The following is a 55,120-nucleotide window of genomic DNA, read 5'->3' on the forward strand; positions in this document are numbered from 1 at the left end:
ATTAATTTTATATAGATTATTTATATTTTTAAAAAGATTATAATTTTAATAACAATATTTTAACAATTTGTTCGTTAAATTAATATAATAAACTGTTAAAACCCTAATCATGATTAAAAAATTACGTTAAAAAAAGAAAATCTCGATTTCTTACAAAGTAAATACGAAGCCTATTTGATAATAGGGACTATTTATATTAATTAACTAATTTTTTATTTATGAAAAACAGAACCAAAATCCTAATTGGCGCGAGTGTATTACTAATTGCACTATTAAGTTTTCGCAATTGCTCTTGCAGTAGAACTAAAGAAAAAACCAAACCAGTAATTTCAAATAACAATAAGTTATTGACTAATCCTCCAATTCCTGGATTAGATATTCCCTATCAAACATTTACTATTAATCCTAGTATTTCAAATGTTGTTTATTCTAAGTTTGGAGCTAAAATAAATATACCGGCAAATGCTTTTTTGGATAACGAGGGCAATGTAATTAAAGATAAAGTGGTGGTTTCGTTTAGAGAGTTTTATAACCCATTGGATTTTTATTTAGCTGGAATCCCGATGGCTTTCAATGATAATGGTGAAGAAAAGGTACTAGAATCTGGAGGGATGGTTGAGTTAACTGCTCAATCCAATAAAAAAGAATTATTTGTGAATCCGGAAAGTAAAATAAATGTTGATTTATTCAGTTGGACAAAGTCTAAAGATTTTAATTTATATGATTTAGATAAAGCTAAAGGAACTTGGATTGAAAGAGGGAAAGATTCAATACAAACCACTACAGTTGCTGGAGATAATTTGTCGCTTCCTGAGATTCCGCCAATGCCTAAGGTGGCTTCACGAGATTCATTTACCATAATTGATGATACTAAAGAATTCCCTGAAATAGAAGAATACAAAAATGTTCATTTTGAGCCAATAGATATCGCTACTTGTAGAATTTCAGATGCTCAAGAAATGAAAGTTAAACCATTAAAAAATGGAATTTTTGAAGTCACTTCGATTGTAAAGTTTGGTTCTTTTAAAAAAGAAAGTAAATGCCTTTGTTATTTGGCCTTCGAAGAAGGAAAAGATTACAGTAATGCACTTAAAATATACCAAAAGAAATATGCAAAGTTGATTGCAAAAAGAAAGCAAATTACCGATAAGATAAAATTTGAATGGGATAAGTATTTTGGAATTGTAAAAGAATATAACAAACGACAAATTAAAGATTTAAGTGGTGAAGAAAAAATCATTCGAACCTTAACCATAAATAATTTTGGATTTGTAAACTGTGATTATCCAACAAGCTATCCTTCGGGAGGTGAATTTAATCCAATTTATGTTAATGAAAACGGTAAGCCAATTGAATTAGCTAATGTAGTGTTGGTTGAGAGAAATACAAATGCCTTATTTAGATATTCCGACAAAGTAAAGTACAATCCGAGTTGTGATAATATATTATGGGGATTGACAAAAGACAACAAAATTGCATATATTAAAAATGTTGATTTTTCTTTAATAACAAATACACCAGCAGAGCAAAAAGTCCAAATGCACATTCATAAAGAAAAATTAAAAACCTATGAGGATGTAGCCAATGTGTTATTTCATTAGATCGTATTATTCACCTAAACTATAGAGCCATGAGAAAAGTAATTTTAGTATTATTTTGCTTGTTAGGATATACAAGCACCGTATTTGGTCAAAGTACCTTAAATAAAGATGATTTAATTGGGTATTGGATCGATGATAATAAATCTACACATTTGTTTTTTTGGAAAGATACAAACGGAGATTTAAAAACACAAGAAGTATCTGCTACTACTGGACAGCCAATTGATTTAATTGTATCAAGTACTAGTTGTAATATATTTATAGCCCCAGGGTCTAAATCTAATGATATTGATATGAAATTAATTGTTTTTTCTTTCATTAATAAGAACAAACTGAAATGTGATATTTCAGTAGGTGACGAATCTAGCACAATTTACTACACTAAAATAAAATAAGTTATTATGAAAAATCAAATAAAAACCGTTTCAATTATATTAATAGTTTTTGCATTATTTGGTTTTAAATCAATTTCAAAAACTGATTCTTTGGCAGAGTTTAATTACTCTGCTAAAGATAATTTAAATGCGCCACTTGAAGCAGTACTTGTGGTTGGAAACACAGAAGAAAGTACAAAATCTGCTATGAGTCAAATGGATACCCTTGCAAATATTTTTATTAAAAATGGAGTTAAGGTAACCAAGTTCTATGATAAAAATACAGATTGGGAAGCTATAAAAGCTGCGTCAAAAACGGCAAGTTTTTTTGTATATGCAGGTCATGGGAGTACATTAGGATTGAATGGTGCCACAGGGGGTTTATGTCTTAATGAATTTATTTATACCAAGCAGATTCTAGAAGAGTTTCAACTGAAAAAAAATGCCTTGGTTTTATTTAAATCCGTTTGTGGGGGAGCAGGTTCCTCAGCTTCCGATCTAAAAGATATAGGAATTAAAGAGGCAGTTCAAAGAGTAACCGATTATGCTCAGCCTTTTTTTAGTGTCGGTGCAAGTTGCTATTATGCTGATAATTTTGGTGGAGGTGTTGATTTGTTTTTATCAGAATTTTTCAAAGGCAATATCATTGCTGATTGTTATAAGGCTACAACTGGATACGGGATTGTAAATTCAGAATATAACAAACCATTTACATTTGATACCAAAAAACAAATTTATGTTTCAGGGCATATTAGCTCAGGAATTTCAACTGTTACAAGTTATGTGAACGGAAGAAAAACAGTTAAAAAAATCCTTCCATTTAAGGAATATGATATTGCATTAGTTGGTAACCCTAATTACAGTATAAAGGATTTGAAGAGTAATTTATAGAAATAAAAGTAGTATTAATTTAAATGTATAGAATCATGAAAAAAGTATTTGTATTACTATTAGGTTTAGTTTTTTTAAGCGGAACTGCACAAAAAATGTCAATAAAATATTTAGAAGGTCAGTGGACTTCTAATGGAGAAGCAACGGATATTCTAATTGAAAAAGCAGGTAGAAATAAATTAACAATTACTGAAACTTCATCTTATTCAGGAGATGATTTAAAAGTCCTGCAATACAAGATTAAAAAGAATTGTTTGTACATAGAAACTGTTTTTGAACCAAATGGTTTTAAGGCAATTTCAAAATATATAATTATCGATGCAAATACAATGGTAGCAGACATTGTTAGTGACCAGCCAGGTCAAGTCATTTATAAACGACAAATAAATCCTAAGGGAGAATAAATTAATAAATATCAATTTTGTATCAATAGTTTTACAAAAAAAATAATATATATTTGAATAATAGTTAAATAAATTAAAGTATGGAAGAGGATTATTTAGATGATATAATAGTGAATATCATATTAGAAGCAAGTAATTTTTATCTAAATGAGGAGGATGAAAATGATTATTTTGTTGCTTATCGTTTATTAGTAATTCCAAATGAGGATTCTGAGGATATGGAGGGTGATCTTAATTGGAAAATGCAAGAAGAACTATCATCTGAACATTTAATTTTCACATGGATTGGTGATAATATTGAGCCTTTCAGAATCGTAGATTTACCAAATATTTATTGGTCTGATTTTGAAAATAGTACTACTTTTTTATTGGATGATGAAAAATTTATTGATGCAGTAAAATATATTAAAGATATTAAAACTATAAGCTTTAAAGATTTGAAGTCTAATGATAAATATGATGAAAAAAGCTATAAAACTTGTGTAATTGAAAAAGGTATGTAAAAGAAAAAACAGCTCATTATCTAAAGTTGATTAATAAATATTTTTTCAAACTACACAGTTAACATTAAAACATTTTTGTTTGTTATGATTTATTTTTTTATGAAAAATTTCAGATAACCGTCTAATTAACTTCTTATGAGTAAATATCCAAGTCCAAAAAATAAAAGATGTACCACCCTAAAAGAATTTTTAGATTTAGAAATCTCTGAATTGCTTCCAAATCAAGATATAACAATTAAGAATCATATTAATTTAGTTAATTATCTTGAAAGTGAATCGCCTTTTTTCGTGTTGAGAAAATTTAAAAATTATAGTAATAGGGGAAGTAATTATTTTTTTGAAAACTATTCTTTTACCGTTTCAGATAATGAACCTGCACTATGGGTTTTTATGGAAACCTTTAATCAGTTCGAATTAGATTTTTCAGCTTTAATTGAAAACCAAGGATTTCCAATTGCTTTTGCAATAAAAGAAGAAGAGAAACAAGGGAATATTTGGCAAACCAAAGGAAGAAAGCATCAAGAATTTTCAGCTAACGGATGGAAGCACTGTCATATTTTTCAGTGTTCTCCTCTTGGAGAGCCAATAGCTCATAAAAACGATTTAAAAAGAAGAAGCCTCCGCTTGTTAAGTCCTTTAAATCATTTTCCTTTTTTCTCTCCAAGAAAATATGAAATGCCTATTGATTATGGAGAAAATAAAGAATGTATTGTTTATGTAATATGGTGGCTTTATAATCATTTCTACACCGATAAAAATAAAATCTATTTCAAAGCATTTGTTGAGGGACAAAATTTTAACATACCAATTGAAGAACCAAAAGATATAAAAATCGAATATTCAATAAAAAATAATCATGGTTACAAAACTAAGAAAACAGATAATATTATTGCAATAACAAAAGCCCCAAAAAAAGTAACTCCAACTTCATTAAAAACTAATAGTATTTTGGTTAATAAAGAATCTACTTGTTTTAAAATATCTCAAAATTGGTATGGTCAAGGATTCAAAATTACAGTTATATTCAAAAATGGTAGAACTTTTCAATACAATCATGACGAGGTTTATGATGAAACAATCTTGCATTATGGGAATTTAAATTGTTGGAAGAAATATCGTTGTTATACAAGTTCAAAAAATATTCCAGAACTTGTTGTGCCATTTGTAACAGAAATCATTTAAATAAATATGCGAAACCACTTAATATATTTTTACAGTAGTACGGATTTTTATCATAAACAAAATCAGATAATTGGTTTAGATGGTATTATTGATGATTTAGAGCTTATCGAATATGGCAAAATATGTTATAATGCAGTCGGCAATGATGGAAGTATAGGTGAAACCGGAACCATGTTCCCAAAAAATATAACAATTATTCCATACAGTTATTTGTATAAAGAAGAATTAATAATTAAGCATTTAGAGGATGTACTTACTGCCAATGAAAAATATATAAAAGCAAATGCGATTGATTTTCCATTAATGGAGTTAAAAAAAGCTGTCCGTTATTTTAATAAAAGAGACTGGTGTTGTGTTGGGCACTACTATCTATCTCTATTAAATGTAGCCTTGCATAATAAAGGCTACTCTTCAGAAGGTGTTAACCCAAGTGGCTTTGTGTCTAATTTTAATAATAAGTTATTTACAAAAACCGATAGTACAAAAGTTAAAATAAATGCATGGGCAGGTATTTGATTTATTAAATAAATTTATTAATGGATGTTCAAATAAGTACAAGAAAAAAAAATTAACTTTAAATAAAAAAAATGGTACAAGCAACAAAAGACGACAATTTAGACTCAATCACAGAAAAGATTTTATCGGGAAAAGACTTAAACGAAAAAAAGTCGATTTACTTATTGTTCACAATGACGCATCCCCATTACACAAAAGCAGTAAATATGAATTTGTCAATGATTGATCCTGTTTTTTATAAAGTAATTAGAAAAGCATTATTTCCTTCAACTTTAGATAAAATAAAGACATTTTTGGGTATAAATTGATATGGCATAAATGTAGTTTGAAGTTAGTTTTAATATTTTTAAACAGTTAATAATTTAAATAAGTAATAATGACAAAAGAAAATGCAATTTATCAAATTAACAAGAAATTTGATTTGAGATTAAATAAGTTAAATACAAATTGGTCTAATATTAATGCTAATGGAATTTGGTCAATTGAGCCAAATTGTATTAGAAAAAGTTCTAATTTATATTTACTATTGAATAATAACCATTCCAATAAAATTCACGTTTTTGAAATTCCAGCAAACCATAATGTTTATCAAAAACTTTATATTAGAAATGATAAAAATGTATTTCGACTATTATTTAATGTAAGTGATTTACACTTCATTGAAACTTTGAAGCATATTAACTTTGCAAATTTTCATAAAGGGTCTTTAGAATATTAATACAATAAATTTTAACTCTCTTTAATTAATAAATTTGGAGCTACTTTCTGTAAAAATTATTGTGTAGTATAATATTTCATTGTGCAAATAATGTGAAAAATATTACATTTGTTAAATAATTAATTTTTAATTCGATATGAATAAGTTAATATGGTTCTTTTTATGTTTAGTTTTCCATTCATATAGTCAAACACCAGGGAATGGTGTTACGGATATTGATGGAAACAATTACAACAGCGTTATTATTGGAACTCAAGAATGGATGAAAGAGAATTTAAATGTTTCTAAATATTCTGATGGTACACCAATACCTCAAGTAACATCCTCTGGACAGTGGGCAAATGTAACAACAGGTGCTTGGTGCTACTACAATAATGATCCGGCTAATGGTATTGTCTATGGTAAAATATACAATTGGTATGCAGTAGCAGGTATTTACGATGCTGCTTCAGCAGCTAATCCTTCACTTAGAAAACAACTTGCACCTACAGGATGGCACGTTCCTACCAATATAGAATTGCTTGAATTAAGTAATTATTTAGGTGGCGGAAGTTTAGCTGGTGGCAAATTGAAAGAATCTGGCTTAACGCATTGGACTAGTCCTAATTTGGGCGCAAATAATGAGTCTGGTTTTACAGGTATTCCAGGAGCTGGACGCAACCTCGTTGGAGATTATTACTACAGCATTGGTGAGCGTGGTGAATGGTGGTGTTCTACAGAGAATACTAATAACCCTCTTGGTGCTTCAGAATACTACCTGCATCATAACTATGGTAGTCTATATATAGCTTCTGCAGGCAAAAAAAATGGTTTATCAGTTCGTTGCCTTAATAATAATTTACTTTCTAATACTACACTTGAAACAAATAGAATAAACTTGTACCCAAACCCTGTAATAAATATCCTAAACATAAAAACAAATGAGAATCTAATAAATCAAACATTCACAATAATTGATAGTTTAGGAAGAGTTGTTTTAAATGGTAAACTAAATGAGGTTGAATGCACTATCAATGTTGAACAATTAGATAAAGGAATTTATTATCTTAAAATATCAACTGTTAATGCAGCTAAGTTTATAAAAGATTAAGCAGAAAATAAATATAATAGTCTCTCAAACAAAATAAATTATGAAAAAATTAATCGCTCTCGTATTAGGAATAACTCTCGCTTATTCTTGCTCTACTAATTCTGATGGTAATGGAAACAGTACAACCACTGTTGTGCCTGTTGCACCATCAAATTTAACTGGTATTATCGCAAATTCAACGCAAATCAATCTTACTTGGACAGATAACTCTACAAATGAAACTGGATTTAAGATTGAACGTAAAACAGGTACAGGGACATATACAATTGTAGGTACTACTGCTTCAGATGTAACCACATTTAGTGATACTGGTTTAAACCCAATTTCAACCTATACTTATAGAATTTATTCATTTAATGCTGGAGGTAATTCACCTACTTATTCAAATGAGCTTACATTAACAATATTCCCCAACGTAACTATTGGCACACAAATTTGGAGTTCTTCTAATTTGGATGTAACAACCTATAGAGATGGCACGCCCATACCACAAGTAGCTGACCCAACCCAATGGACAAACCTTACAACAGGGGCTTGGTGCCATTATAACAATGAATCTGCAAATGGAACAACATACGGTAAATTATACAATTGGTATGCTGTGGCTGGAATACACGATAATGACCCAAATACACCAAATAAAATTTTAGCACCACAAGGATGGCATATTCCCACAGATGTAGAATGGACCACATTAATAAACTATTTAGGAGGAGAATTGTTAGCTGGAGGGAAAATGAAATCTACTGGAACCATTCAAGCTGGATCAGGATTATGGGCAAGCCCTAATGCAGCTGCAACCAATGAATCGGGATTTTCAGGTCTTCCTGCAGGTTATCGCCAATCCAATGCTTTTTTCAACAATATTGGCAGCTACTGCTACTGGTGGAGCTTTTCAGAGTACCAGACCACACACGCTTGGTGCCGCTTCCTGAGTTCTCACAATGGTAAAGCAAGCCCTGCTATCTACTATAAGACTGTCGGTAACTCGGTACGTTGTATTAAAGATTAGCATGTGAAAAATTATTATAAATTTTATAGTTATAGGTATGCTTATTCCCAAATGAAAAAAGCTATTGAAGGGAAGTTTTATCTTGAAGCAATTACAATACAAGAGAGCATAATTACTGATAGATTGCTAAGTTTTGTCATTAGAAAAGAAATATTAGTTGTTTCTAATGAGAATTTTCATTCTCAAAATGTTTCATTGAACAATTTGTCAAAACTATCAAGAGTACATTTTGAGGATGAAACATTATTCAATGAAATAGATGAATTTAGATTATCTAGAAATAAATGCATTCATGCAATGGTAAAATCGTTTCCAGGCAACCCAACTCAAAAGGTAAGTGAGTTTCAAAAGTTATCCAGAGAAACTAGCTTAATTGGGAGGGTGTTAACAAGAAAAGTTGATGCTTGGCATACAAGAATGAAAAAAACACACAATATTTAATTACAATCAAAAGTTCATTCTACAAACGTTTGCTTTGTTACGCAGGGTTTTTCCATTTAACTTATCAAGCTTCCATTCCATAGACCAATTGAAACCAAAATAAAAGAGCTGCTAAGAAAAATAGCAGCTCTTTTTTGTATCCTGCAATCCAATATTCTCAAACGCCTAATTACGTTCATTAGTGCAACTTAAATGATGCGAGTTTCTTTATTCAACTCTTCATTCACAAGATATATACTAATTCCTAGAACGCATATTCCTATAATAAAAAGTAAGGTTTTCAAATTCTTGTTTTCCGTTTTAAAGAGTGGTTTTTAGCTTAGACCTCTTCATTAATAAAATTGCTTGGTTCAGCTTTGATATATCTATAATTTATCATGCCTAATAACTTTTATTCTTTTATTATATCTGTAAATAATAATAATAAACTCAAATATTGCACGTCGTTTAATTCCATTATATAGAACATAATGATTAAATACATTAAAATCTAAGCCATATCCTCTTAAAAAATCAATTGAAAACTCTGCTTCATTTCTACCATCCATTAATTTTCTAAGTTTTACATGTGCAATGTGAATGGGTTTGTTGATGTGTTCTCGTTCCCTTCGCAATTCATTTGCAGCATCGTTATTGAATTTTATTCTGTTCTCTGGTCTGGCAAACTTTTGGTTGGCTCTTTTTGGAAAAAACAGTTCGCCTGTATATGGATCTTTTCTTTTTAATACTTCTCTCATAACTAGCAATTTAAACAAACGTTATTTCTTTTAAGTATCTGTTCCACCACATTTACTTCATACAGATACACATCACCTAATCTAGTGTAAGGTAATGTGCCTGTTTCTCTGTATTTAATTATGGTGTTGCTTGAAAGTCCAAACAGGCTTTTCAAGTCCGCATTCCTGTAATACTTTTTAGGAGTGCTTTTTAGGGGTTGGTTTTTTAGACTGTTCTCAATATTTGTCAGTCTTTCATAAATCGGCTCCAGCAGCATTTGTATGCTTTGAACTGAAGGAATCTTTAATTCTGTTAAGTTCATAATATTTAATTATTAGTTTGATAATACTGCGCAATTTCAGACTATTAAGTAAAACGATGAACTTATTTTAGGTGATATCAGGGTGATTTTTTTTTCACATATTTAATTTCAATTTTTTTCTTGTAAGATTCTAATTTTGAAATTAAATTTCCTAAAGAGTATAATTGAACATCTATGTTATTATCTACATTTATTTTTGAAAAATCATTGTTCAATCTAGTAATTGGATAACTATAGCCATCATCAGAAGTGAAATTAAAATTACTTTCGAAAAACCTCTGAAGTAATACTTTATTTTTTTTAGAATCCATAAATAGAATTCCTGTATCCATTAAAAATCTGAAGAATACAGCTGTTTCTAATTTGTTAAAATCGACATTACATTTAAATGGATTCGATTTTAAATCATAATATGACTTAGAAGAGTTTAATGCAATTAAATCTATCTCTTCAAAATGTATCTCTATTTTATATAGCGATTCATATAAAATATTAATGCTTTCAAAATGTATCTGTAATGCGTAAATCAATTTTACTTTTTCCAAATCTTTTTCTTCAGCATAATTATTAGTTTCCTTCAAGTATCTATGAATTACAATTAATAATTCCGAATAGTCAATATCCAATCCATTAAAATTTATACTACTTATGTATTCATTAGTGTATAAATCTTCCTTTATTGGCTTAGGATAGCCTGATTCAGGTGATAATTCAAATATTTTACCTTTAATTACATCATAAAATGCAAATTCATTAATTCCATGATTTTGGTACCATTCAACTTTTTCCCATACAATCTCATATATTTCTTTAATTATTTCTTTTGGCGAATTAAAACTGATTAAATTGTCAAGAAGATACTTTTCGTAGTTGTATGTTTTTTCATCTAAATTGTGAATATTAACATCGGTATCCCATATTCCATCAAGTATATACTTTTTGTTAACCGGGCAGTATTCAATCTTTGGATTAAGAATTTTGTTTAAGTTATTGACTAAGTCGGTTTTTGTTTCCATTTTTATTAATTATTATTTAAAATATCTCTTATTCTTTATGTGATAATTAATTTAAAAAATAAGAAATATTTTAAATAATAATTATTACAATATTATGTTAACTGTTTAATTATCAAATATATGAAAATAAGATGAATTGGTGTTTTTTACACTATAAACTATACCTGCTAAAACATATCTTTCAATTTTTTCATATCTTTCATTACGTTCACATCGAGTACTTTTGCATAATGCTGTGTCTGTTTTATAACTGTATGCCCAAGCATTGAGGATACGTTTTCTAATCGCACCCCATTTCCAAGCGTAACTGTTGTTGCAAATGTATGACGTGCAACATACCAAGTTAGGTTTTTCGTTATGCCAACCAAATCAGCGATTTCTTTTAAATAAGCATTCATTTTTTGATTAGATATTGAAGGTATAAGAGTGTTTTCCTTCGACTTATATTTTTCGATTATTCTCAAAACAGGGGGTAGTACTGGTACGTTTGACCGAGTACCTGTTTTTTGTCTTGTTGTAATAATCCATGAGGTGTTATCAGCGTCAACAATTACGTTTTCTGAAGTTAATTTACATGCATCTACCGGTGCATAACCTGTATAGCAACTAAAAAGAAAGATGTCTTTAACTTTGTCAAGTCTTTCTATTGTGAAGGTTTTTTGTTCTATTCGTTGAAGTTCCTCAACTGTTAAAAAGGTTGCATCTGAAACACTTATTTTTCCATCATATTTATTAAATGGATTTTTATCAACGATGTCCATTTTAATACCATAATTTAAAATTGTTTTCAGATTATTGAAATACTTGACAATGGTGTTGTTTTTTATACCAATTACACCATTATGGTTGCTTTCAAACTTGAGGAAATTTTCAAAGTTAAAAACATAAGAACCGTTTATTTTACTTATTGGTAAATCTGTACAGTTGTAGTATTTTTTATTAAATTGAATGATTAATTCCTTTATTCGTTCATACTTTTGGAGCGAAGCTTTAGAACGTTCGTTAATGGCTACTAATTTAGAAAAGTGTTCATTATGAATATCAATAAGTTCTACAATATGTGGAATTTTATTAACTGGTGACTTTCCTAGTATTATAGCCTTAAATTCTTCAATTGTAAGATCTAATTCTTTCTTCTGAATATCGTAGTAGATTTTTTCGATTTTGATTCTAAAAATTTCTAAATACTCCTTAATAACCTTTTCGTTCTGAATTTTTACAGGTTTTCTTAAGTTATCTGTAAACTTCCATCTGTCTGGATTTATATATCTTCCAGTACTTAAAGTTATGGTTTTTCTGTTATAATTTACTTTTGCGTAAATAGGACATTCACCATTTAGTTTTGCTTTGTCAGCTTTGATGTAAAAATTTGTCTTTAACATAATTTATAAGTTTTAAATTAATGTTGCAAATTCTGAACTAATCAAAGTATTACCTAAGAACCTAAGGTGATATATGGGTGATTTTTTTATTTTTAGTTACCCTATTACTTTTTTATAATAGGAGGGTAACTAAAAGGGTAACAACGTTTTTATATAATATGTTTATTTTGACATATCGCTAAAAACTAAAAAAACCCTGAAAACATTGATGTTTAAAGGGTTTTTGAAATTTTATGTTTCTTTTGAAACATGCTTTTCGCGGAGAAAGAGGGATTCGAACCCCCGGACCTGTTACAGTCAACAGTTTTCAAGACTGCCGCATTCGACCACTCTGCCATTTCTCCAGTTTTGTCGTTGCGGTTGCAAATATAGTAACCTTTTTTAGTTTTCCAAATAGATTTTAAACAAAAAACTATTTATTTTTTTTGGCATAAACTAATTGATTCATTTTCTATTGTTTACTGAGAATAAAGTCAATTGTAATTCTTTTGTAAATTAGTAACTAAACCTTTTTTCACCACAAATCATTCAAACACTTTATTTTCAAATTGCCCTTTTTGCCTTTGAATTTTATTATTCGTTTTTCATTGGGTAGCAAATCCACGAAATTATCTTCCAATTCCATTCCTTCGCATTGAATAAAAACATCTTTGGCCAAAGCAGTAGCAGAAAGTTCTAAGTGATTATTATTGATAAATCGGTAGGTTATGTTGGTTTTGGTTAATTGCAATGCTTTTGGAGCAACAAAATAATAGTTTGCTGTGGTTCGCTCTCCTTTTGTATTGGTGAATACCGCGTGCAGCACACAGTTATTCCAAAGTTTGGTGTCTGGGATTTCCGCTTTTGATAATTCTAATGCGTTAGTTACTGCATTAGATTGCAATTCGATTTTCTTGGTGGTTTTCCATAATTCAGATCCGTTAAAATCTATCAGGCGCACTTGGAGCGTTCCTTTTTCGTTAGTCAGTTTTTCATTTATGATTTGCACTTGTATTGCGTTTAAACCCTTAGTATCTTCATTACCTTTAATCACAATTAATTTAGGTTCAAAAGAGCGTTTGATTTGGTATTGCGCTGCTTTCCAACGCCCAAAATAATCCAAGCTGCTCCACGAAGTCACCGGCCAACAATCGTTGAGTTGCCAATACAAACTTCCCATGCAATACGGCATCGCCGATCGGTGCGCCTCAATAGCTATTTTAAAGCCTCTGGCTTGCAGTAATTGCGATACATAAACATAATCCTCAAATACCGTTGGAACTTTGTAATCGCGCTCCATATAGGTTTGAATCGTTTCGTATCCCGTGGGGTGTTTTTGATGCGCTTTCACCGCATCCGAAGTGAGGTTTCTCTCGCTAGGTTGGGCAAATGCTGCAAAAGTTTTCAAATCGGGCATCCCTTGAAAACCGTATTCACTCATAAATCGGCCTACCTTTTTGGTGTAGGTTTCCAAAGGCTCCATTCCCCACCAAACACCCCAATAATGCGAATCCCCTTGTGTGAGACTTTCCTTTTTTCCCCAGCCAATAGAAGGGGAAGAAGGCCAATAGCGATTATTTTCTTTGGATACCAAAGAATCCAAAACCGCAGGAATTTCTTTTTCAAAAAGCCGTTGGTAGTTGTTCCAAATGGTTGTGGAATCTTGTTTGGAATAGTTGTATTGTTTCTGCCAACCCCAGTTTTTCCAACCTTCGTCCACTTCGTTGTTGCCGCACCACAGCGCAATACACGGATGATTTTGCAAGCGAACAACTTGATCTTTGACTTCGTTTTTTACATTGGAAATAAAATCTTCATCACCAGGAAATAAAGCGCAAGCAAACATGAAATCTTGCCAAACCAAAATACCTTTTTGATCGCATAACGAATAAAAAGCATCGTTTTCATAAACGCCACCTCCCCAAACGCGCAGCATATTCATGTTGGATTTTACTGCCGTTTCAATGAGGTTTTTGTACTTTTTGTAAGTCATTTTGGTTAGGAACGATTCGGGTGGAATATAATTGGCTCCCTTCATAAAAACCTTTCTTCCATTGACTTTAAAATAAAAACTCTTGCCAGCAGCATTCTTTTCCTGCACCAATTTGATAGTTCGCAATCCAATTTGTAATTTCTTTTCATCCAATAAATTTTCTTTCTTTCGAATCTGAACTGAGAAATTATACAAATTTGGTTCCCCCAATCCGTTGGGCCACCATTTTTTAGGATTCGAAATTTGATACGGAATTACAACAGTTTGAATTCCCTTTTTAAGCGTAACGGTTTGTCTTTTATTGTTTATTTGAATCGAATAAACGCCTGGCTTTTCACATTTAATTGTGGCTTTAATTTTCAAATTCGCCACTTTATCGTTTAATTCCTCTTGAGAATAAGAAACCGATTCCAGTTGGGCGCTATTCCAAAAACGGAGCGATACGTCTTTCCAAATTCCAGCGGTTACAAATCGGGGTCCCCAATCCCAACCAAATTGGTACGGTGCTTTTCGAACATATACTTTCTCGTCTCCAGGCAATACAAAAGGGGATAAGGCGGCCGCTTTTTTAGCTTTTAAGGACGCCGATTCAAATTCAACCCGTAAGGTATTTTTCCCTTGACGCAGCAATTTCTGAACCGGTAGGCGCCAAGTCCGAAACATATTATTGGCTTCCAAAATCAATGAATCATTCAGATACACTTCGGCATCGGTATCCAATCCGTAAAAAATCAATTCTTTGTTTTGGGTTTGCATTTCTTTTTTGGAAACAACAAATTGGGTTTGGTACACCCAATATTGTTCTTCAATCCATTGCAATTGTTTTTCATTGCTGCCATAAAAAGGATCGGGAATGTATTTATTCAAAAGTAAATCGGTATGTGCCGTTCCAGGAACTTTGGCTTTGCTCCATTGGTTATCCGAAAATTTTTGAAACTTCCAATTTTCTTTTGAAAGCGATCGATCCCAACTTTGGGTCCAACCCAAGATCGAATGGAGTAATAGAATTATGAAAATAAACCACTTTTTACGCATCGGCAATTACAGCTTTAAGTGCATTAATTTCTGCAAGATTTGCAATTTCTGTTGCATCAGTTATACCTGAAGTATGAAAATAGGTAGCTTTAGTTATTTCTTTAATTTTTAATGCATTGGAAGAACGTAATCCTCCACCCGGCATAATCTGAATTTGATTTCCAAATCGTAGTACTGCTTCTTGAACGGCTGCAGATCCTGAGTCAATTTTTGATGCATTACCAGAGGTTAAAATAGTTTTGAAACCAATTTCAATACACGTTTTTATGGCTTGAAAATAATCGTTTGTATGATCAATGGCCCGATGAAAACTGCACGGCAGCGGACTAGCCAAAGCAACAAGTTCGGAGTTTCTTGTAACGTCAATAGTTTTATCTTGAGTTAGGATTCCGAAAACAAATCCGTTAATTCCGGTATTTTTTAATTCTAATATAGAATGTTTCATGGCTTCAAATTCTGTTTCCGAATAATTGAAATCACCACCTCGAGGACGAATCATAATCAGTAATTCCTTTGAGAATACTGCTCTAGCTTTTATTGTAGCTTCTTTGCTGGGCGTAGTACCTCCTTCGTTTAATTCGTCGCAAAACTCCACACGATCTGCTTTGCTTTGCGCAGTAACGGCTACCGATTCTAAATTAAAACAAGCGACTTCTAATTTCATAATTACTTCAAATAAAAGGGTGCATCAATTAATTTATTTCCTGTGGCATCGTAAACGGCATAATTAAAACCGCCTTGAATGCAATACGAACCGTATTCTCCAGCTTTATTCAAGGCAATAAATCCAACTTGAATGTCAGCTAGATTTTTGTTTCGCGATTTGGTTAATTTTATAATTCTTTGCACCGCTTCTTCGCAGGCTTGCTGTGGAGTTTTTCCTTGACGCATCAATTCGACTACCAAATGCGCGCCTGCAATCCGAATTACTTCTTCTCCATGTCCGGTAGCAGTGGCTGCTCCAATTTCATTATCGACATACAAACCCGCACCAATAATTGGGGAATCACCCACACGACCGTGCATTTTAAAAGCCATTCCACTAGTGGTACACGCCCCAGATAAATTTCCGTTGGCATCCATAGCAATCATTCCAATGGTATCGTGATTTTCTATGTTGGCTTTAGGCGAATATTCTGATTTTTTAAGCCATTCTTTCCATTCCTTTTCAGAATCTTCAACCAACAAATTCTCTTTTTTAAATCCTTGTGCCAAAGCAAATTCCAAAGCACCATCTCCAACCAACATCACATGCGGTGTTTTTTCCATAACTGCACGTGCCACCGAAATAGGGTGTTTAATAAATTCCAAGCAAGCTACTGAACCTATATTTGAAAACTCATCCATTATACAAGCATCCAATGTCACCCGCCCGTCTCGATCGGGACGGCCACCATAACCTACACTTCGTTCTGTAGGGTCACCTTCCGGGATTTTTACTCCGGCTTCGACGGCATCTAAAGCGCGCCCTTTTTGTTTCAAAACCTCCCACGCTGCGGCATTGGCCTCAATCCCGAAATTCCAGGTAGACAACACAATAGGTTTGTTTATTTTGGTTGGAATGGTATTTTTTGTTTCTGCTTTTACTCCAGTAAATGCCAATCCCGCTCCAGCAATAGCCGCTGTTTTTATAAAATCTCTTCTTGTTTTCATTAGTCTACTTTTATTTCATCAATAAATAACCAAGCCGGTTCACCAGCACCCGGATTTCCATTTTCTATTTTACCTTGATTGAAGGCATTTACTTTTATATAACGAACGGAAGTAGCTGGTAGTGCTACTTTTACAATACCTCTTGAAGCTTCAATTTCATCTGTAGAAACTATCTTTTCTGAAGTATAATCAATTCCGTTTTCAGAATAAGCTACCGTTATTTGTTTGGGATAATAAATCCAGCTTGCAGGACTTGATAAGACATCAATGGTAATGGTGTGAACGGTTTTCACCGAACCCAAATCGATTGTTGCTTTTACATCTTTACCCGAAAAACCAAGCCAATCTCTACCAAATTTCCCACGATCGCCATACATTCCGTCAACTAAACTAAAGACGCCATTTGCTTTATAGGAATTACTTGGTGCTTCATCTAAAGTTACTGTTGCTCCAGTAGCTAAATGCATTTCAAATTTTTGTTCCAATACCGCGCTCTTTTGAACTCCTGCTTCGAAACTTGCCGCCTTCAATAAAGTGTTTTTTTGAATGGTTATGGGTTTTGTATATAGTAAAGAATTATTAGTTGGTTGCGTTCCATCTAAAGTGTAATAAATTGAAGATGTTGCATTTGCAGCGATTAATTCCACTTGAAGTAAGTGATTTTCTGTAGCCGATATTTTTGCTTTTACTTCAAATAAAGCCTTGCTGTAATTCACTTTCATTTTATCCAAAAGTGAAAAATGGTGCAACAAGCGCCCTTTAAAATCAGTATAATTTGAAGAGGCATCTTTTCCCCAAAGCACTTCTGCTAATGCAGCCATTCTTGGTATTGCCATGTATTCTACTTTGGCAAAATCTTCCATATATTCGGTCCAAACATTTCCTTGGGCACCAAGAATGTAATCGCTTTCTTCAGTATTTAATTCAACAGGTATCGGATTAAAATCATAAACGGTTTCTAACGGAGTGTAACCGCCAATTGCCAATGGTTCGGTTTTTTGTTCGCCTTGATAATGATCAAAATAACAATGTGACCCCGGACTCATAACCACATAATGTTTGGCTTTGGCTGCGGCAATTCCGCCTTCAGTTCCGCGCCAACTCATAACTGCTGCATTAGGTGCTAAGCCACCTTCTAGGATTTCATCCCAACCGATGATTTTCTTTCCCTTCGAGTTGATGTGTTTTTCAATTTGAGATATAAAATAACTTTGCAATTCGTGTTCGTCTTTTAAGCCTTCTCTTTTAATTAAAGCTTGGCATTTTGAGCAGTTTTGCCATCTGGTTTTAGGACATTCATCGCCTCCAATGTGAATGTAATCCGATGGAAATAAAGGTAAAACTTCGTCTAACACTTCTTTTAAAAAATGCAATGTGTTTTCATTTGGACAAAATACATCATCTAAAACACCCCATTTTGTAGCCACTTCAAATGGACCACCCGTGCAAGAATACTCGGGATAAGCTGCTAATGCTGCTGTGGCATGCCCTGGCATTTCAATTTCGGGAACTACAGTAATGTGTTTTTGCTTTGCGTAAGCCACAATTTCTTTTACGTCTTCTTGTGTGTAAATACCGCCATAAGGCTTTCCATCAAAGCGTTGTTCGTTGTAATGCCCCACCATTGATTCTTTTCTATACGCCCCAACGGATGTTAGTTTTGGGAATTTTTTAATTTCAATACGCCACCCTTGGTCATCGGTTAAATGCCAATGAAAAACATTCATTTTATACAAAGCCAAATAATCAATATATTTCTTAATATCCGATTTTGAGAAAAAATGACGGGCAACATCCAAATGCATCCCACGCCACTTGAATTTCGGCTTATCAATAATTTTTAGAGCTGGAATTTGTTTATCGGAATAATAATCTAATAATTGATTTAAGGTTTGAATTCCATAAAAAAGGCCCTCTGAATTCGCTGCTTCAATTTGAATTTTTTTTGAATTCACAACGATTTTATATTCCTCAGTATTTGTTTTTAAGTTTGGATTCAAAGTCAATTCAATGCTGTTTTTTGATTTTGGTGCAACCGAATTTATAGCTAACTCAAAGCCCAATTGACCTTGAATAATTTCTTTGAGATATTGAATTTCCAAATTTCCTTTTGGAGCAACTAAAACTGTTTGATTAGTTAGAGAAAATGAAGGAGCTTTTTCTAAAAGAAGGAAGTTGGGTTTCGGAATTAGCGGAACAGTTGATTGTGCGCTCAGAACACAATTTAATAGGAATAAAAAAAGTAAGGTTATTTTTTTTAACATGGATTCAAATTTGAAAATATAGGAATATCAAATATAGTAAACTAATTTATATTCTTTGTTCAAATTCTAAAATGCATTTGGTTTTACTAAAACCATTTTCGAGTAAATAAACCAACAAGAACTTGAGGTGAAAATGTCATCATAAATCGAATCTTTTCGGCATATTTTGTTTGGGTAATTTCAAATCCATTCGAAGATTGTACTGGAAAATACAGTTCAAAATAGTCGGTAAGCAAATTCAATCGAATTCCACTATCATATCTAAATTGCGCTTTTTGATTTTTGTTTTTTAGCACTCCTAAATCGCCATACACTTCAATCCAATTCCAGATATTAAAACTACCATTTAAAGTTGTCATCCATGAATCTGCAAGTGGTTGCGCTAATTTTGACTTGAAACCGCCTTCCGCTTGAATGTACTCCTGACTGAATAGTCCGGAGCTTTCTGATCTACCTAAATAATTGTAATCAAAGAGGTAATCGGTTGGGCGATCTAAGGCGAAACTAAAGTAATTGGAATTGGTTTTATTATACATGAAAACTCCAGCAAAGAGGCGTAAATTAACTTGGCGGTTGCCTTTAAATAATTTTCTATAGCTAATACTCGTTGAAGCTTTTCCAAAATAAGAGGCCAATTGTAAATCGGTGGTATATGAAAAATAATCAGTTATCTCATTTTTAACATCCGCGTATCGAAGATTAAAAACAGAATAATTTCCTTCAATATCGTTTGTTACAAATTTGCTTTCTTCTCGGTTTACATATATTTGTCTGATAACTAGGTTGCTAAAATGATTGTTTCGTAAATCATCTTCCCTAAATTTAATCAATACAAAAGGATTTAACTTGTTGTAATAGGCATCAGGTGCATAATGGTAATTTTCCCCACTCAGCCCGTAGCGAATAAAATAACGCTTACTTTCTCGATTATATTGATTTGCAAACAATGAAAATCTACCCGTCAAAGAGCTAGTTTTTGTTGAATAGGAAGGGGTGATGTCAAAATTGAAAGGTTTGTCTAACATGGTTTTATTATGGAAACGAATTCCAGGAATAAAACCGTCGTAAAAGTTATATTCTAAAATGGGCACATACAATATTTGATTGAATTTGGGATCTTCCAAATCCTTCATTAAATTAAACTTAACGGGCTTGTTGAGCAAGCTGCCGTCCTTTAGGGATTTCCAATTGTTTCTTTGGTTAAATTCGGGCACTGTGCCATTGTAATTGATTACAATTTTATCTGCATCCCATCTTTTAAAGGTGTAAATACTGTCTTCTTTTACATTTGAAATCCATTCTTTAAAAACAATTTGCTTGTTTTTTATTCCGAAAACAGAAATAGGGACTTGGGCCCCCGTTTTATTTTTTAATTGAAATGAAACACTATCGGCTGTTTTATTTACCAATGAAAATTTATAATCGATTAATTTCCTAGTGCTAATTATTGTATTAAAAAACCATTCTGTTTCTTTTGTGGTATTCGAACTAATTATCGATTTTAATTGGTTGGTATCTGAATAGTTATTCATCGAATACGTTAGGAATTCGGAGATTGATTTATTCAAATTTTCTTTTCCAATGTAATCAGCTAAATAGTTAAAACTTAAACCAGCACGGTATTTAGAAGCTATTTTTTCGTTAAACTTTATTAAATTGTTTTTTGGTTCACCCAAGGCTTGATCTAAATTTTTTCGGGCCATAAGCAAATAGAAATAATTGTATTGCCCATTAAAATCTAATGAAACTAAATTATATCCTTGCAAAATTTTGAATTTATAAATACTGCCCACCATTTTCGTTTTGGGATAATTCTCCTCTACATATTTCATCATATAATAGATTTGAATCGCATCGTAAATCCAATTATCCTTTCTTGGATCCAGTTGTAAAGTAGTTTTTAAATAGTTATTTAAATACGTTTTTAAAAACTTCATTTCGTAGACATAATCCGCTGTAAACGGATTGATAAAAGAGGGCAATTGATTCAATCCATAAAATGGGTTTTGCTCATAATCTGCTTGAGAAACGGTGATTTTTGATTTTGGATATTTACCTAAATTTTGTTCCGTAAACGAAATAATTTTATTTATTAATCCAATTTTGTTTTCTTCACTAATCTTGCTTTCAAGGTTGGTCGTAATTTCCAAGTTATTATTCGTAAAACTCAAAAAATCATTCTTTTTTTGAATAAGTAAATTAACCGTCAATTGATTGGTTCCAATGAAATGGTAGCTCGAATCCTCTTTTTCATACAAAGGTAAATCGGAAATTACTGCATATCCTAGTGGATCTGTAATTTTTAAATCTACATCAGAAAGCGCATTGGGTGCGTCATCCAAATTCAGATTGCTGTATGTTATAAAGTTAGAGTTCTCGAAACGAGTAGGGGTCAAGTACCAATTTTTCAGATTAAGATTTCCATTCGCATTATAGCCATAACCAGTAAATTGATCGGATGGAAGTTTAAGGTTATAGCTTAAAATAAGCTTTACTTTTTGATCGGGCTCTAATTTATTAGTCAATTCGACTTTTACAAGATCCGGAAAGTCGGTTGGGCGAATCCAATTTAGTTCAGTTTTGGATTCATCTGTTATGGAATTAATTTTTGTGTTTCCGAGTTCTTTATCGGAAGCAAAATGAAAACTCCTTAAAAACTCATCAGAAAATCGTTTTCCAAGTGGGGTCGTATTGTCTGAATAAGCATTGTTCCAATCGTTTAATACAATAGAACTTAAAGTATCTTTCGACTGATTAAAGTAGGTTAACTCTTGATTTATTGTAAGTGAATTTTTCTCGTGATTAACTTCAACTACTAATTTTGATTGGTGTTGGGCATTTGCAACAAATGCAAAAAGAATTAGTATGTAGTTGAATAATTTCACTATTTTTTTGGTTTGAAGAGCGCATTAAATACCACTTTGGTATATTCTGTTGCGCCATCTTTATTTAAATGTCCACAGGTAGAAAAATACTTATCGTCGGTTACTGCATTTTCAAATCTAAGGATTTCTGGATAGACTTTCTGAATGTGATTGAAATAATCCCGATTTATAGTTTCCATACACATCGGTGTAGTCAATGCAATTAATCGAATGTTGTTTTTCTTGCAAATGGCTTTTATGGCTTCATATCCTTTATTTCTTTTTGGATAATATTTAGATAAATCAGCCGGAACCATTGGTCTTTGGTCTTTTAATAAGGGATGAAAACCTTCGTTTTCTAACACATTAGTTTTTTTGTGAATTGCAGAAAAGAACATTTCTCGAAACCCAATGCGCGCATCATAATGCATGTACCGGTAAAACGGAATGTATAGCAATTGGTTGTATTCTGGAATAGTTCGATAATAATCTCTCACGATTTTTGAAGTATGCAAGTAAGGCATAAACAAAGAACGAATTGCTTCCGAATGGTCGTTGGTATTGATGTTTAAATCAACTTGCAAGATCAAACAATCGATTTTGTAATTTCGTTCTACCATCATTTGCAGCATCAAGACGGATTCTTCAAGTCTTGAGCGAGTGATGCCAAAATTGAAGGTTTTATAACCTATTTCGTTGAAAATTTTAGGAACAAAATGATTGTTTACTCGAGAAGAGCCTAGGAAAACTACATCGTAATTTTTGTCTTTGGAATTAAACAAATAATCAATTTTACTTCTAGAATTCGATTGAATGTAAACAGCCGTATACAAAACATCCAGTAACACTAAAGTTACTAGAAGTAAGGCTAACCCTTTTGCCAAAAAAAGTAAAAACTGTTTCATTAAAATTGAAAATAAATGAATTCTTTATAATCTGAAAAGATGCCAAGCGATACAATGGCTGCCAAACACAAACTTAATTTCAACCAACTCCATTTACCCGAAATAGGTTCTAATTTATGGCGGTTATTCCATTCGATTATAACAAAAATAAGAACTAACGCTAACAACTCATTGCTGTAGCGCTCAATTCGGAAATATTCGGTAGAGAATTTTTGATTCTCAAACATTCTTTTGATGTACAAAAAAGCATCAGTAATGGTTTTGGATCTAAAAAAGATCCATGCAATACAGGTTAAGGCAAATGTAGTTAGGATGTTTAAAAGTGTTCGAACGGAATCAAAGTTGAAACCTAAAGTAAAATCGGCTACATTTTTTCGATTTTGATTTAATAGCAATAACGGTAAAAAGTATAATGCGTTTATCAATCCCCAAGCAACATAGGTGAAATTGGCTCCGTGCCAAAATCCGCTAACGAGAAAAATAATAAAGGTATTACGAACTTGAAACAGTTTGTTTCCTTTACTTCCGCCTAATGGAATGTACAAATAATCACGAAACCAAGAAGAAAGTGAAATGTGCCATTTGCGCCAAAACTCGGCGATATCTCTTGAAAAATAGGGATAATTGAAGTTGCGTAATAAGTCGATTCCAAATAATTTGGAGGTCCCTAAAGCTATATCGGAATACCCTGAAAAATCGCCATAAATTTGGAAGGCAAAATAAATGGCTCCCAAAATTAATGACCACGAATTCATGGAATTGTAATGGTTGAAAATTTCATTGGCATAAATTGCACACGAATCGGCAATAACCACTTTTTTCACCAAGCCCCATACAATTTGGTAAATTCCTTCTTTGGCTTTATTAAATTCAAACTTCCGATTTACTTTTAATTGCGGTAATAAATGCGTTGCACGCTCAATGGGTCCGGCAACCAACAACGGAAAATAACTTACAAATAACGAATAATCTACAAAGTTTTTTTCGGCTTTAATTCGTTTGTAATATATGTCAATGATGTAAGATAAACCGTGAAAGGTATAAAAGGAAATACCAACAGGAAGTATCAGTTTTAATAAAATCGGACTTGCCGTAAATCCAAATGAATGGACTAATTCGGCAAAAGAAGAGGCAAAGAAATTGTAATATTTAAATACGCCAAGAAATCCTAAATTGATGGATATGCAAAGCCAAAGCCACATTTTCCGTTCGAATGGTGTTTGACTATTTTCGATTTTCATTCCGGAAACATAATCCAATAAAGTAGAGAAAACCAATAAAAACAAGAACCTCCAATCCCAACACGAATAGAAATAATAGCTCGCTAAAATCAGTATGTAATTTTGATTTATTTTCGATTTAGCGCCAATAACCCAATACAAAATAAATACTATTGGAAGAAAAATAGCGAAATGTAATGAGTTGAAAAACATAAATTAGAAGTTCGGACTTAAATTGTATTTTTTGTAGAAATTGTCAAGTGCTTCAACTACTTCTTCTGCAGAATCAACGACTTTAATTAAATTTAAATCCTCTGGATTGGCATTTTTTTGTTTGTCGATTAGTACATTTTTTATCCAATCCAACAACCCCGACCAAAATTCGGTACCAACCAAAATAATAGGGAATTTTCCAATCTTTTTAGTTTGAATAAGCGTGATTGCTTCGAACAATTCGTCTAAAGTTCCAAAGCCTCCTGGCATTACTACAAAACCTTGGGAGTATTTTACAAACATTACTTTTCTCACGAAAAAGTAATCGAAGTTTAAGTTTTTATCTTTATCAATGTACGGATTGAAATGTTGCTCAAATGGCAATTCAATGTTTAATCCAACCGATGTTCCTTCTCCACGATGCGCTCCTTTGTTTCCGGCTTCCATAATTCCGGGACCTCCACCAGTAATCACTCCGTAACCAGCTTTACTGATTTTATAGGCGATTTCTTCGGCTAATTGGTAGTACTTTTCTTCCGGTTTGGTTCTTGCTGATCCAAAAATGGTAACACAAGGTCCAATTCGAGACATAGTTTCGTAGCCATTTACAAACTCCGACATGATTTTAAAAATCGCCCAAGAATCGTTGCTTCGAATTTCATTCCAAGTTTTTTGCTTGAATTTATCATGTATTCTGTGGTCCTCGTTTTCGTAATTGCTCTTGCTCATAATTTCAGGTTTTATCTTTCTGCTAATTTAATTCTTTTTTCAAAAATTGCGCAGTGTAACTCTTTTTGTTTTTAACTATTTCTTCTGGTGTGCCACTACAAAGTAACTCGCCACCACCTTTTCCTCCTTCAAGTCCAATGTCGATAATATAATCGGCTAGCTTAATTACATCCAAATTATGTTCAATGATTAGTACCGTATTTCCTTTGTCTACCAATTTGGTAATGACTTCCATTAATACTCTAATGTCTTCAAAGTGCAAGCCCGTTGTAGGCTCATCCATAATGTAAAAAGTATTTCCGGTATCTTTTTTAGATAATTCTGCTGCCAATTTAATTCGCTGGGCTTCACCACCTGATAGGGTAGTACTTTGCTGCCCTAAAGTAATGTAGCCCAAGCCCACATCTTGAATGGTTTTTAGTTTTCTGTGAATCTTCGGAATCATTTCAAAGAAATCTACCGCCTCATCAATCGTCATATTTAACACATCAGAAATGGACTTCCCTTTATATCTTATTTCTAATGTTTCTCTGTTAAAACGCTTGCCTTGGCAGGTTTCACATTCTACATATACATCAGGTAAGAAGCTCATTTCAATAGTTCGCACTCCCGATCCTTCACACGTTTCACACCTTCCGCCGCTTACATTAAAGCTGAATCGTCCCGCTTTGTAGCCGCGAATCATGGCCTCTGGAGTCATAGTAAACAAACTTCGAATCTCCGAGAATACTTCAGTGTATGTTGCCGGATTGGAACGAGGTGTTCTCCCAATCGGACTTTGATCGATGTCAATTACTTTATCAATGTGTTCTAATCCATCAATCTTTTTATAAGGTTGTGGTTTTTTTACGCCATTAAAAATGTGTGCATTTAAAATAGGGTAGAGCGTTTCGTTAATTAAAGTAGATTTACCACTTCCGGAAACTCCAGTCACACAAATTAATTTGCCAAGCGGAAATTCCACTGAAACATTTTTTAGGTTATTACCTGAGGCGCCATGAAGTTTGATGAACTTTCCGTTACCGCTTCTTCGTTTTTTTGGAATCTCAATTTGAAGTTCACCGTTTAAATATTGAGCCGTAAGCGTGTGTTCTTTTAATAATTCGGCAGGGGTACCTTTGCTGATGATATTGCCACCAAATTTTCCTGCTTTGGGTCCGATGTCAATTACATAATCTGCACATTCAATCATGTCTTTGTCGTGTTCCACAACTAATACCGAATTGCCAATATCTCTAAGGTTTTTCAAGGAATTAATTAAGCGCTCGTTGTCTCTTTGGTGCAAACCAATACTCGGTTCATCCAATATATAAAGCACGCCAACAAGTTGCGATCCAATTTGAGTTGCCAATCGAATGCGTTGTGCTTCACCTCCCGATAAGGATTTTGAACTTCTGTTTAAGGACAAATAATTTAATCCCACATCAAGTAAAAACTGAATGCGATCGTTGATTTCCTTTAAGATTTCTAGCGCAATTGTTTTTTGTTTATCTGATAATTTTTCAGGTAACGCTTGAAACCACGGAGCCAATTCGGAAATATCCATAGCAGAAAGTGATGCGATATTCAAATCGTTTATTTTAAAGAAAAGCGATTCTTTCTTTAAACGCGAACCATGACATTCCGGGCAAGCCATTTCATCCATATATTCTTTGGCCCAACGTTTTATAGAACTCGAGTTGCTTTCGTCAAATTGGTTTTTTATGAATTTTGAAATACCTTCAAAATCAATTTTGTATTCTTTGGTAACTCCAGCCGTTTTAGAAACCACCGAAAATTTTTCATTTCCGCCATTCAAAATCATTTCAATCGCTTCTTCCGAAAGGGTTTCAATGGGATCGGTTAATTTAAATTTGTATTTTTCACCGATGATTTCCAGTTGTTTGAACATCCAAGAACTTTTGAATTCGCCAAGTGGAGCTAATGCTCCTTTTTGAATTGATAATTTCGGATTTGGAATTATTTTTTTGCGGTTGATTTCATTTACAATTCCCAATCCATTACAATGTTCACACGCCCCTTTTGGAGAATTAAATGAAAATAAATTGGGTTCCGGATTTTGATAGGAAATTCCGGTTGTTGGACACATTAAAGTTCGGCTGAAAAAACGCACTTCATTACTTTCGTGCTCCATAACCATCATAACATCTTCTCCGTGATACATGGCCGTTTTTATACTTTCAGACAATCGTTTTTGAGTGTCTGCAGTAGCTTCCACTTGCATTCGATCAATTACAATTTCAATATCGTGGGTTTTATAACGATCCAATTTCATTCCGGGAGTAATGTCCACTATTTTGCCATTAACCCTAACTTTTACAAATCCTTGTTTGGCTATTTGTTGAAACAATTCGGCGTAATGTCCTTTACGAGCTCTAATTATTGGAGCAAGAACATTAATTCGTTTTCCGTTAAATGTTTCCGTGATTAAATTCTGAATTTGCTCATCCGAATAGGAAACCATCTTTTCTCCGGTATTGTAACTGTAGGCCTCTCCAGCACGAGCATATAATAACCGCAGAAAATCATATACCTCAGTTATGGTTCCAACAGTAGAGCGAGGCGATTTACTTGTTGTTTTTTGTTCAATAGCAATTACAGGAGATAGTCCGTCAATTTTATCTACATCAGGACGCTCCAATCCACCTAGAAATTGTCGCGCATAAGCTGAAAATGTTTCAATGTAACGACGTTGCCCTTCGGCATAAATTGTATCAAAAGCTAGCGATGATTTTCCAGATCCCGAAAGTCCAGTTATAACAACTAGTTTCTCTCTCGGAATTAAAATATCGATATTCTTTAAATTGTGCACTCGAGCACCAATTACTTCAATATTATTTTCGTTTTCTAGCATAGGTTTTGTAAAAACGCAAAAGTACAATTTTAGGAATGAAATTCAGTTAGTCAGTTTAGAAGAATTTGTTAAATCTCCTTCCAAAAATTAAGCCGACTTAAATTAATTAAGCCGGCTCTCTGATGGTTTTTAGGTTGGTTTGTTTTAGTTGTTAAGCATTACCGGCATTACAAGCATGGTAACGGTTTCCCCTTCGTCTAATCCGTCAACTGGAGTTAAAATTCCAGCACGATTTGGCATAGACATTTCCAATTGAATTTCATCCGATTGTAAGTTCGATAGCATTTCCAATAAGAAACGCGAGTTGAAACCAATTTGCATGTCATCACCTTGGTAATCACAAGTCAATCTTTCTTCTGCTTTGTTTGAGTAATCAATATCTTCAGCAGAAATATTTAATTCAGCTCCTGCAATTTTTAAACGAATTTGGTGTGTTGTTTTATTTGAGAAAATAGCCACACGACGAACCGAACTAAAAAATTGATTTCTGTCAATTAATAATTTGTTTGGATTTTCTTTTGGAATTACTGCTTCGTAGTTTGGATATTTTCCATCAATTAATCTACAAATCAACAAGTAGTTTTCAAAAGAGAAAGTCGCATTGGCATCGTTATAATCAATTTTAACCTCAGCATCAGAAGTACTTAAAATACTTTTTAAGATGTTAAGCGGTTTCTTTGGCATAATGAAATCAGCCACTTGAGAAGCTTTTACATCAGTGCGAGTATATTTAACTAATTTATGCGCATCAGTAGCTACAAAGATTAATCCTTCTGGAGAAAATTGGAAGAATACTCCCGACATAACGGGACGTAAATCATCATTTCCTGCAGCAAAAATAGTTTTGCTAATAGCAGTTGCCAACACTTCTGCTGGAACCATTGTAGAAGATGGATCCTCTAATTGTACCGATTTAGGGAATTCTTCTCCTGGAGCATACGCAATAGCATATTTACCCGAATTGGAGCTGATTTCGATTGTGCTGTTTTCTTCAACTGTAAAAGTTAAAGGTTGCTCTGGAAACGTTTTTAGTATATCTAAAAGTAATTTTGCAGGAACTGCAACACTTCCGTTATCAGTAGATTCGATTTCTAAAGTAGCAGACATTGTTGTTTCAAGGTCAGATGCCGAAACAGTTAAAGTCTTTTTATTTAATTCAAATAAAAAGTTGTCTAAAATAGGCAAGGTGTTGCTGCTATTAATAACGCTACCTAAAACTTGTAATTGTTTTAATAAATACGAGCTGGATACAATAAACTTCATCTTATATTATTTTTTACAAATATATCTTAAAGAAATAGATTGTGAAAAGAAATTTATTAACATTTATTCCAATATTGTTAGGATTTATTTGTTGGGTTTAAACCAAATGTTTTTCCTTCTGCTGCAATTGATGAATTAAGAGTTATTTGAATATTCAATTGGTTTTCTTTCAATTAATTGAGGTTTCTTTTGATGAAATTCAAGAATTCCATAATAAATAGTTTTAAGCGTTGGTTATTTTTTTATATTTTTGATTCGCTAAAATTACACCAATGAATTTTGATAGAAAAGACTTCTCAAACGAAGAGTTACTTGATTTATATTCTAGAATATTAAAACCTAGATTGATTGAAGAAAAGATGCTGATACTTTTGCGTCAAGGCAAAGTGTCGAAATGGTTTTCTGGAATTGGACAAGAGGCAATTTCTGTTGGAATTACTGCGGCTTTAGATTCGGATGAGTATATTTTGCCAATGCACCGAAATTTGGGTGTTTTTACGGGAAGAGCTATTCCGTTACATCGTTTGTTCTCACAATGGCAAGGAAAGAAAAACGGATTTACCAAAGGGCGTGATCGCAGCTTTCATTTTGGAACACAAGAATATAAAATTATCGGTATGATCTCCCATTTAGGACCTCAACTTGGAGTGGCTGATGGGATTGCTTTAGCAAATAAATTAAAAAGAAACGGAAAGGTAACCGCTGTTTTTACCGGTGAAGGCGCTACCAGTGAAGGTGATTTTCATGAGGCGTTAAACATTGCTTCGGTTTGGGATTTGCCCGTTTTGTTTGTGATTGAAAATAATGGATACGGATTGTCTACGCCAACCAACGAACAATACCGTTGCGAGAATTTGGCTGATAAAGGAATTGGTTACGGAATGGAAAGCCATATTCTAGATGGAAACAATATTTTAGAAGTATATGCTAAGATTAGTGAATTAAAAGCTTCATTAGCTGAAAATCCGCGACCTGTATTATTGGAGTTTAAAACTTTTAGAATGCGTGGGCATGAAGAAGCCAGCGGAACCAAATACGTACCGCAAGAATTAATGGACGCTTGGGCTGTAAAAGATCCGGTGGCGAATTATAGAAATTATTTGGTTGCTTCTGGTGTACTTTCGGAAGAAATGGATGCAGAAATCACGGCAAAAATAAAAGCTGAAATTGATGAAAATTGGGCTATTACCCAAAGCCAACCGGATATTGAAGCAGATTTAAGTGAAGAATTAAATGATGTGTATCAAGAATATGATTTTGAAGACATTAAATCAAATAATGAAGTAGAAAATATTCGTGTTGTTGATGCAATTTCACAAGCTTTAAAACAATCAATGGAGCGTCATGATAATTTGGTTATTATGGGGCAAGATATAGCCGAATATGGCGGGGCATTTAAAATAACCGAAGGCTTTGTCGAGCAATTTGGAAAAGAGCGTGTTCGTAATACGCCAATTTGTGAAAGCGCAGTAGTTTCTGCCGCTATGGGATTGTCTATAAACGGGCACAAAGCCATAGTTGAAATGCAGTTTGCCGATTTTGTTTCCACAGGATTTAATCCTATTGTAAATTTATTAGCTAAACAACATTACCGTTGGAATGAAAAAGCAGATGTTGTGGTTCGTATGCCTTGTGGTGGAGGTACTCAAGCAGGTCCTTTTCATTCGCAAACCAATGAAGCATGGTTTACTAAAACTCCCGGATTAAAAGTGGTTTATCCTGCGTTTCCCTATGATGTAAAAGGCTTGTTGAATACGGCAATTAACGACCCAAATCCGGTGTTGTTTTTTGAGCACAAGCAATTGTATCGTTCGGTATATCAAGATGTGCCAAAAGATTATTATACTATTCCTTTTGGTAAAGCCGCACTAATTAAAGAAGGGGAGTCGGTTACTATCGTTTCTTATGGAGCAGGAGTACATTGGGCGTTAGAAGTATTAAATTCAAATCCGGATATTAAAGCAGATCTTATTGATTTGAGAACACTTCAGCCTTTGGATGTGGATGCCATTTACGCTTCGGTTAAGAAAACAGGTAAGTGCATCATTTTACAAGAAGATACTTTGTTTGGTGGAATTGCAAGTGATATTTCAGCTTTAGTAATGGAAAATTGTTTTGAATACTTGGATGCTCCTGTTCTCAGGGTGGGAAGTATTGAAAGTCCGATTCCATTTGTAAAACCATTAGAGGATCAATACCTGCCAAAAGCCCGATTTGAAAAAGAATTAAAACAGCTTATTGCTTATTAATTGTCTGATAAGTAAAGTGTTATAAAATACAAAAGCCAACCTGGAGCAGTTGGCTATTGAGGTGAGGTGTAACTTCCTTTCGGAATCCTCGATGCAAATATACTTTGAATTTATGAATTACTAATAAGTATTTTTAAATAATTTAAAAATTAGTCGAAGTCCTGTATAGCTTATTAATTATTTATTTAATCTTCTTTCTGTCCCATCATCATCAAATAGGATTTTAAAAACGGATCGATATTGCCGTTCATTACGCCATCAACATCACTAGTTTCATAGCCTGAACGCACATCTTTTACTAGTTTGTAGGGTTGCATAACGTAATTTCTTATTTGTGAACCCCATTCAATTTTCATTTTTCCAGCTTCAATATCGGCGCGTTGTTCTAATTGCTTTTTCAATTCAATTTCATACAATTGAGAGCGAAGCATTTGCATTGCGCGTTGTCTATTATCTTGCTGGGATCGTGTTTCCGAACACTGAATTTGAATTCCAGTTGGTTTGTGAAACAATTGCACTTTGGTTTCTACCTTGTTCACATTTTGTCCACCAGCACCACTAGATCTTGAGGTAATGATTTCAATATCTGCAGGATTAATATCTATTTCAATAGTATCGTCAACTAACGGATATACATAAATTGAAGCAAATGAGGTATGTCGTTTGGCATTACTATCAAAAGGAGAAATTCGAACCAAACGATGCACGCCATTTTCACCTTTCAAATAACCAAAAGCAAAATCACCTTCAATTTCAAGTGTAACGGTTTTAATTCCGGCAACTTCACCTTCTTGAAAGTTAAGTTCTTTGATTTTGTAGTTTTGTTTTTCTGCCCACATCATGTACATACGCATCAACATTGAAGCCCAGTCGCAACTTTCGGTTCCACCAGCTCCTGCAGTTATTTGCAATACGGCACTCATGCTGTCTCCTTCGGCAGAGAGCATGTTTCTAAATTCTAAATCTTCAATGAAATTATTAGTGATATCGAATTGGGTATCTAGCTCTTCTTCTGTTACATCACCTTCCTTATAAAATTCAAAAGTAATTTGAAGTTCTTCAGAAAGCGCATTACCTTTTTCAAAATCTTCAACCCATTTCTTTTTGGATCGAAGGTTTTTGATTAATGCTTCAGCCTCCTTTGCGTTGTTCCAAAAATTGGGTGCAAAAGTCTTTTCTTCTTCGTTCGATATTTCTATAAGTTTGGCATCAATGTCAAAGATACCTCCTCAACGCACCAAGGCGCTCCACAATACCTTTTATTTGTTCGGTATTTGTCATAAATTGTGTAGTTTTGTAATTGCAAATATAAGGCATCAAATTTTGATATGGAAATAAATTTAGTTAGTGATACGGTAACCAAACCAAGCAATGAAATGTTGCAGTTTATGTTTAATGCAAAGGTTGGAGACGATGTATATAAACAAGATCCAACGGTAAACGAATTGGAAACTGCAGTGGCTCAGTTATTCGGAATGGAAGCTGCTTTATTTTTTCCTAGTGGAACAATGGCGAATCAAACAGCAATTAAATTACATACCAATCCAGGTGAGCAGGTAATTTGTGATAAGTATTCTCATATTTATCATTATGAAGGTGGAGGTGCTTCGTTTAATAGTGGCGTTTCGTGTTGTTTGGTAGATGGAGACAGAGGAATGATAACTGCCGATTTAGTTAAGAATGCCATCAATGACCCCGAGTTTTATCATGCGCCTTTAACTTCGTTAGTGAGTATTGAAAATACTACCAATAAAGGAGGAGGGGCTTGTTACGATATTGAAGAATTGAAAAAAATCAAGCAAGTTTGTGTCGATAATAATTTGAAATACCATCTAGACGGTGCTCGATTATGGAATGCCTTAGTGGCTAAAAAACAACATCCAAAACAATTTGGAGAATTGTTTGATACCATATCGGTTTGTTTATCCAAAGGATTGGGAGCGCCAATAGGATCTGTGTTATTGGGATCTAAAGCGGATATTAAACGTGCTTTGCGTATTCGAAAGATATTTGGAGGCGGAATGCGTCAAGCAGGGTATTTAGCTGCTGCAGGTATGTATGCCATTCAAAATAATTTATCAAGACTCGAAGAAGATCATAGAAGAGCCAAAGAATTGGGAGAATTGTTAAGTACTTTAAATTGGGTTGAGAAAGTGGAGCCTGTAGAAACTAATATTTTAATTTTTTCGGTTCGACCAACCTTAGAAGAAAAATGGATTATTGAAAAATTACAACAAAAAAATATCTATATTAGTTCGATGGGGCATGGAAAGCTAAGAATTGTAACCCATTTAGATTACAAAGAAGTTATGCATAATTATGTAGTAGACACTTTAACAAAATTGCAATTTTAATTTACTATGCTGAATCTAATAAATACATTTCCGTTGCCAGCAATTATTGCCAATGCAGATAATGTAATTATTCACGCAAATGAATTAGGTTTAAACCATTTTAAAACCAATTTAGATTCAATTCAAAATAAATCAATCGCATCTATTTTTACAGATGTTTCTAGTGATAAAATTCATAAGGTACAACATGAAGAAAATGGAGAAGTTTACCATTTGTATTATATCCTGGAAAGTTCTAATACAGGAGCACAGCAATTAGTTTACTCCGTTGCACACGACTTGCAAGATCCATTAAATTCAATAAGTGCCTATTCTAAATTACTAGCAGAAGAACACTCTTCTCAATTAGATACTGAAGGAAATCTCTATGTAGATTTTATTTCAAAGTCGGCCAAAAGGATGCAAAACACTATACAATCGTTGTTGGATTTCACCAAATTGAATTCAATAGCCGATTTTGCTGCAACCAATTTAAATCAGGTAATTCAAGAAGTACAAGAAGATTTGAGTTTGGCGATAAAAGAAAGCAACGCAAAGATTCTTTTCGAAAAATTACCAACGGTAATGGGTTCATCGGTACATTTGAGATTGTTATTTCAAAATTTGATTGGGAATGCAATTAAATTCAGCCGCAAGGAGGAACAACCTTTTATTTTTATTTCTTCAGACGAAAGAGAATCGGATTGGTTGTTTCAAGTAAAAGACAACGGAATTGGAATTCCATCAGAAAATTTAGAAAATATATTTTCTATTTATAAAAAACTGCACTCTACTTCAGAATATGAAGGAACCGGAATTGGATTAGCGCATTGTAAAAAAATAGTTGCTTTGCATGGAGGAACCATTTGGGCTGAATCCGAAACAGGAAAAGGAACTGTCATTTATTTTACCATTTCCAAAATATGATAGCTCCATCTAAATATGTTGTTTTGATTGAAGACGATCAAGCAATGAATTATTACCATCAAAGGTTGTTTGTAAAGCAAAATTTTGCAGATGAAGTTATGTCTTATCATTCTGCTGTGGAGGCTTTGGATGGAATTAAAAATTTGCAACAAGTAGCACGACTTTATATTTTCTTGGATTTAAATATGCCCCAAATGAATGGCTGGCAATTTATAGATGAGTTAGAGAAGATAAAATTTGATATGAATACCCAAATAAAGTTGTTTGTATTAAGTTCTTCAGTGAATCCAAACGACATGATGAAAGCCAAGCAAAATTCAGTTGTAACGGATTATTTGTCTAAACCACTTTCAATAGAAACAATTACTAATATAATTACTACAAATTCCTAGCTAGAAATTCAATTCTAAGTTTTGAAACATAATAAAATGAATATAAAACCAATTCCACCTGTAGCCAAAATAATTCCTCATAAACTTGTAAAACACAAGCACACCCGTATTGATGATTATTATTGGTTTAATGACAGAGAAAATCCAGAAGTAATTGATTACTTAAATAAAGAAAACGAATATTACCATTCGGTTACTGCCGATACCAAAGTTTTTCAAGAGGAATTGTTTGAAGAGATGAAATCTCGAATCAAAGAAGATGATCAATCGGTTCCTTATTTTTACAATGGGTATTATTACATCACCCGATTTGAAAAAGGGCAGAATTATCCAATTTATTCAAGAAAAAAAGAAACCCTTTCAGCTGCCGAAGAAATTCTATTCGATTGTAACGAATTGGCCAAAGGGCAATCGTATTTTCATTTAGGCGGACTTTCAGTAAGTCTAGATAACTGCAAGGCTTTATTTAGTATAGATGTTGTTGGCAGACGAATTTATACCATTCAGATTAAGAATCTTCTAACAGGGGAATTACTTTCGGATACAATAAAAAATGTAACTGGTACAGCAGTTTGGGCCAATGATAATCAAACTATTTTTTATTCCTGTCAAGATCAGGTAACCTTGCGTTCTGATAAAATATTCAAACATAAATTGGGTACAAGCCAGGAAGAAGATGTGTTGGTTTACTTTGAAAAAGACGAAACGTTTAATGTTGAAATTGCCAAATCAAAATCCAATAAATACCTAGCGATTGAATCGGGGAGTACCTTAACTACAGAGTATCAAATCTTGGATGCGAATACTCCAGATGAAAAATTTAGGTTATTCCAAAAAAGAGTCCGTGGATTAGAATACAGCATCAATCATTATGGAGACAGTTTTTATATTCTAACAAATAAAGACGAAGCGGAGAACTTTAAGTTAATGAAAACCCCCGAAACAGCTACTTCTAAAGAAAATTGGGTTGAGGTTATTCCGCATCGCGCTGATGTATTACTTGAAGATATTGAGATATTTAAAAACTTTTTAGTTCTTGAAGAACGCGCCAACGGTTTAAATACTATTAAAATCATTCCTTGGAATGGAGATGAAGCCTATTATTTACCTTTTGAAAGTGAAACTTATACAGCTAGTGCAAGTACCAACGTAGATTTTGATACAGATATATTAAGATATTCCTACCAGTCTTTGGCTACACCTTCTTCGGTCATTGATTTTAATATGAAAACTAAAGAGAAAGTCGTTCTAAAAGAACAGCAAGTATTGGGCGGGAAATTTGATAAAAATAATTACAAAGAAGAGCGTGTTTGGGCAACTGCAAGAGATGGGGTTAAGGTGCCAATTTCATTGGTTTATAAAAAAGAGTTGGTTAAGGATGGTAAAAATCCGTTATTACAATATGCCTACGGATCATATGGCTATTCTATTGATGCCTCATTTTCTTCAACACGATTATCGCTTTTAGATCGAGGATTTATTTTTGCTATTGCGCACATACGCGGTGGAGAAGATCTAGGACGAAATTGGTATGAAACCGGGAAGTTGTTGCAAAAGAAAAATACCTTTACTGATTTTATCGATTGTTCGGAATTTTTAATTCAAGAAAAATATACATCTCCAGAGCATTTATATGCCGAAGGCGGTTCTGCGGGAGGATTGTTAATGGGAGCTGTGGTTAATATGGCGCCCAATTTATATAACGGAATCATTGCTCAAGTTGCCTTTGTTGATGTGGTTACAACCATGTTGGATGAATCCATTCCACTTACTACAGGAGAATACGACGAATGGGGAAATCCAAATCAAAAGAAATATTACGAGTACATGTTGTCTTATTCGCCATTTGATAATGTGGTTGCACAGGATTATCCTAACATGTATATTTCTACAGGACTGCACGATTCGCAAGTACAATATTGGGAACCAGCAAAATGGGTTGCTAAACTACGAGTTATGAAAACCGATTCGAATTTATTATTTTTAGACACCAATATGGACGCTGGTCATGGAGGTGCTTCAGGTAGATTTGAAGCCTTAAAAGAATTGGCTAAGGAATTCAGTTTTTTGCTTGAATTGGAAAAAATTAAAAATTAATTTATTAGATTTGCAAGGTTACGGTACCTATACTAAGTAATGGTTCTGTCAAATTTTTTTTATTTTATGAAAGAAGAAATAAAAGCCTATAATAATGTTCTGGAATTAATAGGAAGCACTCCTCTTATTAAACTTAATAGAATTACCAAAGACTTTCCAGGTAGCTATTATGCTAAAGTGGAAGCTTTTAATCCAGGGCATTCATCCAAAGACAGAATCGCATTATATATCATTGAACAAGCCGAAAAAAAAGGTATTCTTTCTCCTGGAGATACAATCATTGAAACTACTTCGGGTAATACCGGATTTAGTTTGGCAATGGTTAGCATCATAAAAGGATACAACTGTATTCTTGCAGTTACTTCTAAATCATCGAAAGATAAAATAGACATGCTTCGAAGTCTTGGAGCTAAAGTTTATGTTTGTCCTGCCAATGTTTCTGCAGATGATGAGCGCTCGTATTACAATGTTGCTAAGCGTTTGCATGAAGAAACAAAAGGTTCGGTTTATATTAATCAATATTTTAATCAATTAAATATTGATGCACATTATTTTTCTACAGGACCCGAAATTTGGGATCAAACTGCCGGAAAAATAACGCATTTAGTAGCTTGTAGCGGAACTGGAGGAACTATTTCTGGAGTGGCGAAGTTTTTGAAAGAGAAAAATCCAAATATTAAAATATTAGGTGTTGATGCTTTTGGTTCGGTGTTGAAAAAATACCATGAAACGAAAGAGTTTGATACGGATGAAATATATCCGTATCGCATAGAAGGTATTGGTAAAAATTTAATACCGACTGCCACCGACTTTGATTCGATTGATAAATTCATGAAAGTTACCGATGAAGAAAGTGCCCACACTGCAAGAGAAATTGTAAAACAAGAAGGATTATTTGTAGGTTACACTTCTGGAGCTGCTTTACAAGCGGTGAAACAATTTGCCAAAGAAGGCGAGTTTACCACGGAAAGTAATGTGGTTGTTATTTTCCCTGATCACGGTTCGCGATATATGAGTAAAGTGTTTAGTGACGACTGGATGAATGAACAAGGTTTTTTTGACAGCATAAATACTGAAGAAGCTCAGAAAATAGAATTTATTAAATAAGCATAAAAAAACTCCAATGAAAATTGGAGTTTTTTGTTTTTATTTCTTTCTGATGATATCTTCTAAAACCGCTTTGTTAGAGTAGTTGATAACTCGAAGCGTAATGGTGTCCTTTCTCATAGTTTGGCCTTCTATGATATACAACTTTCCTTTTTGATATTTTATATTGCTTTTATCAAAATCTACATCACCATAAGTTAGTGTGTTTTTAATATCGATCGTATCAATCCAATCTTCTGCTAGTTTGCGAGAAGCTTCAATGCTGTAATTAAAAGGTTTGTTTCTTAAATCATTTAATACTCGAGCATTCGGAAAATAGTTACATCGAGAATCTTTTCCAGATAAAACGGCAGCCACAAAAAAACTTCCAATAACTAATCCGATTAAATAGTAGGCAAAACGCTGGTAAAATTTCATTCTAATTTTTATTTCTGCAAAGGTAAAGCAAAGAAGTCAATAATTGATAGCACTAAATATTAAAAAACAATTAAATTAATATCGCTATTGTTCAGGTCAAACCAATCTCCAATTGCTTTGTTTGTTAGAATTCCGTGATATAAATATACGCCATTTTTCATTCCTAAATTGCATCGTATCGAACTTTCAATTCCGCCGTCTTCAGCAATTTGAAGTAAATAAGGCGTAATGATATTGCTGATCGAAAGTGAAGCAGTTTTTGAATAACGCGAAGGTATATTAGGGACACAATAGTGAATTACATCACTTTTAATAAAAGTTGGTTTTTCATGAGTTGTAATTTCTGATGTTTCAAAGCAGCCTCCAGTATCAATACTCACATCAACAATTACGGCACCTTTTTTCATGAAATCAACCATAGTTTCGGTTACCACAATTGGAGATCGCTCTTTACCTCTCATTGCGCCTATCGCAACATCACAGCGTCTTAAAGCTTTTAATAATGCTTTTGGCTGTATAGTTGATGTGAATATTCGTTGATTGATATTGTTTTGTAAACGACGCAATTTAGTAATCGAATTGTCGAATATTTTTACATTAGCACCCAATCCAATTGCTGTTTTAGCTGCAAATTCTCCAACAGTTCCTGCGCCAATTATAACTACTTCTGTTGGAGCAACTCCGGTTATGTTTCCAAATAAAAGCCCTTTTCCAAATTGCTGATTAATCATTAATTCAGCTGCAATTAGTATGGAAGCAGTTCCTGCAATTTCGCTCAATGATTTAACGGCAGGGTAGGATCCGTCTTCGTCTTTTATGTATTCAAAGGCTAACGCGGTAATTTTCTTTTGCGAAAGCGCTTCAAAATATTCTTTTTTTCTAGTTTTTAATTGGATTGCAGAAATTAGTATCGAATTGGATTGTATCATTTCGATTTCGGCCATAGTTGGTGGTTCCACCTTTAAAAGCATGGGGCAAGAAAAAACCTTTTTGGTATCTTGGGTGATTTCGGCGCCTGCATCACTGTATTCTTTATCGCTATAGCTTGAGCTTTCACCAGCTCCAGCTTCAATTAAAATACGATGTCCATGTGAAGTTAACGAATGAACAGCATCTGGAGTTAAGCAAATACGACGTTCTTGGTAGCTAGTTTCTTTAGGAATTCCAATAAATAACTCGCTTTTTTGACGAGTGATTTCTAGTTTTTCTTCCTGAGGTATCAATTGCTGCTTTGTAAATGGTGTAATGGCCATGTTTTCCAATTAATTAAAGGACCAAGTTACAAAAAAAATAATTACTCCAAAGTCAATCTTCTTTTTCCGTCGGGAAGTAATTCAATTGTAATAGTTGAATGTTGATCAGGAATGCAATTCGGAATTTTTTCAGGCCATTCAATAAAGCACCAATTCCCAGAATATAAGTAATCTTCAATCCCCATATCCATGGCTTCCATTTCATTTTTTAATCGATAGACATCAAAATGATAAATATATTGATTATCAATAATTTGATATTCATTAACTAAAGAAAAGGTTGGACTGCTTGTTACATCATTTACGCCAAGGTTTTTTGCTAATGACTTGATTAAAGTTGTTTTTCCTACACCCATTTCTCCGTTAAAAAGAAGTACTTTGTTTGGGTTTGCTGCAAGGATTTGATTTGCAATTGAATCGATTTCTTCTAAAGAAAAAATTAGCTCCATTTTTTTACTATTCATTATCTTGGATTAAAAACTAATAATGGTACAATAACTTCTTCAAGCGAAATTCCACCGTGTTGGTAGGTGTTTTTGTAATAACTTACATAATGATTGTAATTATTTACATACGCCAAAAAGTAATCATTCTTTGCAAAAATATAGGAACTGCTCATGTTTATTGTGGGTAACCCAATTTTTTTAGGATCTTTCACAGCATAAACTTCTTTGTCCTCATAGGTGAGGCTTCGGCCGGTTTTGTATCGTAAATTCAAACTCGTGTTTTTGTCGCCAATTACTTTTGATGGATTCTTTACATTAATCGTTCCGTGGTCGGTGGTGATGATTAATTTGAATCCCAATTTTTGTGCTTGCTGAATAATATCCAACAATGGGGAATTCTTAAACCAACTCAAAGTCAATGAACGATAGGCTTTATCATCGGAAGCCAATTCTTTAACCACATCCATTTCTGTTTTGGCATGCGATAACATATCTACAAAATTGTAAACCACTGTTACAAGGTTATTGTCTTTTAAAGATTTAAAATTATCGGCTAGTTTTTTTCCGCCGACCAAATTGGTAATTTTAAAGTAATCTTCCTTAATATTTAATCCAAATCGTTTTAAATGAGCCGATAGGAATTCGCCTTCATATAAATTTTTTCCACCCTCATCCACATCGTTTTTCCAATATTGTGGAAACTGTTTTTCCATTTCAAGTGGCAATAGCCCTGAAAAAATGGCGTTTCTTGCATATTGTGTAGCCGTTGGTAAAATGGCGTAATACGGCACTTCTTTCTCTAATTTGTAATAATTATTAATGGTACTTTCCATTACTTTCCATTGATCGTAACGCAAATTATCAATTACCACAAACAAAACTGGCTTGTCTTTTTTCACCAATTCGGGTACTACTAATTCTCTAAAAAGCGTATGTGATTGCACTGGTTTATCTGTATTTGGCTCGAACCAATCTTCGTAATTGCGCTCTATGAATTTGCCAAATTGCGAATTGGCCTCTACTTTTTGAGATTCCAATATGGAAATCAAATTAGAATCTTCAATATTTTCTAATTCCAGTTCCCAGAAAATCAGCTTTTTGTATAATTCAATCCAATCTTGGTATGAGTTTACCATGGCTAATTCCATTGCTATTTTTCGGAATTCTTTTTGGTAATCCAAAGAAGTTTTTTCCGAAATCAATCTCGAATGATCTAAGTTCTTTTTCAAACTCAATAAAATCTGATTTGGATTAACTGGTTTAATCAAGTAATCGGCAATTTTAGATCCAATAGCTTCTTCCATGATATATTCTTCTTCGCTCTTTGTAATCATGATTACCGGTGTAGAAGATTTCTTTTCTTTAATTTCTGCCAAGGTTTCCAAGCCGCTCATTCCGGGCATGTTTTCATCTAAAAAAACCACATCAAAATTATGCTCAGCAAATACATCAACAGCATCTCTACCGTTATTGCAGGTAGTGACTTCGTAATTTTTTTGCTCTAAAAAAAGGATGTGTGGTTTTAATAAATCAATTTCATCATCCACCCAAAGTATTTTGATTTTATCCATAGTGTCTCAATTGAGGTGCAATTTACTTTAATTACAACGATCGATGTGCTAAAATTATTGTAAATTATTTTAGGAATAAAATTAATTTCTGTTCCTGTTTAAAATTTCTTAGATTTGAAAATTAATAAGTTATTTATAATTCAAATAAACAAAAAATTAGTTCCATGAAAAATAGTTATAAAATTGTATTAGGTGCCTTAATTGCTGCCAATTTAATTGGTTGTGCTAAAAAAGAAGCGCCCTTTGTAGATCCTTTAATTACCAATAGAGACACTACTGTAAATCCGTCTGAAGATTTCTTTCATTACGCTAACGGCGGATGGTTCAAGCAACATCCAATTCCTTCTTCTGAAAGAAGCAACGGAATTTTCCGAATGATTCAAGATACCATCAACAACCAAATCAAATCCATTTGCGAAAAGTCTGCTGAAGAAACCGATGCGGCAAAAGGAAGTAATGTGCAAAAAATTGGTGATTTTTATGCTTCGGCTATGGATACCATTGCAATTAATAAAGCCGGAATCTCACCACTAAAAAGTGAATTAGCAAAAATTGATGCGATAACAGATGTTCCAAGTTTGTTAAAAACAATGGCGCACATGCACACCATAGGATCAGGTGCAGGATTTAGTTTTTACGTTTCGCAAGATGACAAAATAAGTTCGAAAAACGCGTTGCAATTTATGCAAGGTGGCTTAGGTCTTGGACAACGTGATTATTATTTTAATACCGATGCAGAAACCGTAAACATCCGAAATGAGTATGTAAAACACATTCAGGCGATGATGCAATTGCTTGGCGTGAATGCTGCTGTTGCAGGTCAAAACGCGACTTCAATCATGAAATTAGAGACTGATTTGGCAAAAGCTTCAAGAAAATTGGAAGAATTGCGTGACCCAGTAAAAAATTACAACAAAATGAGTGTGCAACAATTTAAATCGCTTACTCCAAATATTGATTGGAACATTACCTTAAAAGATTTAGGAATTGCCAAAGCCGATTCGGTTATTGTTGGGCAACCAGAATTTTATAAAGCATTGAGTGGTTATGTTAAAAGTTATGCTATTGCCGATTGGAAAACCTATTTAAAATGGGATTTAGTGAATACTTATGCGGCCTATTTAAGTAAACCAATTGAAGATCAAAATTTCAAATTTTACTCGACCGTTATGGGAGGTGTAAAAAAACAAAAGCCAAGATGGAAGAGAAGTGTTGAGCAAACCGATGGTTCGCTTGGAGAGTTAATAGGGCAAGTGTATGTGAAAGAGTATTTGCCAGAAGGATCTAAAGAGAAATTACTAGAAATAGGAAATAACATCCGCGAAGTTTATGCAGATCACATTAAAAAACTTGATTGGATGAGCGCTGCTACCAAAGTAAAAGCGCTTAACAAATTGAGTAAAATTGTGATGAAAGTGGGTTATCCAGATAAATGGAAAGACATGAGTAGCATGAAAATTGATAGAACATCGTATTGTAAAAATGTGATGGCTGCTAATGTTTGGCAATACCAATACATGACCAATAAATACGGAAAACCGGTGGATAGAACGGAGTGGAGTATGTATCCGCAAACCTATAATGCTTATTACAATCCAAGTAACAACGAGATTTGTGTGCCGGCTTGTAATATTTTAGTGCCAGGATACGAAGGCAGAATGCCCGACGATGCGATTCTTTATGGAATTATAGGCGGATCTACTTTTGGACACGAAATCACCCACGGATTTGACGATCAAGGAAGTCAGTATGACGAAAAAGGAAACCTAAATAATTGGTGGACTGCCGAAGATTTAAAGAAATTCCAAACTAAAACTGGGTTAATCGTTTCGCAATTCAACAAGTATAAAGTAGGTGATAAAAACATTAATGGTTCTGCTACACAGGGAGAAAATATTGCCGATTTGGGTGGTGTAGTTATGGGTTATGAGGCTTTCAAAAAAACCAAACAATACACGAGCAAAGAACTAATTAGCAAACTCAATCCAGATCAACGTTATTTCTTAGCTTATGCATATGCTTGGATGGTGAATACCAATAAAGAAGCCCTTTCGCAACAAATTATGAGCGATGTGCATTCACCTGCTCAATATAGAATTAACGGGCCATTGAGTAATATTCCTGAATTTTATAAAGCATTTAATATCAAACCCGGAAGTCCAATGTACCAACCGGATTCATTGCGTGTGGTGATTTGGTAAATAATAAATTGAATTAAAATAAAAAAGACTAAGCTTAACTTAGTCTTTTTTATTTTTGTTACTACCCATCATAAGGAAAATGGCGCCAACTAACCCAATTATTACTAAGGCCTATTAAATTTTATTTCGGACGCTCCACAAATTCCAATAAATCTAGATTCACTTTAGAAGTAAAGACACCATAATTTACCACCACTTTATTCTTTTCAATTTTTTCTAAAGTCCCAATAGCTTTACCATCGTGCATGCGTACACGATCTCCAATTTTAAGTACCATTTTAGGCTTTTCTGGTACTAAGGCGGCTTTGATTTTCTTCTCTTTCTTTTCTTGTCGGATTTCTTCCACTTTAACTGTAACTTCCTTTACAATTTTCTTTTGAATCACTTCTTGCGCTTTCTTTTCTTTTACTGAAACTTTTCTGCGTTTACTGTTTTCAATCTCTACCATTTTTAGAAATTCTCCAATAAGCACTTTCTTGTCTTTGTTGTTGAAATAAGTAGCGGCAATATCATCAATTTTTTGACCAATATAAATAAGGCGTTGGTTAGCATCATACAATTCTTGATAGCGCTCCAACTTGTCTTTAATTTTGATATTTATTTGCTCCATTTTCTTGCTTTCTTCACGCGCTTTGGTTTCTTCTTCTTTCAAATTATTAGAAGTTTTTTCCATTTTAGAGCGTTCTTTTTGCAACGTAGCAATCGTTTTATCAAATCGCACTTTTCCGCCTTCAATTTTCTTTTTCGCACGATTAATTAATCCAAATGGGATGCCATTTTTTTGAGCCACTTCAAAGGTGAACGAACTTCCGGCTTGCCCTAAGATTAATTTATATAATGGTTCCAATGATTTTTCATCAAACAACATGTTGGCATTGCTGGCATGCGGCAACTCGTTGGCTAATATTTTTAAGTTTGAATAATGGGTCGTGATGATACCAAAAGCTTCTCTGTGATAGAATTCTTCAAGAAAAGTTTCCGCTAGTGCACCTCCCAATTCGGGATCGGAACCGGTTCCGAATTCATCAATTAGAAAAAGCGTTTTTGAATTGCATTTCTTTAAGAAATAATTCATGTTTTTTAATCGGTAGCTGTACGTGCTTAAATGATTTTCAATCGATTGGTTGTCACCAATATCGGTCAAGATGCGATCAAAAAGAAAGGTTTCACTACGTTCGTGCACCGGAATCAACATTCCCGATTGCAGCATTAATTGCAGTAATCCAACAGTTTTTAGCGAGATGGTTTTACCACCGGCATTAGGCCCAGAGATAACAATAATGCGGTTGTCTTGATTTAATTCTACCGTCTGTGGAAAAGTCACTTCTTTCTTTTCCATATTATTCAAATACAGAATAGGATGGAAGGCTTCTCTAAAAAACAGACGCTTTTCTTCAATAATGTTAGGCAATAAACCATTTATTTTGTTTGCATATTTGGCTTTAGCTGCAATGACATCTATATCGCTTAAAAAGTCTTGGTAGGTATGCAGTAATTCAACAAATGGGCGTATTTCGTTCGAGAGTTTCTTTAAAATCTTGGTAATTTCTTCACGCTCTTCGTATTCTAAATTGCTTAATTCTCTTGAATATTTTAAAGTGGCTTCGGGTTCAATATAGGCAATGCTTCCAGTTTTGGAACTGCCCAAAATAGAACCTTTTACTTTTCTTCGGTACATAGCCAAAACGGCTAAAACTCTACGATTTTCAACAATACTTTCTTTAATATCATCCAAGTATCCCAAAGAATTGTATTGAGTTAAAGCGGTGCCAAAACTTTGGTTTACCTTTCCTCGAACGGTACTCATCTCTCTGCGGATGTGAATTAATTCGGGGGAAGCATTGTCTTTTATCACACCGTATTTATCAACTACTTCATCAATCCTTTGAACAATGATTTTAGTATATTCAATTTGGGAAGCCTTTTCATTCAACTTCGGATAATATTCGTGGAATTTTTTAAAAAACAGAAGTAACACATTTACAGTTTCCGATAGAGTAGCTAATTTTCTAAAACTTGCAACTTCTAGAAAACTATCTTCAATTGCTAGAAAATTAATATCGTTGGTACTGTTCTCAAATCCATGGTTTGGTATGGCATTATTATTCGCAAACGATGAAACATACTCCGAAGTTTGATGTAAAGCTTGCAACAACACTATTTTATTCTGAAATGGAGTAATTTCTAATGCTTTTTGCTTGCCAATTTCGGTATTACAACGATCCGAAATAGTTTGCAAAACAGTATTAAATTCTAGGTCTTGAAGTGTCTTTTGAGTAATTGAAATCATGGATGAGTTTACGAATTTTCAAATTTACAAAGTTTAAAGGGAATTAGGTTATAAATTCCTAATTTTGGAAAAAAATTATAAAATGTTTATCCAAGAAAATTCCTGGCAAAAACTACTAGTACCTGAATTTGAGAAACCCTATTTCTTGGAGTTAATGCAGCAAGTAGAACAGGAATATGCTGCGCATACTTGTTTTCCCCGAAAAGAATTTGTCTTCAATGCTTTCGAAAAATGCAGTTTTCAAGATTTGAAAGTGGTAATTATTGGGCAAGACCCTTATCACGGCGAGGTAAACGGAAAATGTGAAGCCAAAGGTTTGTGTTTTTCTGTAGATGATGAAATCCCGATTCCACCTTCCTTAAAGAATATTTTCACCGAAATTAACTCCGAATACGACCGCATTTTTTTTCCTACCTCTGGGAATTTGGAGCGTTGGGCAAAGCAAGGCATTTTATTATTGAATTCCAGTTTGACCGTCCGTAAAGACCAAGCTAACAGCCACAAACACTTAAAATGGAATTTATTTACCGATGCGGTGATTAAAAAAATATCGGAAGAAAAACAACATATCGTTTTCTTACTTTGGGGCGGATTTGCACAAAAAAAAGGAATTAAAATCGATCGTACAAAGCATTTAGTTTTAGAGTCGGGGCATCCATCGCCATTAAGTGCCAACAGAGGTTTTTGGTTTGGCAACCAGCATTTTAAAGACACCAATTTGTATTTAATAAATAATGGAATCTCAGAAATTGAATGGTAATTATTCTAAAGTTAAAGCACTCAACACTTTTTCTTTCATAAAAGGTCCGCCTGGATATTTCGCAGTATAATCTAGGTTTAGCCACACATTTCCCCGTTCGTCAATATGATAATGAATAGTTTTTCTGTAACTTTCTTTTTGGAAAAGAACCTTTTTGATCAGATAATTTACGGTTTCCATTTCTGCTCTTTTTCCAATTAAAATTTCAGGATAAATGTGTCCGTTGGTATGAATTAGTCTTGGTATTCCGCCAATTGACTTTACTGCGGCTGCCATTAATATGGAGTGATCATCACAATCACCAGATAAATAAAGTACTGATTCACTTGCCGGGGCAATATATTCTTCCCCTTTGGGATCATGAACATAGGTCCAATTAGTATTTATTTCTTTAAAAACAGCAAAACACTGAATTAGAGTTAGGTATTCTGGGTAATCTTTTTCACCCCTGAAATTTTTCTTAACTGAACTAATTGCAAAATCACGCACTTTTGGATTTTCGTATTCTATGGCATTTAGTGTTTTTATTTTGTTAGGAAAGGGTAAAAGTTTGTCTACAATAATATCTTGCGGATATGGATTGTTCGACATGGTAAACAGCATTGATTGGTATTCATTAAATACTGTTTCGAAATTGTATTTGCCAAAAAAAGTTCCGTAAACTAATGCAATTAAATAGAGGATAATACTAATCAATATAATGCGTCGCATGGCATACAATATCAATTGAATTATAATTAATATCACTACAAAAATTAAAACACGATCTAAATGCAGATACCAATTGTATTCAATTAAATTTTGATGCGAAATGATGAAAATCGGAATGGTAATTAATACATTTAAAACAAAAAGAATGATGATATCCCACGGTTTTTTAATCGTGAATTTATCAGAAATTTTAGTGTAAAGTGAGTTTATTTTTTGCTTCATAATCAAAAGCTAAAGTGCTTTTACCAAGTTTATAAAAGTAGCTTTTTTGTTTATTATTTGTAATTCCAGTAATTGATTTTGAATTGTATCCGTCATTTCTTTCGATAGGTTGTTTTGAGACCATTCGGTTAACTTTAGCCATTGTTGAATATCTTCAGTTTTTTGTTGGAATTTTGTTGCCAAAACAGAATCTATATTAGGTATACTTTTAAAAACTCTCGTTTGTTCGTTGATGCTATTTAATAGCTTCTTTATTTCATCTGGATTTTGTTGAAGGACATCCTCTCGAACAGCAATTACAAAACTAGGCCACGGAGTAGGGCAATCGCCAACTCTTCTAAAAATGCCTTTATCTACAAGGGGTTTGGTCATGAAATGTTCCCACATAAAGTAATCAGCGGTCCCATTGGTTAATGCTGTTACCGCGCCATCAATGGTATTTACAACTTCAAACGTTAAACTGTTTTTGTCCCATCCTTGTTGGTCTGCATTGACATAGGCCATTAATTCCGATCCCGATCCATATCTAGAAATGGCAACTTTGGTATTTTCTAAATCGGAGAGGGTGGTATATTTTGAATCAGCACCAACGTGAATCCCCCATATTAATGGACTTTCAACATAAATCTGAATAATTTTACTATTGTTTCCATTCACTATATCCTTAATGATTCCTTCAGTAAGAATTACAGCAATATCTGTAGATCCATCTCGAAGCATTTGGCATAATTTTCCGGTTCCTTCTGGTACATCGGTCCATTGTAAATCGATGCCAACTTCATGGAATTTATTATTCTCAATTGCCAGTTGCCAAGGAAGATTAAAGTGTTCGGGTACACCTGCTATTTTTAGGGATTTCATAATTTAGGAGTATTAAATAAATTATTCTGCCAATTTATCTAAAGCATATACAATTAAAGCATCTACTGATTTATAAGGATCTTCGCTAAAAGTTCCCGTAGCTCTGTTGGCGATAATAGCATTTAATGATAAACATTGATGTCCAAGAAGTTTTCCTAAACCGTAAATAGCCCCTGTTTCCATTTCAAGGTTGGTCATTTTAATGCCATTGAATTCAAATTGATCCATTTTGCTATTCAGTTCCGTATCTTGAATTGGCATTCGTAAAACACGCCCTTGCGGACCGTAAAATCCTCCGGCAGTTCCTGTGAAACCTTTATAAATAGTAGTGCTTTCAAATTTTTTTTCCAGGATTTCACTTCCTCTAATAACATAAGGACGCCCTTTTTTTAAATCCCAATTGGTTTGTTTAATAAAAGCATCTTCAATTTCGGTTTCCGAAATTTCGTCAATGCAATAGGAGCGAAGCATGTTGTCTAAACCTAGTCCATATTGACTTAAAACTATACTGTCACAAGGAATGTTTGCTTGTAATGAACCCGAAGTTCCAATTCTAATAATATTTAAAGAAGTGAGTTTTTCTTTGATGGTTCTAGTTTCCAAATCAATGTTTACTAACGCATCCAATTCGTTCATTACAATGTCAATATTATCGGGTCCAATTCCGGTTGAAATAACGGTGATTCGTTTTCCTTTATAGATTCCGGTTTGGGTTTTAAATTCTCTTTTTTGCAAAGAAAATTCTATGCTCGAAAAGTGTTTGGTAATTTTCTCTACACGATTTTGATCTCCAACAAAAAGGATGTCTGTGGCAATATGTTCCGGTTTCAGATTGAGGTGGTATACACTTCCATCTGGATTTAATATTAATTCGGATGATGCAATCATGTCGTTTTGTTTAAAAGCAGGCAATTTATCCGCCCACTCGTTTTGTTTTAAATCCTTTAGCTTGAAGAATTTGCATTATTTTGTCACGGTAATTCCCTTGAATGATAATGGCTCCGTCTTTAAAACTTCCACCAACACTTAGTTTGGTTTTTATTTCTTTTGCCAAAATTTTGAAATCTTCTTCATCTCCATCGTAACCTTCAATAATAGTTGTTGGTTTGCCATTTCGTTTTTCAAATTTGCAAATCATTGGCTCTTTTTGAATCAACAATTCATGAGTTACTTCCTCTGTTTTTTCAGGCTCGGAAGAAACTACATGGTCTGGAAATAGTTTTTTTAATTGATCTTGTAAATCCATTACTGTTATTTCTTTATCAATCCCAATTCTACCAATCGTTCATTTAAATAATCTCCTGCGGTAATATCTTCAAATTGTTTCGGATTATTTTCGTCAATACATTCAGGTAAACAATTCAAATTCATATCACTCACCGGATGCATAAAAAACGGGATAGAATATCTTGAGGTTCCCCATAATTCTCTTGGCGGATTAACCACTTGGTGAATCGTTGATTTTAATTTATTGTTGGTGTGGCGTGATAGCATATCTCCCACATTAATCATCAATTCATCAGGTTGGGCAATTGCGTCAAGCCATTCGCCGGAATGATTTTGCACTTGCAATCCTTTTCCTTGCGCACCCATTAATAACGTAATTAAGTTAATATCACCATGTGCAGCTGCACGCACAGCGCCATCTTTTGGCTCATCTGTAATTGGTGGGTAATGAATAGGACGTAAAATACTATTTCCTTCTTCAATAAATTTATCAAAATAAAATTCGTCTAATCCGATATGAATTGCCAAAGCCCTTAAAACATAAATTCCGGTTTTTTCCAATTGCTTGTAGGCTTCTTTTCCGGTTGAATTAAAATTAGGCAATTCAGAAACGGTAACATTTTCGGGATACTCATTTGCATATTTTGAATCAGCAGTTACATATTGGCCAAAGTGCCAAAACTCTTTTAAATCACCAGCAGATCTTCCTTTTGCATGTTCTTTCCCAAAAGAAATATACCCTCTTTGTCCGCCAATGCCAGGAATCTCGTATTTAGCTTTAGTTTCCAAAGGCAGAGTGAAGAAGTTCCTAACTTCCGAATATAAATCTTCTACCAATTGATCATTTAAAAAATGTCCTTTTAATGCCACGAAGCCAATATCTTCGTAGGCTCTTCCGATTTCATTTACAAATTTTTGTTTACGTGCCGGGTCATCCGACAGGAAATCACGTAAGTCAACGCTAGGAATTTGTTGCATACTTGTTATAAATTAAAATTGATACCAATATCTTAGATACAAATGTAGCAAATTTTAGAAATTTATTGGGCATAGAAAGGGTTTATGTTTTAAAATGCGATTTCATCGTTGTGTATTATTTTGAAACCTATTACTTTTGCAAAAACAACACACAACAAATGAATACAATAACTAAAACCAATTTTAATTTTCCAAATCAAAAATCTGTTTACCGAGGTAAAGTTCGTGAAGTATACAACATCAATGATGATCTTCTTGTGATGGTTGCCACCGATAGGCTTTCGGCTTTTGATGTGGTGATGCCAAAAGGAATTCCTTACAAAGGTCAAATTTTAAATCAAATTGCGACTAAGTTTATGCAATTGACTCAAGATATTGTTCCGAATTGGTTGGTTGCTACTCCAGATCCTAATGTGACTGTTGGACATTTATGCGAACCTTTTAAAGTTGAAATGGTTATTCGTGGTTATCTTTCAGGACATGCTGCAAGAGAATATGCATTAGGAAAAAGAATACTTTGTGGTGTTGAAATGCCAGAAGGTTTAAAAGAAAATGATAAATTCCCAATGCCAATAATCACACCAACTACCAAAGCGGATATGGGCGTTCATGACGAAGATATTTCTCGTGAAGCGATTTTGTCAAGTGGAATTGTATCGGAAGAAGATTATTTAGTATTAGAAAAATATACGCGTGCTTTGTATCAACGTGGAACAGAAATTGCGGCTTCTCGCGGATTGATTTTGGTGGATACCAAATATGAATTCGGAAAAACCAAAGACGGAGTTATTGTGTTAATTGATGAAATTCACACTCCCGATTCTTCTCGTTATTTTTACGCAGAAGGGTATCAAGAAAGACAAGATGCAGGTGAGGAGCAAAAGCAATTGTCTAAAGAATTTGTTCGTAGATGGTTGATTGAAAATAATTTTCAAGGGAAAGAAGGTCAAACTATTCCTAATATGACCGATGAATATATTGACTCTGTATCACAGCGTTATATTGAGTTGTTTGAAAATATTTTAGGAGAGCAATTTGAAAAAGCGGATATTTCAAACATACAAGAGCGAATCGAAAAAAATGTAATGGAATATTTAAAAAATAGATAATAAAAAAGTCCCAATTATTTGGGACTTTTTTATTTTTCAAGAAATTTAATTTCCATTAATACTTCCAGAGCCGGTGGTGTTTTTAGATATTTTTTCAGGATTTCCAGAATATTGAATAGTACCCGAACCAATTGTTTTCGCATCTAGGTTTTTTGAGCAATTTACTTTTATATTTCCCGATCCCGTTTGACTTACAACTGCATTTTCTGATTTCAAATCAAACATAGTTACATTTCCAGAACCATCAGAATTGATTTCAATATTGTTAGTCATTCCTTTTCCATTAAGATTCCCTGATCCGGATTTAGTTATTTTTAAACTATTTGTATCGGCATGAAATGAAGTATTTCCAGAGCCGGTCATTTCAATATTTAGATTCTCCGTTTTAATCAAATCAGTATTTTTTAAATTTCCAGAACCATTGAAAGATAATTGATTTATTTGTTCAAAAGGAATTGTAATTTCAATTGAGGAGTTATAATTGTATTGAATGTTTTTATATTTTTCAAAATAAACTAATAATTTACCATTATTGATTTCTGTAACAATAAATTCTAATAAATTTTCATCACCTTTTATTGAAATGTTTCCCTCTTTGCCAGATATTAACTTTACATCAAACGATCCAGAAATAGATATACCTTCATAGTCAGATGTTGATCTTGTAATTGTTGTTATTTTTTCATTTCCAGTTATTTTTTTATTTTTTAGAGAACAAGAAATAGTAAAATTCAACAAAGCTAGTAGTATAACTATTTTTTTCATTTAGTTTTATTTAGAAGTTATTCTATAAAGGTAAATAACAAAGTTTAATATAATAGATAAATTAAGTATTATTTGAAATACGAAAAATCGTGGTTGTTTTCAATCTTCAATAACGATTCATAAATTAACTCAATTACATGTTCAACATCTTCACGATGTACCATTTCTACAGTTGTATGCATGTAACGTAAAGCTAAAGAAATTAATGCCGATGCAACTCCGCCGTTACTGTATGCAAAAGCATCCGTATCGGTACCAGTAACTCTTGAAGTAGCGTGTCTTTGAAACGGAATTTTCTTCTCTTCGGCTGTGCTAACAATAAGTTCTCTAAGAATGTTTTGAGTTGCAGGAGCATAGGCAATAACCGGTCCTTTACCTATTTGTAAGTCGCCTTCAATTTTCTTTTCAATCATTGGGGTAGTAGTGTCGTGACAAACATCGGTTACAATAGCTACATTTGGTTTGATGGTTTGCGTAATCATTTCAGCTCCACGAAGACCAATTTCTTCTTGTACCGAATTTACGATGTACAATCCAAAGGGAAGTTTCTTTTTATTTTCTTTCAATAAACGAGCTACTTCAGCAATTATAAATCCGCCCATACGATTATCTATAGCTCTACAAACAAATTTATCTTTGTTTAAAATCATAAATTCATCCGGATAAGTAATTACGCAACCCACATGAATTCCCAATTTTTCAACTTCTTCCTTGCTTGAACAACCGCAATCAATGAAAATGTTATGTAAGTTAGCCGCTTCTTCTTTTCCTCTATTACGAGTGTGAATTGCTGGCCATCCAAATACACCTTTTACAATTCCATTTTTAGTATGAATGTTCACTCTTTTAGAAGGTGCAATTTGATGATCAGAACCACCATTTCGAATAACATAAATTAATCCGTTATCGGTAATATAGTTTACATACCATGAAATTTCATCCGAATGACCTTCAATAACTACCTTGAATTCGGCATCTGGGTTAATAATTCCAACGGCACTTCCATAGGTATCCGTAATAAAGGTATCTACATAAGGTTTTAAATAATTCATCCAAATTTTCTGCCCTCCAGCTTCATATCCTGTTGGCGATGGGTTATTTAGATATTTTTCTAAAAATTGAATTGACGAATCGGTAAGTATTGATTTTTTTGACATAAAATATTTTTTTGCTAAAATATAAATTTGGCATTACACTTGTTAGGGATAATATATATTTTTACCCTAAATTTTTCAGCTATGTTAAAGTCAAAATTTTTAATTCTGTTTTTTATTTTTTCAGCACCTGCTTTTGCGCAAGTAAATAATGAAATTATTGTTGAGAAAGAGCCTGTCCTTAAAGAATTAGATTCTGTGAAAATGGACACTATATTATTGAATGATGTTTCTTTTTCTAAAGTGAGAATGAGTCCCGAAGAAAAAAAAGAATTTTTAACGCTTCAAAATCGTGTTCTCAAAGTATATCCTTATGCTAAAACTGCTGCAGAAAGGTTAGCATTGCTTAATAAAAACATGGGGAATCTTCAATCCAATAAAGAAAAAAGAAGGTATTTTAAGTTAGCAGAAGATTACCTTAATAATGAATTCAAAGACAAATTAAAAAAATTATCCCATAAGCAAGGTCAAATATTGGTTAAGTTAATTTACCGTCAAACCGGAGTTTCAACCTACAACTTAATAAAAGATTATAAAAGTGGTTGGAAGGCCTTTTGGTCAAACAACGCAGCCTATTTTTTTAAAATTAATTTAAAAGAAATTTATGATCCTCTTAATAGCAATGAAGATTATCTAATCGAAACAATATTATATAGAGCATTTTCTACCGGTAGATTACAGGAGCAGAAATCTGCAAACCCAATTGAGATTGATGCCTTAAATGAACATTGGGAGAAGCTAGCAACTAAAATTAATAAGAAAAAATAGTTGCAGCGAAAGTTCAGTGCTTTTTTGTAAACTGTTTTCCTGCTTTTCGTTACAATCTGTTTTGGCGTGGGACGAATCGATTTAAAGCAGCTATAATTCATCGCCAATCCAGGATTTCCACTTCAATCAGGGCTAGGGGGA

The 55,120-nt window shown here is 33.4% G+C and carries 48 protein-coding genes and 1 tRNA gene; 22 read left to right on the forward strand and 27 right to left on the reverse strand.

Annotated elements, in window-relative coordinates:
• The first annotated feature begins 218 nt into the window (after positions 1-218).
• The 12 genes from ABWO08_RS08220 to ABWO08_RS08275 all read left to right on the forward strand — a co-directional run bounded on the left by ABWO08_RS08220 (position 219) and on the right by ABWO08_RS08275 (position 8,732).
• Positions 219-1,601, forward strand: a complete 1,383-nt coding sequence (locus ABWO08_RS08220; RefSeq protein WP_353085058.1) for a hypothetical protein — start codon at positions 219-221, stop codon at positions 1,599-1,601.
• 29 nt (positions 1,602-1,630) lie between these two features.
• The gene (locus ABWO08_RS08225; RefSeq protein WP_353085059.1) at positions 1,631-1,996 is read left to right on the forward strand and encodes a hypothetical protein; all 366 of its coding nucleotides are present in this window, start codon (positions 1,631-1,633) and stop codon (positions 1,994-1,996) included.
• A gap of 6 nt (positions 1,997-2,002) precedes the next feature.
• Positions 2,003-2,866, forward strand: coding sequence for a hypothetical protein (locus tag ABWO08_RS08230; protein ID WP_353085061.1), 864 nt, complete (start codon positions 2,003-2,005; stop codon positions 2,864-2,866).
• Positions 2,867-2,901: 35 nt separating this feature from the next.
• Entirely contained in the window at positions 2,902-3,270 is a 369-nt protein-coding gene (locus tag ABWO08_RS08235; protein WP_353085062.1) for a hypothetical protein, read from the forward strand.
• 110 nt (positions 3,271-3,380) lie between these two features.
• Positions 3,381-3,773 carry a hypothetical protein gene (locus ABWO08_RS08240; protein ID WP_353085064.1) on the forward strand — a complete coding sequence of 131 codons (393 nt, stop codon included), beginning with the start codon at positions 3,381-3,383 and terminating at the stop codon, positions 3,771-3,773.
• Between the two features lie 135 nt (positions 3,774-3,908).
• Positions 3,909-4,955: a hypothetical protein gene (locus ABWO08_RS08245; protein WP_353085066.1), complete on the forward strand. Its 1,047-nt coding sequence runs from the start codon at positions 3,909-3,911 to the stop codon at positions 4,953-4,955.
• 6 nt (positions 4,956-4,961) lie between these two features.
• Positions 4,962-5,471 carry a hypothetical protein gene (locus tag ABWO08_RS08250; protein WP_353085068.1) on the forward strand — a complete coding sequence of 170 codons (510 nt, stop codon included), beginning with the start codon at positions 4,962-4,964 and terminating at the stop codon, positions 5,469-5,471.
• Between the two features lie 71 nt (positions 5,472-5,542).
• Positions 5,543-5,779: a hypothetical protein gene (locus ABWO08_RS08255; RefSeq protein ID WP_353085070.1), complete on the forward strand. Its 237-nt coding sequence runs from the start codon at positions 5,543-5,545 to the stop codon at positions 5,777-5,779.
• A 68-nt stretch (positions 5,780-5,847) separates the two neighbouring features.
• Positions 5,848-6,189 carry a hypothetical protein gene (locus ABWO08_RS08260; protein ID WP_353085072.1) on the forward strand — a complete coding sequence of 114 codons (342 nt, stop codon included), beginning with the start codon at positions 5,848-5,850 and terminating at the stop codon, positions 6,187-6,189.
• Positions 6,190-6,325: 136 nt separating this feature from the next.
• A complete protein-coding gene (locus tag ABWO08_RS08265; protein ID WP_353085074.1) occupies positions 6,326-7,279 on the forward strand; it encodes an FISUMP domain-containing protein in 954 nt (317 codons plus the stop codon).
• 40 nt (positions 7,280-7,319) lie between these two features.
• Positions 7,320-8,291 (forward strand): FISUMP domain-containing protein, encoded by a 972-nt coding sequence (locus ABWO08_RS08270; protein ID WP_353085076.1) that lies wholly within the window; start codon positions 7,320-7,322, stop codon positions 8,289-8,291.
• 51 nt (positions 8,292-8,342) lie between these two features.
• Entirely contained in the window at positions 8,343-8,732 is a 390-nt protein-coding gene (locus tag ABWO08_RS08275; RefSeq protein WP_353085078.1) for a hypothetical protein, read from the forward strand.
• Positions 8,733-9,097: 365 nt separating this feature from the next.
• Here the strand turns inward: ABWO08_RS08275 and ABWO08_RS08280 are convergent, their stop codons facing one another.
• The 14 genes from ABWO08_RS08280 to dnaN form a co-directional block, all read right to left on the reverse strand.
• Positions 9,098-9,469: a hypothetical protein gene (locus tag ABWO08_RS08280; RefSeq protein WP_353085080.1), complete on the reverse strand. Its 372-nt coding sequence runs from the start codon at positions 9,467-9,469 to the stop codon at positions 9,098-9,100.
• Between the two features lie 379 nt (positions 9,470-9,848).
• Positions 9,849-10,787, reverse strand: coding sequence for a hypothetical protein (locus ABWO08_RS08285; protein ID WP_353085081.1), 939 nt, complete (start codon positions 10,785-10,787; stop codon positions 9,849-9,851).
• Positions 10,788-10,954: 167 nt separating this feature from the next.
• Positions 10,955-12,169, reverse strand: a complete 1,215-nt coding sequence (locus ABWO08_RS08290) for a site-specific integrase (protein ID WP_353085083.1) — start codon at positions 12,167-12,169, stop codon at positions 10,955-10,957.
• Between the two features lie 259 nt (positions 12,170-12,428).
• Positions 12,429-12,513, reverse strand: a tRNA-Ser gene (locus tag ABWO08_RS08295).
• A gap of 170 nt (positions 12,514-12,683) precedes the next feature.
• Positions 12,684-15,128 carry a beta-mannosidase gene (locus ABWO08_RS08300; RefSeq protein WP_353085085.1) on the reverse strand — a complete coding sequence of 815 codons (2,445 nt, stop codon included), beginning with the start codon at positions 15,126-15,128 and terminating at the stop codon, positions 12,684-12,686.
• 40 nt (positions 15,129-15,168) lie between these two features.
• Positions 15,169-15,840 carry a copper homeostasis protein CutC gene (locus tag ABWO08_RS08305; RefSeq protein WP_353085086.1) on the reverse strand — a complete coding sequence of 224 codons (672 nt, stop codon included), beginning with the start codon at positions 15,838-15,840 and terminating at the stop codon, positions 15,169-15,171.
• A gap of 2 nt (positions 15,841-15,842) precedes the next feature.
• Positions 15,843-16,829 (reverse strand): isoaspartyl peptidase/L-asparaginase family protein, encoded by a 987-nt coding sequence (locus ABWO08_RS08310; protein WP_353085087.1) that lies wholly within the window; start codon positions 16,827-16,829, stop codon positions 15,843-15,845.
• Complete coding sequence (locus ABWO08_RS08315; protein ID WP_353085089.1) at positions 16,829-19,093, reverse strand: glycoside hydrolase family 20 protein; 2,265 nt, start codon at positions 19,091-19,093, stop codon at positions 16,829-16,831. Before ABWO08_RS08315 ends, ABWO08_RS08310 begins: the two co-directional genes overlap by 1 nt.
• 86 nt (positions 19,094-19,179) lie before the next feature.
• Positions 19,180-21,978: a gluzincin family metallopeptidase gene (locus ABWO08_RS08320; protein WP_353085091.1), complete on the reverse strand. Its 2,799-nt coding sequence runs from the start codon at positions 21,976-21,978 to the stop codon at positions 19,180-19,182.
• Positions 21,978-22,862 carry a hypothetical protein gene (locus tag ABWO08_RS08325; protein ID WP_353085092.1) on the reverse strand — a complete coding sequence of 295 codons (885 nt, stop codon included), beginning with the start codon at positions 22,860-22,862 and terminating at the stop codon, positions 21,978-21,980. Before ABWO08_RS08325 ends, ABWO08_RS08320 begins: the two co-directional genes overlap by 1 nt.
• A complete protein-coding gene (locus tag ABWO08_RS08330) occupies positions 22,862-24,295 on the reverse strand; it encodes an MBOAT family O-acyltransferase (RefSeq protein ID WP_353085093.1) in 1,434 nt (477 codons plus the stop codon). The genes ABWO08_RS08325 and ABWO08_RS08330 overlap by 1 nt, the downstream gene beginning before the upstream one ends.
• 3 nt (positions 24,296-24,298) lie before the next feature.
• Complete coding sequence (locus ABWO08_RS08335) at positions 24,299-25,024, reverse strand: LOG family protein (protein WP_353085095.1); 726 nt, start codon at positions 25,022-25,024, stop codon at positions 24,299-24,301.
• A 22-nt stretch (positions 25,025-25,046) separates the two neighbouring features.
• Positions 25,047-27,878: an excinuclease ABC subunit UvrA gene (uvrA, locus tag ABWO08_RS08340; protein WP_353085097.1), complete on the reverse strand. Its 2,832-nt coding sequence runs from the start codon at positions 27,876-27,878 to the stop codon at positions 25,047-25,049.
• Positions 27,879-28,022: 144 nt separating this feature from the next.
• On the reverse strand, positions 28,023-29,141 hold the full coding sequence (dnaN, locus tag ABWO08_RS08345; RefSeq protein ID WP_353085099.1) for a DNA polymerase III subunit beta: 1,119 nt from the start codon (positions 29,139-29,141) through the stop codon (positions 28,023-28,025).
• Between the two features lie 272 nt (positions 29,142-29,413).
• On the opposite strand from dnaN, the gene ABWO08_RS08350 reads away from it, so the two are divergent.
• Positions 29,414-31,390, forward strand: a complete 1,977-nt coding sequence (locus ABWO08_RS08350; protein WP_353085101.1) for an alpha-ketoacid dehydrogenase subunit alpha/beta — start codon at positions 29,414-29,416, stop codon at positions 31,388-31,390.
• A 185-nt stretch (positions 31,391-31,575) separates the two neighbouring features.
• Here the strand turns inward: ABWO08_RS08350 and prfB are convergent.
• Positions 31,576-32,671, reverse strand: a protein-coding gene (gene prfB, locus ABWO08_RS08355) for a peptide chain release factor 2 (protein WP_353085103.1) whose coding sequence is annotated in 2 segments (ribosomal slippage) — positions 31,576-32,607 and positions 32,609-32,671 — 1,095 coding nt in all. Because the reading frame shifts where the segments join, the coding sequence is not laid out codon by codon here.
• Positions 32,672-32,718: 47 nt separating this feature from the next.
• On the opposite strand from prfB, the gene ABWO08_RS08360 reads away from it, so the two are divergent.
• The 5 genes from ABWO08_RS08360 (at position 32,719) to capA (ending at position 38,246) form a co-directional block, all read left to right on the forward strand.
• Positions 32,719-33,744, forward strand: a complete 1,026-nt coding sequence (locus tag ABWO08_RS08360; RefSeq protein ID WP_353085105.1) for a threonine aldolase family protein — start codon at positions 32,719-32,721, stop codon at positions 33,742-33,744.
• A gap of 6 nt (positions 33,745-33,750) precedes the next feature.
• Complete coding sequence (locus ABWO08_RS08365) at positions 33,751-34,650, forward strand: sensor histidine kinase (RefSeq protein WP_353085107.1); 900 nt, start codon at positions 33,751-33,753, stop codon at positions 34,648-34,650.
• The gene (locus ABWO08_RS08370) at positions 34,647-35,042 is read left to right on the forward strand and encodes a response regulator (RefSeq protein WP_353085109.1); all 396 of its coding nucleotides are present in this window, start codon (positions 34,647-34,649) and stop codon (positions 35,040-35,042) included. The genes ABWO08_RS08365 and ABWO08_RS08370 overlap by 4 nt, the downstream gene beginning before the upstream one ends.
• A gap of 36 nt (positions 35,043-35,078) precedes the next feature.
• Positions 35,079-37,139 (forward strand): S9 family peptidase, encoded by a 2,061-nt coding sequence (locus ABWO08_RS08375; protein WP_353085111.1) that lies wholly within the window; start codon positions 35,079-35,081, stop codon positions 37,137-37,139.
• Positions 37,140-37,205: 66 nt separating this feature from the next.
• Positions 37,206-38,246: a cysteate synthase gene (gene capA, locus ABWO08_RS08380; RefSeq protein ID WP_353085112.1), complete on the forward strand. Its 1,041-nt coding sequence runs from the start codon at positions 37,206-37,208 to the stop codon at positions 38,244-38,246.
• A 39-nt stretch (positions 38,247-38,285) separates the two neighbouring features.
• Here capA and ABWO08_RS08385 read toward each other — a convergent pair whose 3' ends face one another.
• Genes ABWO08_RS08385 through porX form a run of 4 tightly spaced genes read right to left on the reverse strand, consistent with a single transcriptional unit; the run spans position 38,286 to position 41,933 of the window.
• Positions 38,286-38,663, reverse strand: coding sequence for a DUF4258 domain-containing protein (locus tag ABWO08_RS08385; RefSeq protein ID WP_353085114.1), 378 nt, complete (start codon positions 38,661-38,663; stop codon positions 38,286-38,288).
• A gap of 59 nt (positions 38,664-38,722) precedes the next feature.
• Positions 38,723-39,916 (reverse strand): alanine dehydrogenase, encoded by a 1,194-nt coding sequence (locus ABWO08_RS08390; protein ID WP_353085116.1) that lies wholly within the window; start codon positions 39,914-39,916, stop codon positions 38,723-38,725.
• A gap of 41 nt (positions 39,917-39,957) precedes the next feature.
• Positions 39,958-40,365, reverse strand: a complete 408-nt coding sequence (tsaE, locus tag ABWO08_RS08395; RefSeq protein ID WP_353085142.1) for a tRNA (adenosine(37)-N6)-threonylcarbamoyltransferase complex ATPase subunit type 1 TsaE — start codon at positions 40,363-40,365, stop codon at positions 39,958-39,960.
• A gap of 14 nt (positions 40,366-40,379) precedes the next feature.
• On the reverse strand, positions 40,380-41,933 hold the full coding sequence (gene porX, locus ABWO08_RS08400) for a T9SS response regulator signal transducer PorX (protein ID WP_353085118.1): 1,554 nt from the start codon (positions 41,931-41,933) through the stop codon (positions 40,380-40,382).
• Between the two features lie 164 nt (positions 41,934-42,097).
• On the opposite strand from porX, the gene ABWO08_RS08405 reads away from it, so the two are divergent.
• The gene (locus ABWO08_RS08405; RefSeq protein ID WP_353085120.1) at positions 42,098-44,134 is read left to right on the forward strand and encodes a M13 family metallopeptidase; all 2,037 of its coding nucleotides are present in this window, start codon (positions 42,098-42,100) and stop codon (positions 44,132-44,134) included.
• Positions 44,135-44,255: 121 nt separating this feature from the next.
• Here ABWO08_RS08405 and ABWO08_RS08410 read toward each other — a convergent pair whose 3' ends face one another.
• The gene (locus tag ABWO08_RS08410; protein ID WP_353085122.1) at positions 44,256-46,424 is read right to left on the reverse strand and encodes an endonuclease MutS2; all 2,169 of its coding nucleotides are present in this window, start codon (positions 46,422-46,424) and stop codon (positions 44,256-44,258) included.
• Positions 46,425-46,506: 82 nt separating this feature from the next.
• Here ABWO08_RS08410 and ung point away from each other — a divergent pair, with 82 nt between their 5' ends.
• The gene (ung, locus tag ABWO08_RS08415) at positions 46,507-47,184 is read left to right on the forward strand and encodes a uracil-DNA glycosylase (RefSeq protein ID WP_353085124.1); all 678 of its coding nucleotides are present in this window, start codon (positions 46,507-46,509) and stop codon (positions 47,182-47,184) included.
• Here ung and ABWO08_RS08420 read toward each other — a convergent pair whose 3' ends face one another.
• The 5 genes from ABWO08_RS08420 to ABWO08_RS08440 are packed head-to-tail and all read right to left on the reverse strand — an operon-like array spanning position 47,185 to position 51,183.
• Positions 47,185-48,117 carry a transglutaminase-like domain-containing protein gene (locus tag ABWO08_RS08420; protein WP_353085126.1) on the reverse strand — a complete coding sequence of 311 codons (933 nt, stop codon included), beginning with the start codon at positions 48,115-48,117 and terminating at the stop codon, positions 47,185-47,187. It abuts the gene before it with no gap.
• A 9-nt stretch (positions 48,118-48,126) separates the two neighbouring features.
• The gene (locus tag ABWO08_RS08425; protein WP_353085127.1) at positions 48,127-48,978 is read right to left on the reverse strand and encodes a substrate-binding domain-containing protein; all 852 of its coding nucleotides are present in this window, start codon (positions 48,976-48,978) and stop codon (positions 48,127-48,129) included.
• Between the two features lie 21 nt (positions 48,979-48,999).
• Positions 49,000-49,866, reverse strand: coding sequence for a nucleoside phosphorylase (locus ABWO08_RS08430; RefSeq protein WP_353085129.1), 867 nt, complete (start codon positions 49,864-49,866; stop codon positions 49,000-49,002).
• 25 nt (positions 49,867-49,891) lie between these two features.
• On the reverse strand, positions 49,892-50,224 hold the full coding sequence (locus tag ABWO08_RS08435) for a translation initiation factor (RefSeq protein ID WP_353085131.1): 333 nt from the start codon (positions 50,222-50,224) through the stop codon (positions 49,892-49,894).
• A gap of 5 nt (positions 50,225-50,229) precedes the next feature.
• Complete coding sequence (locus ABWO08_RS08440) at positions 50,230-51,183, reverse strand: isopenicillin N synthase family dioxygenase (protein ID WP_353085133.1); 954 nt, start codon at positions 51,181-51,183, stop codon at positions 50,230-50,232.
• A gap of 158 nt (positions 51,184-51,341) precedes the next feature.
• On the opposite strand from ABWO08_RS08440, the gene ABWO08_RS08445 reads away from it, so the two are divergent.
• Positions 51,342-52,292 carry a phosphoribosylaminoimidazolesuccinocarboxamide synthase gene (locus ABWO08_RS08445; protein WP_353085135.1) on the forward strand — a complete coding sequence of 317 codons (951 nt, stop codon included), beginning with the start codon at positions 51,342-51,344 and terminating at the stop codon, positions 52,290-52,292.
• 45 nt (positions 52,293-52,337) lie between these two features.
• On the opposite strand, the gene ABWO08_RS08450 is transcribed toward ABWO08_RS08445, so the two are convergent.
• Together ABWO08_RS08450 and ABWO08_RS08455 are read right to left on the reverse strand one after the other, a co-directional pair.
• Positions 52,338-53,057 carry a head GIN domain-containing protein gene (locus tag ABWO08_RS08450; protein WP_353085137.1) on the reverse strand — a complete coding sequence of 240 codons (720 nt, stop codon included), beginning with the start codon at positions 53,055-53,057 and terminating at the stop codon, positions 52,338-52,340.
• Positions 53,058-53,125: 68 nt separating this feature from the next.
• The gene (locus ABWO08_RS08455; protein WP_353085138.1) at positions 53,126-54,214 is read right to left on the reverse strand and encodes a M42 family metallopeptidase; all 1,089 of its coding nucleotides are present in this window, start codon (positions 54,212-54,214) and stop codon (positions 53,126-53,128) included.
• Between the two features lie 81 nt (positions 54,215-54,295).
• Here ABWO08_RS08455 and ABWO08_RS08460 point away from each other — a divergent pair, with 81 nt between their 5' ends.
• On the forward strand, positions 54,296-54,979 hold the full coding sequence (locus ABWO08_RS08460; RefSeq protein WP_353085140.1) for a DUF4294 domain-containing protein: 684 nt from the start codon (positions 54,296-54,298) through the stop codon (positions 54,977-54,979).
• Positions 54,980-55,120: the final 141 nt, after the last annotated feature.

Source organism: Flavobacterium sp. (genome assembly GCF_040383245.1).
Classification (GTDB): Bacteria; Bacteroidota; Bacteroidia; order Flavobacteriales; family Flavobacteriaceae; genus Flavobacterium.

What these genes read in the sequence shown, in the direction of transcription:
- ABWO08_RS08220 (WP_353085058.1), top strand. Translation starts at nt 219, where the DNA reads ATGAAAAACAGAACCAAAATCCTAATTGGCGCGAGTGTATTACTAATT.
- ABWO08_RS08225 (WP_353085059.1), top strand. Translation starts at nt 1,631, where the DNA reads ATGAGAAAAGTAATTTTAGTATTATTTTGCTTGTTAGGATATACAAGC.
- ABWO08_RS08230 (WP_353085061.1), top strand. Translation starts at nt 2,003, where the DNA reads ATGAAAAATCAAATAAAAACCGTTTCAATTATATTAATAGTTTTTGCA.
- ABWO08_RS08235 (WP_353085062.1), top strand. Translation starts at nt 2,902, where the DNA reads ATGAAAAAAGTATTTGTATTACTATTAGGTTTAGTTTTTTTAAGCGGA.
- ABWO08_RS08245 (WP_353085066.1), top strand. Translation starts at nt 3,909, where the DNA reads ATGAGTAAATATCCAAGTCCAAAAAATAAAAGATGTACCACCCTAAAA.
- ABWO08_RS08250 (WP_353085068.1), top strand. Translation starts at nt 4,962, where the DNA reads ATGCGAAACCACTTAATATATTTTTACAGTAGTACGGATTTTTATCAT.
- ABWO08_RS08255 (WP_353085070.1), top strand. Translation starts at nt 5,543, where the DNA reads ATGGTACAAGCAACAAAAGACGACAATTTAGACTCAATCACAGAAAAG.
- ABWO08_RS08260 (WP_353085072.1), top strand. Translation starts at nt 5,848, where the DNA reads ATGACAAAAGAAAATGCAATTTATCAAATTAACAAGAAATTTGATTTG.
- ABWO08_RS08265 (WP_353085074.1), top strand. Translation starts at nt 6,326, where the DNA reads ATGAATAAGTTAATATGGTTCTTTTTATGTTTAGTTTTCCATTCATAT.
- ABWO08_RS08270 (WP_353085076.1), top strand. Translation starts at nt 7,320, where the DNA reads ATGAAAAAATTAATCGCTCTCGTATTAGGAATAACTCTCGCTTATTCT.
- ABWO08_RS08275 (WP_353085078.1), top strand. Translation starts at nt 8,343, where the DNA reads ATGAAAAAAGCTATTGAAGGGAAGTTTTATCTTGAAGCAATTACAATA.
- ABWO08_RS08280 (WP_353085080.1), bottom strand. Translation starts at nt 9,469, where the DNA reads ATGAGAGAAGTATTAAAAAGAAAAGATCCATATACAGGCGAACTGTTT.
- ABWO08_RS08285 (WP_353085081.1), bottom strand. Translation starts at nt 10,787, where the DNA reads ATGGAAACAAAAACCGACTTAGTCAATAACTTAAACAAAATTCTTAAT.
- ABWO08_RS08290 (WP_353085083.1), bottom strand. Translation starts at nt 12,169, where the DNA reads ATGTTAAAGACAAATTTTTACATCAAAGCTGACAAAGCAAAACTAAAT.
- ABWO08_RS08305 (WP_353085086.1), bottom strand. Translation starts at nt 15,840, where the DNA reads ATGAAATTAGAAGTCGCTTGTTTTAATTTAGAATCGGTAGCCGTTACT.
- ABWO08_RS08310 (WP_353085087.1), bottom strand. Translation starts at nt 16,829, where the DNA reads ATGAAAACAAGAAGAGATTTTATAAAAACAGCGGCTATTGCTGGAGCG.
- ABWO08_RS08315 (WP_353085089.1), bottom strand. Translation starts at nt 19,093, where the DNA reads ATGTTAAAAAAAATAACCTTACTTTTTTTATTCCTATTAAATTGTGTT.
- ABWO08_RS08325 (WP_353085092.1), bottom strand. Translation starts at nt 22,862, where the DNA reads ATGAAACAGTTTTTACTTTTTTTGGCAAAAGGGTTAGCCTTACTTCTA.
- ABWO08_RS08330 (WP_353085093.1), bottom strand. Translation starts at nt 24,295, where the DNA reads ATGTTTTTCAACTCATTACATTTCGCTATTTTTCTTCCAATAGTATTT.
- ABWO08_RS08335 (WP_353085095.1), bottom strand. Translation starts at nt 25,024, where the DNA reads ATGAGCAAGAGCAATTACGAAAACGAGGACCACAGAATACATGATAAA.
- uvrA (WP_353085097.1), bottom strand. Translation starts at nt 27,878, where the DNA reads ATGCTAGAAAACGAAAATAATATTGAAGTAATTGGTGCTCGAGTGCAC.
- dnaN (WP_353085099.1), bottom strand. Translation starts at nt 29,141, where the DNA reads ATGAAGTTTATTGTATCCAGCTCGTATTTATTAAAACAATTACAAGTT.
- ABWO08_RS08350 (WP_353085101.1), top strand. Translation starts at nt 29,414, where the DNA reads ATGAATTTTGATAGAAAAGACTTCTCAAACGAAGAGTTACTTGATTTA.
- ABWO08_RS08360 (WP_353085105.1), top strand. Translation starts at nt 32,719, where the DNA reads ATGGAAATAAATTTAGTTAGTGATACGGTAACCAAACCAAGCAATGAA.
- ABWO08_RS08365 (WP_353085107.1), top strand. Translation starts at nt 33,751, where the DNA reads ATGCTGAATCTAATAAATACATTTCCGTTGCCAGCAATTATTGCCAAT.
- ABWO08_RS08370 (WP_353085109.1), top strand. Translation starts at nt 34,647, where the DNA reads ATGATAGCTCCATCTAAATATGTTGTTTTGATTGAAGACGATCAAGCA.
- ABWO08_RS08375 (WP_353085111.1), top strand. Translation starts at nt 35,079, where the DNA reads ATGAATATAAAACCAATTCCACCTGTAGCCAAAATAATTCCTCATAAA.
- capA (WP_353085112.1), top strand. Translation starts at nt 37,206, where the DNA reads ATGAAAGAAGAAATAAAAGCCTATAATAATGTTCTGGAATTAATAGGA.
- ABWO08_RS08385 (WP_353085114.1), bottom strand. Translation starts at nt 38,663, where the DNA reads ATGAAATTTTACCAGCGTTTTGCCTACTATTTAATCGGATTAGTTATT.
- ABWO08_RS08390 (WP_353085116.1), bottom strand. Translation starts at nt 39,916, where the DNA reads ATGGCCATTACACCATTTACAAAGCAGCAATTGATACCTCAGGAAGAA.
- tsaE (WP_353085142.1), bottom strand. Translation starts at nt 40,365, where the DNA reads ATGGAGCTAATTTTTTCTTTAGAAGAAATCGATTCAATTGCAAATCAA.
- porX (WP_353085118.1), bottom strand. Translation starts at nt 41,933, where the DNA reads ATGGATAAAATCAAAATACTTTGGGTGGATGATGAAATTGATTTATTA.
- ABWO08_RS08405 (WP_353085120.1), top strand. Translation starts at nt 42,098, where the DNA reads ATGAAAAATAGTTATAAAATTGTATTAGGTGCCTTAATTGCTGCCAAT.
- ABWO08_RS08410 (WP_353085122.1), bottom strand. Translation starts at nt 46,424, where the DNA reads ATGATTTCAATTACTCAAAAGACACTTCAAGACCTAGAATTTAATACT.
- ung (WP_353085124.1), top strand. Translation starts at nt 46,507, where the DNA reads ATGTTTATCCAAGAAAATTCCTGGCAAAAACTACTAGTACCTGAATTT.
- ABWO08_RS08420 (WP_353085126.1), bottom strand. Translation starts at nt 48,117, where the DNA reads ATGAAGCAAAAAATAAACTCACTTTACACTAAAATTTCTGATAAATTC.
- ABWO08_RS08425 (WP_353085127.1), bottom strand. Translation starts at nt 48,978, where the DNA reads ATGAAATCCCTAAAAATAGCAGGTGTACCCGAACACTTTAATCTTCCT.
- ABWO08_RS08430 (WP_353085129.1), bottom strand. Translation starts at nt 49,866, where the DNA reads ATGATTGCATCATCCGAATTAATATTAAATCCAGATGGAAGTGTATAC.
- ABWO08_RS08435 (WP_353085131.1), bottom strand. Translation starts at nt 50,224, where the DNA reads ATGGATTTACAAGATCAATTAAAAAAACTATTTCCAGACCATGTAGTT.
- ABWO08_RS08440 (WP_353085133.1), bottom strand. Translation starts at nt 51,183, where the DNA reads ATGCAACAAATTCCTAGCGTTGACTTACGTGATTTCCTGTCGGATGAC.
- ABWO08_RS08445 (WP_353085135.1), top strand. Translation starts at nt 51,342, where the DNA reads ATGAATACAATAACTAAAACCAATTTTAATTTTCCAAATCAAAAATCT.
- ABWO08_RS08450 (WP_353085137.1), bottom strand. Translation starts at nt 53,057, where the DNA reads ATGAAAAAAATAGTTATACTACTAGCTTTGTTGAATTTTACTATTTCT.
- ABWO08_RS08455 (WP_353085138.1), bottom strand. Translation starts at nt 54,214, where the DNA reads ATGTCAAAAAAATCAATACTTACCGATTCGTCAATTCAATTTTTAGAA.
- ABWO08_RS08460 (WP_353085140.1), top strand. Translation starts at nt 54,296, where the DNA reads ATGTTAAAGTCAAAATTTTTAATTCTGTTTTTTATTTTTTCAGCACCT.